Raw genomic sequence first — 57,671 nt, forward strand, 5'->3', positions numbered from 1 at the left:
ACAAGAACCGCAACAACGTTGTGCTGTCACGTCGCGCCCTGCTCGAGCAGACGCAGAGCGAAAGCCGCACCACGTTCCTCAACAACCTCCAGAAGGGACAGGTCCGCAAGGGCGTCGTCTCCTCGATCGTCAACTTCGGTGCGTTCGTCGACCTCGGCGGCGTCGATGGTCTGGTTCACGTTTCCGAGCTCAGCTGGAAGCACATCGAGCACGCCAGCGAGGTCGTTGAAGTTGGCCAGGAAGTCACCGTCGAGATCCTCGAAGTTGACCTCGAGCGCGAGCGTGTCTCGCTGTCCCTCAAGGCAACGCAGGAAGACCCGTGGCAGGTATTCGCACGCACCCACGCCATCGGCCAGGTTGCACCGGGTAAGGTCACCAAGCTCGTTCCGTTCGGTGCGTTCGTTCGCGTAGCCGAGGGCATCGAGGGCCTCGTTCACATCAGCGAGCTCTCCGGCAAGCACGTCGAGCTCGCCGAGCAGGTTGTCTCGGTCGGCGACGAGGTCTTCGTGAAGGTCATCGACATCGACCTCGAGCGTCGCCGCATCTCGCTCAGCCTCAAGCAGGCCAACGATGGCGTCGACCCCGACGGTACCGAGTTCGACCCGGCGCTCTACGGAATGCTCACCGAGTACGACGACAAGGGCCAGTACAAGTACCCCGAAGGCTTCGATTCCGAGACCAACGAGTGGCGCGAAGGCTTCGACGAGCAGCGCGAAAAGTGGGAGCAGGACTACGCTGCTGCCCAGGCTCGCTGGGAAGCCCACAAGAAGCAGGTTTCGACCGCGAACGACGAGATCGCTGCCCCCAGCGACGTCGCACCGGCTGGATCGGCCTTCTCGAGCGAGTCGGCTGGCGCCGGCACGCTCGCCGACGACGAAGCACTCGCGGCTCTCCGCGAGAAGCTCTCCGGCGGCAACTAGCACCACAGCTACATCCCCAACAGCGGGCTGCATCCTTCGGGGTGCGGCCCGCTGTGTCGTGTAACGGACGGATCCGACACCCACGGTTGACGTAACACCTGCGGTTGAGCCGGATGCCACAGGCGCTGGGTATTTGTCGCGGTCGTGCTCGGGCTGACCGTGGACCTCTGAAACTTCGTGCTATACCTGATAGTGAGGATATTTTCTCCTCTTTGGCGCGTCCCGATATCTTCAGGATTGCCGCGCACCTCCAACTTCCCCACGAGAACCTGTTTTCTGGATGAATTCGCCCGTGCACACCAGTTCCACGAACCACAGCCCCATCGGAGAATTTCATGAATAGTTTTCATCCCTCAGACAGCACGGGAGGCCCCGCTGCCGTCGACGCAGCGCCGCCCAGCCTCACTGAATCCATCGTCTGCAGCATCACCATGCAGAGTCACTCGACGGCGCTTGTCGTCGAGAACGATCCCCAATCGGCCGAGCTCCTGCGGCTGCTCCTGGAGACGGAAGGATTTCGGGTGATCACGGTTGCGAACGGCGAGGAAGCTCTCGAGATCGCTCGGCGCGTTCCGCTGAGGCTGATCACCCTCGACGTGCACCTTCCTGGAATGGACGGTTGGAAATTCCTGCTGAAACTGCACGATGCGCTGGGGCTGGCATCCGCACCGGTCATCATCATCGATGGCCTGACGGACATGGGCATGGCGCTGAGCCGGGGGGCTGCTGCCGTTCTGGAGAAACCACTCCAGCCAGCCGAGCTGCAGACCTCACTCGCCCTGCTGGGTCTCCGTCCGGATCGGCCGCAGACGCGCACCATCCTCGTTGTCGACCAAGATGAAGAAACCGTCAACCCGGACACGCTGGACAGCGGCCCAAAACAAGGGTGTGGTCGAGGCGAACGAGCCTGACATCGACCGTGCGGAACTGCTGGCCGAGATTCAGCGAGCCCTCGGGTAGACCGATGCACGCAGGGCGGTGTTGATGCAGGGGGTCGCCTCCGCTCGGCGCCGACGGCGCAGCGGATAGCATGGCGGAATGTATCTGATTGGACTGACCGGCGGAATCGCGTCGGGCAAGAGCACCGTGGCGAAGCGCCTGGCTTCCTGGGGTGCCATCGGAATCGACGCCGACCAGCTGGCCCGTCAAGTGGTCGAACCTGGAACGCCCGGCCTCGCCGCAATCGTCGCGGAGTTCGGCGACACGATCCTGCTGAATGACGGCACGCTGAATCGACCAGCGCTGGGCGCCATCATTTTCACCGACGCGCTTCAGAGACAGCGGCTGAACGCCATCACGCATCCGGCGGTACGGCGGCTCACTCGCGATCGGGTCGCCGCCGCGGTCGCCGCCGACCCTCACGTTATCGTCGTATACGACGTTCCGCTCCTGGCCGAGGCCATCGCCGGCGGTCTGGTCACGTTCGATCTGATCGTTGTCGTGCATGCAGATGCTGAGACCCGAATCGAGCGCATGGTGGCGTTACGTGGACTGTCGCGTGAGGAAGCTACCCACCGCATTGCCGCGCAAGCGAGTGACGCGGACCGCCTCGCCCTGGCTGATGTCGTCATCGACAACAACGGCACCGTCGAAGCGACTCTGTCCCAGGTCGACGCATTGTGGACTCGCATACGGGCGGCCGAAGCTGGCGCGGGTGAAGCTGGCGCGGGTGAAGAGATCGACGATGCCCCCACGCCATAGTCCACCTACGAAGGCTGACTGTCAGACCCCCTTTGTACAATGAGGGCATGGAACCCACGCGCTCTGTGAACCCGTTTGAAGTGGTCAGTGAGTACACCCCGAGCGGCGACCAGCCGTCCGCCATCGCCGACCTGACCGCCCGCATCAATGCCGGAGAAACCGACATCGTTCTGCTTGGAGCCACCGGTACCGGCAAGTCAGCCACAACTGCCTGGCTGATCGAGCAGGTGCAACGCCCGACGCTCGTGCTTGCCCACAACAAGACTCTCGCGGCTCAGTTGGTCAACGAATTTCGCGACCTGATGCCCAACAACGCGGTCGAGTACTTCGTCTCGTACTACGACTACTACCAGCCCGAGGCCTACGTTCCGCAGACCGACACGTTTATCGAAAAGGACTCCTCGATCAATGAGGAGGTCGAACGGCTGCGGCACTCCACCACCAATTCGCTGCTGAGCCGCCGCGACGTCATCGTGGTGTCCACCGTGTCGTGCATCTACGGGCTCGGCACGCCGCAAGGCTATCTCGACGCCATGATCGCGCTGCAGATAGGCCAGAAAGTCAGCCGCGACTGGTTGGTACGCAAATTCGTAGCTATGCAATACAAACGAAACGATGTCGATTTTTCGCGAGGCAATTTTCGAGTGCGCGGCGACACGATCGAGATCATCCCGATGTACGAAGAGCTCGCTATTCGCATCGAGATGTTCGGCGATGAGATTGAGGGGCTCTACAGCCTGCATCCGCTCACCGGTGACATCGTCAAGAAACTCGATTCGGTATCTGTTTTTCCCGGGTCGCACTATGTCGCAAGCGACGACGTCATGCGCCGTGCCATCGGCACCATCGAGATCGAACTTGCTGAACGCCTCGAGGTGCTCGAACGTGAAGGCAAGCTACTCGAAGCCCAGCGTCTGCGCATGCGCACCACCTTCGACCTCGAGATGATGGAGCAAATCGGGTTCTGCTCCGGCATCGAGAACTACTCCCGTCACATTGATGCGCGTGAGCCGGGGGAGGCACCGCACTGCCTGCTCGACTACTTTCCCGACGACTTTCTCATGGTCATCGATGAGTCGCACGTGACCGTGCCACAGATCGGTGCCATGTACGAGGGGGATTCCTCGCGAAAGCGCACCCTGGTCGACCACGGCTTTCGGCTGCCGAGCGCGCTGGACAATCGACCGCTCAAGTTCAACGAGTTCAAGAACCGAGTAGGTCAGACCGTGTACCTGTCGGCCACGCCGGGCAAGTACGAGATGGGTATCGCCGATGGCATCGTCGAACAGATCATCCGCCCGACCGGCTTGATCGATCCCCAGATCATCGTCAAGCCGAGCGCCGGACAGATCGACGACCTGCTTGAAGAAATCAAAAAGCGCACCGAACGCAATGAGCGCGTGCTGGTCACAACGCTCACCAAGAAAATGGCCGAGAATCTCACCGACTTTCTCACCGAAGCGGGGGTGCGCGTACGCTACCTCCATTCCGACGTCGACACCCTGCGTCGAGTCGAGCTCCTCACCGAGCTCCGTGCGGGTATTTACGATGTGCTGGTCGGCATCAACCTGCTGCGCGAAGGCCTCGACCTGCCCGAGGTATCCCTCGTCGCTATCCTCGATGCCGACAAAGAAGGGTTTCTGCGCTCGGCCACGTCCCTCATCCAGACCATCGGTCGAGCCGCCCGCAATGTTTCCGGCGAGGTACACATGTACGCCGACCGACTGACGGCATCCATGGCGAAAGCGATCGACGAGACCGACCGTCGCCGGGAGAAGCAGGTCGCATACAACACCCTGCACGGCATCGACCCGACGCCGCTGCGCAAACGCATCGGTGACATCACCGAGGCCCTCGCCCGAGAGGAGGCGGACACCGCCGAACTTCTCGCCGGCCGAGATGCTCGGCGCAAGAGTTCCAGTCCCAACCGGCGGGTCGGCCTCGCCGCGAACGGCGCCAACGACCTCGAATCGATCATCGCCGATCTCAACTCGCAGATGCTCGAGGCTGCGGGGGAGCTGAAGTTCGAGCTCGCCGCGCGCCTGCGCGATGAGCTCTCCGAGCTCAAGCGTGAACTGCGACAAATGGAGAAGGCCGGCCACCTGCAGTAACCGTGCAAGCGTGCCTCCGAACAGGGTGCCTACGCCGAGCCCTGCTCTCGCGGCACCTGTTGAGGATCGCAGCACGCGTTCTTAGGGGGGCCGCGATCCCGAACGGGTGCCGCGAGCCGGTGTCCGTCCCGAGGCGGCGCGGGCCAGAGCGTCGTGGCACTCGTTTGGTCTCGCCGTTTTCGTTGCAACGAGTGCGGCGATCCTAAACGAGTGCCGCGAGAGCGGATGCCCGATCCCCGGCCGGTCAATTCAGTCGAACGCGGCCCGATTACTGAACCGGGTGCGGTTTCCGCCGGCCGTGAGGGCACCGCCGACCGCGACGACAGCCGGAAGCGCCACCACGATCAGCGCGAGTTGCAGCCACGGGGGAGTGAACGGCAGCAAGGAAAGGCCCGCAGTGTCGCGGGTCAGTGACAGCGCGAGCGAGGGAACCAGCCCGAGCAGCACCCCGATGATGCTGCCGAGGCCGACGATCACCACCGCCTGCCAGAACCCGAACGCCCGGCGCACCCGCGGGGACGCCCCGAGCGAGGTGAGCACCGCGTTGTCCCGGTGCCCGTCAGCGCGGGCGAGCCCGATCGTGATCGACGCCGTGACCAGGGCGATGATGGCTGTGAGAGCGAGCAGGGCCCAGGTCCACGACGCGCCGAAGACCTGCGGGCCCGTCTCGGTTTGCAGGTAGATCCCCGGCGAGATGGCGGCGAGTGCACCCTGCGCATGGTCATATTCTGCCTGGGACGGGTCTCCGCCGATACTGCTGACGACCACCGACGGCCGGTAGTCGAGACCAGCATTGTCGGCTGTGGAAGTCAGCATGAACACGGCGTACGGCAGCGGATGCTCGGGCTCCTGCACGCTCCCGGCCAGCGACACGCTACGCGCGGGTTCAAGAACGGAGTTGAGCTCCGTGATCCAGTCAATGCGTATCTCTCCGTTGACGACGTACTGCGGGTAAGTCGCCACGGCCCCGCCTACGGCGAGCATCTTCTGAGACTTCTCGGAGACGGGTTCGCCGAGAATCGCGGCGAAATCCGCCAGATCGCCCACCCAGATGTGGTCGTTCATACTCGAGTTCATCATCGTGTCGAGATAGTGCGGAGTGGGGCAGCGGATGTCGGTGGGTATGTCCTCATGATCGGCGTCCATTCGAGTGACATCACTCGGGCATACCGTGTCGGCATCGATCCGTGGGAGGGCGAAGGTTGGTGCATCCGCGGTGGTGCCGTCGGTATCCGCTTCTCCGAATCCCATCGGCGGATCCTCTGCACTGCTCAGCAGCCTGGCCCGTGCGCTCGGAAAGCTGCTGTCGACGGCGGCAACGACTTCGGGCCCGGTGGTTTGCAACACCTGGCCGTACGGCGGCTCATTGAGAGAGGTCGTCAGACTCACCGATACCGTGTCCAGCGGGGCACCGTAGGTGTAGCCCTTGGTCGAGTTCAGCTGCATGGTTGAAATGAGACTCATCACAAAAGTTGCCACGAAGACGCAGCTCATAATGGCCGCGAGGGCCGGAACGCTGCGCCCGGGGTTTCGCGCCACATCGCGGGCTGCGAGCCTCGCGCCGGGTCCGAACCGGGAGGCGAAGCGGGCAGCCCACCGCAGAATCAGGGGAGCGACGAAGACCGCCCCGATCTGCATGATCACCGGACCGGCGACAATAAGGGCGATGCCGAAATTGGCTAGACCCATCTGATACACCGGTGCGTATGCGGCGAGTTCGACCACGCCACCGGTGATGGCGATGACCGCGCCGATTGCCAACAGAACGATCCCGGCCACCGGGCGGCGGCGTGTCACTCGCGGCGGACGCTGGGCACCGCGCAGCGCAGCCAAGACATCGAGGCGGCCGGCCGTTCGGGCTGGAACCGCGGCTGCGCACCAGCCGGCGAGCACGGCGAAGGCGGCGATGACGCTCAGGGACGCCACGTCGAGGTGAAATCCCGGATACCGGGCGGCGCTTCCGTTCGCCGAAATCTGCATGAAGATCCATGCACTAGCGAGGCCGAGCACCGTTCCCAGTGCCGCTCCGAGAGCGCCGAGAATGACGCCGCCGAAGGACATGACGCGAAACAGCATCCGTTTGTCGCCGCCGACGCTCGCGAGGGTCGCGAGGGTGCGCTGCTGGGTGCGGGCGCCGACGGTGAATGCGGCGCCCGCGAGCAGCGCCACCTCGAACAGGGCGAAGGCGCCGAGGAGAACGAGGAAGAGGTCGACGAAATCTTCGGAGGACCCGCCATCAAGGGGACTGCTGCCCGCCGGCGGCGGGTCGAGCAGAACGTTGCGCGACAGCACGGTCGCGCCGCGCGGATTGAGATCACGGATCTGGCTCCAGGTGAGCGGTGTGTCAGGCAAGTACCACTCGGTCATCAGGTCGGCATCGTCGGGCATGACACCGTCGAAGACGCCCGGCAGCCCGTAAAACGCGACCACCGAGTCGTCGAGGGTCGCGCTTCGAATCGTGCCTGAAATGGTGAACGACGCGGCAACGGGCGCGGCGAACGTGGCGGTCGACCCGATCTTCACCCCGAGTCGGTCCAGCGTGGCAGCGGTCACCATGATCTGTTCGTCATTGATCGGGGCCGATCCTGCCGTCACGTCCCATTTTCCCGCGAAGGCGGGGTCCCACGGCTGGCCCTGCACGGCCGAAAAGGAACCGAGCCCGTCCTTCGTCTCCGCGACCACCGCCGTCGAGCGAATGGACAACATGGAGGTGCCCTTGGGGAACAGCGATGCCGCGGCGACGGGCGTGGGTTCAATCGACTGTAGAGCGTCGACGTCAGCAATATCGTCCCTCATCCCCCAAGATCCGTCGTTCAGCGGGGCCTGGATGAGCTTCGGTTCGGGCGCTGACACGATCTGTACCCGGGCTTCGGTCGATCCGAGCTCGAGCACCACGCGTTCGGCCGGGGTAGCGACATTGCTCGCGTCGACCGTGGTGATCCCCACCATCCCGAGCACGGGAATGGCCACCAGCAGTGCGATCAGCGCGCTGCGACCCGGGGACTGCCCGGCCATCCGCCGGGCGATCCGAAACGCGACTCGAGTAGATCCCGATCGCCCGCCAGCGAGCGAACTCGGTTCAACACTCATGCCGGCAGTCCGCTCAGCAAGCTTGTTACAGCGGATGCCCGCGACTCGTCCACGATCCGCCCATCGCGCAGAAAGACGATCCGGTCCGCCCAGGCCGCGTGGCGGGCATCGTGGGTGACCAGAATGCCGCCGGCACCGGCGTCGACTCGCGAGCGGAGCATCCGCAGCACGAGCTCACCGGTCGAGCTGTCGAGGGCACCGGTGGGCTCATCGGCCAGAATCAGCGACCGGCCACCGACGACGGCGCGGGCGATCGCCACGCGCTGCTGCTGGCCGCCCGACAAATCCGAGGGAAAATGACCGGCTCGGTCGCCGAGTTCGACGATATTGAGCGCATCGAGGGCTGGACGGTGCGCCTTCTTCGACGTCCACCCGTCGAGTTCGAGCGGCAGACTAACATTTTCGAGCGCGGTCAACGAGGGAATCAGGTTGAAATCCTGAAACACGAAGCCGAGGCTGCGCCGGCGAAGCACGGCGAGCTCCCGAGAGGAAAGCTGGCTCAGCCAGTGCCCCTCGACGACGACCTCACCGGCCGTCGGCGGGGTGAGCCCGCCGGCCACGGTCAACAGGGTCGATTTCCCCGAACCGGATGCCCCCATCACCGCCACGAGTTCGCCGCGGCGCACCGACAGGTCGACCCCCGCCAGCGCGGTGATCGCGGTCTCACCGCGGCCATACTGCATCGACACGCCGTCGAGCTGCAGCAGAATGTCGCTGTCAGTCATGCGCTGGCCGCCGCCGTCTTGGCCGGGCGGCCGCGCTTGGGCACCGCGGTGTTGAGCGGCAGAGGCGCGGCGAGGCCGGCGGCCCGCGCCCGAGCGAGCCGGTGCTCCGAATGGTCGAGCCAGCGCGCCTCGGCCTCGGCCGCGAAAATGAGGGAGTCGATCACCAGGAGCCAGGCCAGCTGCTCGGAGGATTCCGGGTCGGCGGTCGCGTTCTTGGTGCGGGTCAGCTCTTGCAGGGTGCGCATCGCCTGGGTGCGCTGCACCTGAATCACCCGAGCGATGTCAACGCCCGGCAGCGTCACGGCGATCGCGAGTTTGATGGCGAGCTCGTCGCGGGTGGCCATGGTGCGCACCACGGGGGAGCCGAGCCACTCGGCGACCTCAGCGCGGCCGGCATCCGTTATCTCGACGTAGTTCTGGCCATCGGCGTCGATGTCTGCCTTCTGCACCAGGCCGTCCCGCTCGAGCCGATCCAGGGTGTTGTAGATCTGACCGACGTTGAGCGGCCAGGTCGACCCGGTGCGACGGTCGAATTCGGCCCGCAACTGATAGCCGTAGCACGGCCCCTGGTCCAGGATGGCGAGCAGACTCTGGCGAACAGACATACGACCTCCGGTACTTCGACGGATATTAAGTATCGAGTATATACATACTCGGCAACTTCACGGATGATGTCGCCGCCCGAGTTTATGGACGCGGCAGTCGAAGAAACCGTAGCCGGTGGACCAAGCACATGCTACGAGCGCAATCCGAGGGGAAGTATGCGCCAGGGGGCGTACCTGTACGACACTGTCAGCGGCGTTGCATAGAATCGAAAAGTGTCGATTACCAAGGTAGAAACAGGTCCGAAACTCAGTGTGCGCGGAGCCCGCGTGCACAATCTCCACAACGTTGATCTGGAGATTCCGCGCGATTCGCTCGTAGTTTTCACCGGGCTTTCGGGTTCGGGCAAGTCATCGCTGGCCTTTGACACCATTTTCGCCGAGGGTCAGCGCCGCTACGTCGAGTCGCTTTCAGCGTATGCCCGGCAGTTCCTCGGGCAGGTTGACCGTCCCGACGTGGACTTCATCGAGGGCCTGAGCCCGGCGGTCTCGATCGATCAGAAATCGACTAACCGCAACCCGCGGTCCACGGTGGGGACCATCACTGAAATCTACGACTACATGCGCCTGCTCTGGGCCCGCATCGGTGTGCCGCACTGCGCCGTCTGTGGTGAGATCATCCAGTCCCAGACCGTACAGCAGATCGCCGACCAGCTCATGGAGCTGAAGGCGGGCATCCGCTATCAAGTGGTCAGCCCGATCATCTCGCAAAAGAAGGGCGAGTTCGTCGACCTGTTCCAGGAACTCGCCGGTGGTGGATATTCCCGCGCGATCGTCGACGGTACGCAGATTCAGCTGAGTGAACCGCCCACGCTCAAGAAACAGCAGAAGCACGATATCGCGGTCATCGTCGACCGCCTCGTCGCCGGCCCTGAGCTTCTTTCCCGCCTCACCGACTCGCTCGAAACAGCGCTCAAGCTCACCGACGGACTCGTTCAGATCAACTTTCTCGACGAAGAAGGCGATAAGGCCTGGCAGAACTATTCCGAAAAGCTCTCCTGCCCGAACAACCACCCGGTGCAGCTGACCGAAATCGAGCCGCGCACTTTCTCGTTCAATGCTCCGTTCGGTGCCTGCCCCGAGTGCTCCGGTCTCGGCACCCGCATGTCGGTCGACGAAGACCTGCTGCTCGGCGATCCCGACTTGAGCATCGCCGAGGGTGTTGTGCTGCCGTGGACCACCCAGGGCAAGGGCCTGTTCCAGTACTACGAGAAACTGCTCGACGGCCTCGCCCGTGACCTCGACTTCTCCCTCGACACCCCCTGGGGTGAACTGACCAGTGAGGTACAGAACGCCGTCATGCGCGGTGACAACTTCGAGGTGCGCGTCAAGTGGAAGAACCGCTATGGCCGGGAGATGAGCTACACCTCGGGCTTTGAGGGCGTCGTTCCCTACATCGAACGCCAGTACCTGCAGGCCGAGAGCGACACCCAGCGTCAGCGCTGGTCCGAGTACCTGCGCGAGGTTGACTGCCACGTCTGCAAAGGCACCCGGCTCAAGCCCGAAGTGCTCGCCGTACTCGTGCACGAGGCGAGCATTGCGGATGTCTGCGCGCTCAGCTTGAGTGACGCACGCGAATTCATGGACCGCCTCACGCTCACCGACCGCGAGGCGGCGATTGCCGCCCAGGTCTTGCGCGAGATTCGGGCACGCCTCGACTTTCTTATTCGGGTCGGGCTGAACTATCTCAACCTTGCTCGTGCTGCGGCGACCCTCTCCGGTGGCGAGGCGCAGCGCATCCGCTTGGCGACCCAGATCGGCTCCGGCCTCACCGGGGTGCTCTATGTGCTCGATGAGCCGAGCATCGGCCTGCACCAGCGCGACAATCGCCGCCTGATCGAGACGCTCGTCACCCTGCGTGACCTCGGTAATACGCTCATCGTGGTCGAGCACGACGAAGACACCATCAAAACCGCCGACTGGGTCGTTGACATCGGGCCGGGCGCCGGGATCAACGGCGGGCACGTCGTGCACTCCGGGTCCTACGAGGGTCTGCTGGCCAACACCAAATCGCTCACCGGAGACTACCTGTCCGGGCGCAAGTCCATCGCCACGCCGAAAACTCGCCGCCCGATCGACCCGGAACGACTCATCGGCGTCACCGGTGCGGAGGCGAACAACCTGCAGAAGGTCTCGGTGACTTTCCCCCTCGGCACATTCACCGCTGTCACCGGGGTGAGCGGCTCCGGCAAGTCCTCGCTCGTCAACGATATCCTCTACCGGGTGCTCGCCAACCGGCTCAACGGTGCACGCAAGCTGCCAGGTAAGCACACCAGGGTTACCGGGCTGGAGCAGCTGGACAAGGTAATCCATGTCGACCAGGCACCGATCGGCCGCACGCCGCGCTCCAACCCGGCCACGTACACCGGCGTGTTCGACAAGATCCGCACTTTGTTCTCGGAAACCATCGAATCCAAGACTCGCGGCTACCTGCCCGGCCGGTTCAGCTTCAACGTCAAGGGCGGGCGCTGCGAAGCGTGCTCGGGCGATGGCACGATCAAGATCGAAATGAACTTTCTGCCCGACGTGTACGTCGCCTGTGAAGTGTGTGGGGGAGACCGGTACAACCGCGACACACTGACCGTGCACTACAAGGGCAAGAACATCGCCGAGGTGCTCGACATGCCGATCAGCGAGGCGGCCGATTTCTTCGAACCGATCTCGTCGATCCACCGTTTTCTCAAGACGCTGGTCGAGGTCGGCCTCGGTTACGTGCGGCTTGGCCAAAGCGCCACCACACTTTCCGGCGGCGAAGCCCAGCGGGTGAAGCTCGCCACCGAATTGCAGCGACGCTCCAACGGCCGCAGCGTGTATGTTCTCGACGAGCCCACGACGGGCCTGCACTTCGAAGACGTACGCAAACTGCTGCTCGTGCTCAACAGCCTTGTCGACAAGGGCAACACCGTCATTGTCATCGAGCACAACCTCGACGTCATCAAGTCCGCTGACTGGGTGATCGACCTCGGACCAGAAGGCGGCTCCGGCGGCGGCAAAGTGCTCGCCACCGGCACGCCCGAACACCTCGCCACGGTCAAGAAGAGCTTCACTGGTACCTTCCTGAAAGAGGTCCTGGCTGCCGACTAGGCGGCAAATATCCATGTCTGATGCCCTAAGTTATCGCCCAAAAACGGGCGAGATTCCTACGACCCCCGGGGTGTACCGGTTCCGTGACGCGACCGGGCGCATCCTCTATGTCGGCAAGGCTAAAAACCTGCGTGCGCGGCTGAGCAATTATTTCGCACCGCTGCATAGCTTGCACGAACGTACCCGGCGCATGGTGACGTCTGCGTCCGGGGTCGAGTGGACGGTCGTCGGCACCGAGGTCGAGGCCCTGCAGCTCGAGTGGATGTGGATCAACGAGTTCGATCCGCCCTTCAACGTGCAGTTCAAAGACGATAAGTCCTATCCGTATCTCGCCGTCACGCTGGGTGACGAGGCGCCGCGCGCCCTGGTCACCCGCACCAAAGGCATCAAGGGGGCTCGCTATTTCGGTCCATACCCCAAGGTGTGGGCGGTGCACGAAACCATTGAGCTCATGCTCAAGGCTTTCCCCATCCGCACCTGCAACAATGCCAACTACAAGCGGGCGATGCAGAGCGGCAAGCCATGTTTCGCCGGCCAGATCGGACGCTGCTTCGGTCCCTGTTCCGGTTTGGTTTCGATGGAGGACCACCGAAAGATCGTCAACGAGTTCGTGAGCTTCATGGGCAGTCACGACAAGAAACTCATCAACCTCCTCACCCAGGAGATGAAAGACGCCGCGGCCGCGCAGCAATATGAAATCGCCGGCAAACGCCGTGATCAGGTGCGTGCACTCAATGCCGTACTCGAGAAAAGCGCCGTTGTGCTGCGCGACAACGTCGATATTGATCTGTTCGCCATCGAGCAAGACGAGTTGGCGGCGGCCGTGCAATTGTTCATCGTGCGCGGTGGGCGTATCCGCGGCGTGCGTGGGTGGATGGTCGACAAGGAACTCGACGTCACCATGAGTGAACTCATCGACTCCATGATGCAGACGGCGTATAACCACGACGCAGTGCCACCGCGCGAAATCGTGCTCCCGGAGCTGCCGGATGACGCGGAGGCTCTCGAGGCGTCGCTGGCTGACCTGGCCGGTCGCAAGGTGCGGCTCGTTGCCGCCCAACGCGGTGAGAAGGCTGCTCTGCTCGTGACAGCGAGCAACAACGCCAAGCAGGCGCTGATGCTCTACAAAACCCGTCGCAGCTCGGACTTCGTCGCACGCTCCAAGGCCCTCGAAGACATTCAGGACGCCCTCGAGATGCCGGACGCTCCTCTGCGCATGGAGTGCTACGACGTGTCGCACCTGAGTGGCACGAACATCGTCGCGTCCATGGTCGTCTTCGAAGACGGGTTACCCCGAAAAGATGAATACCGCCGCTTCAACATTCCCGAATCAACCGACGACACCGACTCGATTTATCAGATTCTCACTCGACGCCTTGCTTACCTGAAGCCAGAGGCAGGTGCTGCGGATGCATCACATCCCTCGCCGGGCGCTGGCAATATAAGCGACATCGCCCAGGTGGAGCAGAAGCGCGCCAAATTCAAGTACCTGCCCAACCTGCTTATCGTTGACGGCGGCCAGCCGCAGGTCGCCGCCGCCAAACGCGCACTGGCCGAATCGGGCGTGACCGGAATCCAGCTGTGCGGGATCGCCAAGCGGCTCGAGGAAATCTGGCTGCCCGACTCTGACTACCCGGTCATTCTGCCCCGCAACAGCGACGCGTTGTTTCTGATCCAGCGCATCCGCGACGAAGCCCATCGGTTCGCCATCACGCATCAGCGCATTCGCCGCAAAAAGGACATCTCGTCGATTCTGGGTGAAGTCGCGGGGCTCGGGCCGGCTCGGGTGAAAGTTTTGTTGCAACATTTCGGTTCGGTGGCGCGCCTCAAGGTGGCTTCGGAGGCGGAAATAGCGGATGTCCGTGGCATCGGCTCGGTGCTGGCGGAGTCGATCCACACCCACCTGCGCGCCTGAACGACACCCGAAACCGGCCAGCGCTCGGTAGGCTTGCTAGTCCACCAACTTCTCATTAAGGCGATTTCCAAGAATGACTACGGACCCCGACAAGCAGGAAGTGCTGATCGTCACGGGAATGTCCGGGGCGGGACGCTCCACCGTAGCCAACGCATTGGAAGACCTGGACTGGTACGTCGTCGACAATCTTCCGCCGCAAATGCTGCGGCCCCTGGTCGATCTGGTCGAACGGGCCGGCACTAATTTGCCCAAGATCGCGGCTGTCGTGGACATTCGCGGCCGCGATTTGTTCGGTGATTTTCTCGAAACCGTGCAACAACTTCGCAGCAACACCCAGGTGCAGGTTATCTTTCTCGAAGCCCGGGACGACGCGCTCGTGCGCAGGTTTGAATCCGTACGGCGGCCGCATCCGCTGCAGGGCGACGGTACCCTTCTCGACGGCATTTCGGCGGAACGTTCTCGGTTGCTCGCCGTTCGGGAGTCGAGTGATCTCGTCGTTGATACCTCTGACCTCAACGTGCACCAGCTCGCGACGACGATCACCGAGCGGTTCGCAGCCGCGGGGCGAGCGGGGGTGCAGCTGACCATTATGAGCTTCGGCTTCAAGTACGGTCTGCCGACGGATGTCGATCTGATCGCGGATGTTCGCTTTTTACCGAACCCGTTCTGGATTCCCGAGTTGCGCGCGCACACCGGTGTCGAGCCGGAGGTGAGAGACTTTGTACTTGCCCAAATGGGTGCCCTTGATTTTATCGACCACTACGCCGCCGCCATGGCGCCGGTGCTGGCCGGGTATCAGCGGGAAAATAAACACCACGCCACAATCGGCATCGGCTGCACCGGAGGCAAGCACCGCTCTGTCGCCATGGCCAGGGAACTGGCCTCGCGGCTCGAAAAACTTCCCGGTGTCGCGGTCAATATCAAGGACCGCGACCTCGGACGCGAATAAGCGAGCCCGGGCGCAGCATCCAGCTCCCCGGGCTTTCACCACTCAGACGTAACGCAACTGATCAACAGAATGGAAAAGCGATTGGCACTCACCGCCGACGTTAAAGATGAACTTTCGCGCGTGGAGGTCTCCAAGACCACCGTGCGCGCGGCCGAACTGGCCACGATTCTCCGGTTCTCCGGCGGATTACACATGATCAGCAGCCGCATCGCGATCGAGTCCGAACTCGACACTGCCATCTTGGCTCGAAGGGTGCGCAAAGATCTCGCTGAACTCTATGGGGTACGCAGCGCTCTGCAGGTCATCGCGGCCACCGGCATCCGTCAGTCCAGCCATTACCTCGTCCAGGTGATCGAGGGAGGCGAGACACTGGCGCGACAAACCGGCCTGCTGGATGCCCGCCGCCGCCCGATTCGTGGTCTGCCCAACCGTCTGACCACGGGCTCGAAGGAAGAAATCGCCGCCGTCTGGCGCGGCGCTTTCCTCGCCCATGGCACCCTGACCGATCCGGGCCGATCGGCGGCGCTTGAGGTCGTCTGTCCTGGCAACGAGGCAGCCATGGCACTTGTCGGAGCGGCCGGCCGCCTCGGCGTCGCGGCCAAGGCGCGCGAAGTCCGGGGGGTGCACCGCGTCGTTATCCGCGATGGCGACGCCATTGGGGCGATGCTCGTCCACATGGGTGCCACCAACACGGTGCTCAACTGGGAAACCTTGCGCCAACGCCGTGAAGTGCGTGCCACAGCAAACCGATTGGTCAACTTTGATGACGCCAACCTGCGTCGTTCCGCCGAAGCGGCGGTTGCGGCCTGCACCCGGGTGCAGCGAGCGATGGATATCCTCGGCGAGGATATCCCCGAGCACCTGCGCTACGCGGGAGACCTGCGTCTGAATTTTCGTGACTCCAGCCTCGACGAGCTCGGCCACCACGCCGATCCGCCCATGACCAAGGACGCCGTCGCCGGCCGAATTCGACGCCTGCTCGCTATGGCAGACAAGAAAGCGGTCGAACTCGGCATCGAAGGCACCGACGTCGGCTATCCGATTCACCCCGACGACGTAGTGCCCGTCTGAATCGAACCGTGACGGTGCGCGAGGTCATGAATTCTGTGACTTCGAACGCGCGCGGTTAGACTGAATTGTCGCTTACAACGCCGCCGCACCCGGTACGGTGGCACAACTCACAAGGAGAAAAGTAATGGCTGAATACACCCTGCCCACCCTTGATTATGATTACGCGGCTCTCGAGCCCAGCATCAGCGGCACCATCATGGAACTCCACCATGGCAAGCACCACCAGGCGTACGTCACCGGCGCCAACACGGCACTTGCCCAGCTCGCGGAAGCCCGCGACAGCGGAAGCCTCGCCAACGTGAACAAGCTCCAGAAAGACCTCGCCTTCAACCTCGGCGGTCACGTCAACCATTCCATTTTTTGGACCAACCTGTCCCCGAACGGCGGCGACAAGCCCGTTGGCGAGCTCGCGGCCGCAATCGATGACAACTTTGGATCATTCGACAAGTTCCAGGCGCACTTCACCGCTGCCGCGCTCGGTGTGCAGGGCTCCGGTTGGGCCGTGCTCGCGTGGGACTCCATCGGTCAGCGTCTGATCATCCAGCAGTTTTTCGACCAGCAGTCCAACTTCGCTGCCGGTACGGTTCCAGTTCTCATGCTCGACGTGTGGGAGCACGCCTATTACCTCGACTACCGCAACGTGCGCGCTGACTACATCAAGGCCTTCTGGAACATTGCCAACTGGGCAAACGTGCAGGAGCGCTTCACCGTCGCACGTGAGAAGACGAACGGCCTGCTACTACTCTCGTAGGCTGTTGGTGCCCCGGGCAATACGGGGCACCAACGTTCGTTTCGCATTTTTTCATCGCGCCGTCGGCGCCTTTTTCAACAACAGGAGCTATTTGTGTCCGTAAAGATCGGTATCAACGGTTTTGGCCGAATTGGTCGAAACTACTTCCGAGCCGCGCTTGCCAAGGGTAGTGACATCGAAATTGTCGCCGTCAACGACCTCAGCGACCCCGCGTCGCTCGCCCACTTGCTCAAGTACGACTCCGTCGGTGGACGCCTGAACGCCACCGTCGAGGTCGACGGCGACAACATCATCGTCAACGGCAAGGCCATCAAGGTGCTCGCCGAGCGCGACCCGGCCAACCTGCCGTGGGGCACCCTGGGTGTTGAAATCGTCATCGAATCCACCGGCCGTTTCACGAAGGCCGTCGATGCGCAGAAGCACATCGCTGCCGGTGCCAAAAAGGTCATAGTCTCGGCCCCGGCGACGGGTGCTGACGTGGCAACGCTCGTGCTCGGTGTGAACGAAGACACGTATGATTCTGCGATCCACGACATTATCTCGAACGCGTCCTGCACGACGAACTGCCTCGCGCCGCTCGTCAAGGTTTTCCTCGACAACTTCGGCATTGAGCGTGGCCTCATGACCACCATCCACGCCTACACCGCAGACCAGAACCTCCAGGACGGACCGCACAGTGACCTCCGTCGTGCCCGTGCCGCTGCGCTGAACATCATCCCGACCTCCACCGGTGCCGCTAAGGCTCTTGGCCTGGTCATCCCGGAGAGCATCGGCAAGCTCGACGGTTATGCGTTGCGCGTTCCGGTTCCGACCGGTTCGATCACGGACCTCACCCTCACCGCCTCCCGTGCGGTAACGGTCGAAGAAGTGAACGCCGCATACAAGGCTGCAGCCAATGGCCCGCTCAAAGGCATTCTCAGCTATACCGAGGACCCGATTGTGTCCAGCGACATCGTCGGCGACCCGCACTCCTCGGTCTTCGACGCCGGCCTGACCAAGGTGATCGGCGATCAGGTCAAGGTTGCCTCGTGGTACGACAACGAGTGGGGTTACTCCAACCGTCTCGTTGACCTCACCGAGTTCGTCGCCGAGCGACTCTAACGGCCGCGCGGTGACGTTACGCACGATTGACTCGCTCGGTTCGCTGACCGGCAAGCGGGTTATTGTCCGCTTCGACCTGAATGTTCCGTTGAAAGACGGGCAGATCACCGACGACGGACGAGTGCGGGCGTCACTGCCCACTCTCAACGCCCTCGTCGCCCAGGGCGCCCGCGTGGTGATTGTTTCTCACCTCGGGCGCCCCGGCGGGGCCGTTGACCCCCAATACAGCCTGAGGCCCGTCGCCGACCGCCTGAGCGAACTGGTGAACCACCCCGTGGCCTTCGCCGCCGACACCGTCGGCGATGCGGCCACGCAGGCCGTCGCGGCCTTGCAGAACGGGGACATCGTCGTTCTGGAGAACCTGCGCTTCAATGCCGGTGAAACCAGCACAGTGGATGCCGAGCGCCTCGCCTTCGCGCACAAGCTCGCACTGCTCGGCGACGCACTCGTCTCCGATGGCTTTGGCGTCGTACACCGCAAGCAGGCCAGCGTGTTCGATCTCGCCACGCTGCTTCCAAGCGCTGCCGGCCTGCTCATCGCCGCCGAACTCGGCGTGCTCGATCAGCTCACCGAAAAGCCGCACGCGCCGTACACGGTCATCCTTGGCGGTTCGAAAGTGAGCGACAAGCTCGGCGTCATCGGACACCTGCTGCCGCGGGTGAACTCGCTGCTGATTGGCGGCGGCATGCTGTTTACCTTTTTGGCCGCCCAGGGGCACAAGGTTGGTGCCAGCCTCTTGGAAAGTGACCAGATTGAGACGGTTCGTGGATATCTGACCGAAGCCGAACGTCTTGGAGTGAAAATTGTGCTCCCGACAGATGTAGTGGTCGCCTCAAAGTTCGGCGCCGACGCTGAGCACGTGACCACCCCGGCAGAGGGAATCGAGGACACCCCCTTCGGTGCGAATGGTCTCGGCCTGGACATCGGGCCGGACACCGCTCAAGCATTCGCCGAGATTATTCGAGCATCGAAGACGGTATTCTGGAACGGTCCGATGGGTGTTTTCGAACTGGCACCGTTCGCAGAGGGCACCCGTACCGTGGCTGCCGCGCTCACCGAGGTCACCGGCCTCAGCGTGGTCGGTGGTGGCGACTCCGCCGCTGCTGTGCGCATTCTCGGTTTCAACGACGACCAATTCGGTCATATTTCTACCGGCGGCGGCGCAAGCCTCGAATTTCTCGAAGGCAAGCGTCTCCCAGGACTGGAGGTCCTCGGATGGCAGTGAACATCAACCCTCGGCGAACACCGCTGATTGCGGGCAACTGGAAAATGAACCTGGACCACCTCCAGGCGATTGCTTTCGTGCAGAAGCTCGCTTGGAATCTCAAGGATGCCGGCCACGACACCGCCGCCGTCGAGGTAGCCGTGTTCCCTCCGTTCACGGATCTGCGCAGCGTGCAGACCCTCATCTCGGCGGACAAGCTTCCGCTCGCCTTCGGTGCGCAAGACGTCTCAGCACACGATTCGGGAGCGTACACCGGTGAGATTTCGGGTGCCTTCCTCGCTCAGCTGGAGTGCCAATACGTCATCATCGGTCACTCCGAACGCCGCACCCTGCACAACGAGTCCGATGAGCAGGTTGCGTCCAAGGTGACCGCCGCCCTCAAGCACAACCTCGTGCCGCTGATTTGCGTCGGAGAAAGCGCCGAAGACCTCGCTGTTCATGGTCCCAGTGCGGTTCCGGTCGCCCAGCTGCGTGCCGCTCTCGCGGGCGTCACGAACGCGGTGGACATTGTCGTGGCCTATGAGCCCGTCTGGGCCATTGGGTCCGGCCAGGCCGCCACGCCGGAGCAGGCCGAGCAGGTAGCGGCCGCACTGCGTGGGGTTCTCTCCGACACCCTCGGGCAGGACGTCGCGGACAAGACCCGCATCCTCTACGGCGGTTCGGTCAAGAGCACCAACATCGCCGCGTACATGCGGGAGCCCAATGTCGACGGTGCCCTCGTTGGTGGTGCGAGCCTGGATATTGCGGAATTTTCCAGCATTATTCGGTACCAGAAGCACGTCGGCCTCTAGGACGCAGCGCACCCGACAGTGAGCAGCGAGATGGTTGCCCGTCCGGCAACCATCTCGCTGTTGCCTGCAGAGTATAATTACGATGGTCTTGGCGCCCGAGTTGCGCCCACCGTGTTTTGAAAGGTTTCGTGTGGAGATTCTCCAGGTCGTCATGCAGGTGCTCGTTGGTATCACGAGCCTCCTGCTCACCATGCTCATTCTGTTGCATAAGGGACGGGGCGGTGGATTGTCGGACATGTTTGGCGGCGGCGTAACTTCCAACCTGGGGGCGTCGGGCGTTGCCGAACGCAACCTCAATCGCATCACGGTCATTCTGGGTCTGCTGTGGATCTCCTGCATCGTAGTACTCGGATTGATCACCAAGTTCGATACAGGGGCTTAACTTTTCGCCCCGCGCGGGGTTACCCTGAGTTTTCCGGGCACAGATTTTGACGGTACATCACAACAGCAATCACACCAATAACAGCTCGAATTTGCAGCGCACAACTGCACGAGTCAACGGAGGAACAAGATGGCATCAGGCGGAAGCGCAATTCGTGGCTCGCGTGTAGGCGCGGGCCCCATGGGCGAGCAGGACCGTGGTTTTCACGCGGACCGCATCAAAATCTCGTATTGGGATGCGCATGGAAATGAAACCGTGCGGTACTTTGCGGCAAGCTTGCCGGACGAAGAAATTCCCGTCACCATCGATTGCCCATCATCGGGGCTGCCGGCCGGGCGCGACAAGGAGAATCCTCCGTCGGTCGTGAAGCTCGAGCCGTACAAAACGCACCTCGCCTACGTCAAGGAGCGCCGGACCGAAGAAGAGGCCGATTCGCTGCTCGAAGAGGCCCTCAACCAGCTGCGCGTTCGTCGTGGCAAGTTATCACCGACGAACTGACGCGAGAGCGCAAAACACCGGTTCTCGATTGGTCGAGAACCGGTGTTTTTTGTATCCGTACACGCCGATGGTGGGCGAGGGGTAAACGGATGGCCCGAATCTAATAGCCCGAATCTAATAGCCCGGAGCGATGAGGCTTTCGGGCACTTGTGCTGCTGCGTCGTTGTCAACGAAGAACACGGTGCGGTAACGGCCTTTGATTCCTGCTGCGGGTACTTCGTCGCGGCTGGCCCCGGCGAGGGCTAGCCCGAGCGCCGACGCCTTGTCCGAGCCTGCCAGCACCAGCCAGACGCGATCCGAGGAGTTGATCACGGGGCGGGTCAACGATAATCGGGCGGCCGGAGGCTTGGGGGAGTCGCGGACGGCGACGACACTGGCTTCACGCTCGCGGATACCCGATCGGTGTGGGAACAACGACGCAATGTGTCCGTCCGGTCCGACTCCGAGTAACATCACATCGATTCGGGGGTATTGGGCCCCATTAGGGGCTCGACCCAGTAACTCCGCCGTATACCGTGCGGCCGCAGCATCGAGCGCGTCCGTACCGGCTTCGACCGCATCATCCGATGCTCCGAAGGCGTGAATATTCTCTGGCGGTACCGAAATGTGGTCCAAGAGCGCTTCGCGCGCTTGCAATTCATTGCGCTCCGGATCGGTGCGTGGCAACCAACGTTCGTCGCCCCACCAGAAATTGACCCGCGACCAATCGATGGTGTCGCGGGCGGGCGATTCGTTGACGGCAGCCAGAACAGCGATACCAACGGAACCACCGGTGAGTACGACATTCGCCTCCTCCTGCTGGTGCAGAACGTCCACCATATTAGTCAGGAACCGTGCAGCGACCGACGCGGCTAGGGCGTGCTTGTTCTGGTGCAGTAGCACGCGTCGGTCATTTGTCACGGTTAGGCTCCGGTCTACTGGCTCACCACTTTTTTGAGCTGCGATAACCCGCGGGTGATGACCTCACCATACAGCTCATCGGGGTCGAGGCGGCGCAGCTCGTCGGCCAGACAGTCCCGCAGGCTGCGACGCTTGAGCGTCAGGTCCTGCAACGGCTGCCCAGGCTGGCTGAGTGTAGCGATATCAGGAATCTCGCGTTCGAGTGAAATCGTTCCCGACGCTCGCTGCAGATGTACGCCGTGCACACCATTAGCCAGGGGGCCGGTTGTCAGCTTGCACTCCACGGGTACCTGCAGCTGCATCTGGAGCCACGCGGCGAGTAGCGTCGTCGAGGGGGACGCCGCTGCGCCAATGACTTGAATACCGATGATGGGCTCGTAGGGGGGCTGATCCAGAACCGCGGCGAGTTGGGCGCGCCAGAGCGTCAGCCGAGTCCAGGCGAAGTCGTTGTCGCCTGGCCGGTAGCTGCCGGAGAGCTCGCGCAGTGCTGCCTGTGGGTCAGGCTGGGCTGAGGCATCCGTAATGCGTCGATAGGCGATCCGGCCAATAGGGGAGTCACTGGGAACGGCGGGAGCCGTGCCGGGCCACCAGGCGACAACCGGCGCATCCGACAACAGCAGACCGGTGACCAGGCTCTCCGGGTCGGCGGCGGCATCCCCGTAAACACGCAAGACGATGACTTCGCTCGCGCCAGCGTCGCCTCCGACGCGAATCTCTGCATCAACCCGCGCAACGGAATTAGCCGCATCGTGTTCCTGCGTTGACACGACGATGACGCGCATCGGGTGTTCCCTCGACGCGTCGTTGGCCGCTTCGATGGCCTCTTCCTCGTTTCCGAGCTGTGACGCGATGATCAGGGTCAGCACTCGCCCGAGGGCAACGGCACCGCCCTCCTCGCGAATACGCACGAGCGTCTTCGATATCTTCGCGGTCGTGGTGTTGGGCAGATCAACGATCATGGTCGCCTCCAGGTTCGGCCGTCGCGGGCCAGCAGGTCGTCAGCGGATGTGGGTCCCCAGGTTCCGGGGCGATAGGGTTCTGGCTGTCCTTGCGTAGCCCAGTACTCTTCGATCGGGTCGAGAATCTTCCAAGACAATTCGACCTCCTCGTGGCGCGGGAACAAGGGCGGGTCGCCGAGAAGGACGTCGAGGATGAGTCTCTCGTACGCTTCGGGGCTCGCCTCGGTGAAAGCATGTCCGTAACCGAAGTCCATGGTCACGTCGCGAACCTGCATGACGACACCCGGAACTTTCGATCCAAAACGGATAGTGACGCCCTCGTCGGGCTGCACCCGAATAACCAGGGCGTTGTGGCCGAGTTCGGCGGTCTGGCCCGGTGCGAACAGGTATTGCGGTGCTCGTTTGAAGACCACGGCAATTTCCGTCACACGACGTCCGAGGCGTTTACCGGCGCGCAGATAGAACGGAACACCAGCCCAACGTCGGGTGTCGATTGTCAGCCGCATGGCGGCGTAGGTTTCGGTGACGGAATCGGGGTTCATGCCGTCTTCCTCCAGGAACCCGACGACCTTTTCTCCGCCCTGCCAGCCGCCGGCGTACTGCCCGCGGGCGGTGCCCTCACCGAGGTCCGCGGGGAGTCGAACCGAGGCGAGTACCTTTTCCTTCTCGGCGCGCAGGTCGGCAGCGTCGAAGGAGATCGGTTCTTCCATGGCCGTGAGCGCGAGAAGCTGCAGCAGGTGGTTCTGGATCACGTCGCGGGCGGCACCAATACCGTCATAGTAGCCGGCCCGACCTCCCACGCCGATGTCTTCAGCCATGGTGATCTGCACGTGTTCGACGTGGTTGGCATTCCAGAGCGGTTCGAACATCTCGTTGGCGAAGCGCAGCGCAAGAATATTTTGCACCGTCTCCTTGCCGAGGTAGTGGTCGATCCGAAAGACCGAGTCCGGAGGAAAGACCGATTCGACGACGTCGTTGAGCTGCCGTGCCGTGGTCAGGTCACTGCCGAACGGCTTCTCGATGACGACGCGTCGCCATTGCCCGTTTTTCTGCTCGGCCAGGCCGGAGCGGCGCAGCTGCTCTGTCACCTGTGGAAACGCCTTGGGCGGAATGGCCAGGTAGAACGCGTGGTTGCCCATCGTGCCACGCTCACGGTCCAACTCGTCAATGGTCTGGCTGAGGCGCGTGAACGCTTCGTCATCGTCAAAGGTGCCAGAAACGAAACGGATGCCTTCGGCCAGCTGCGCCCAAACATCCTCGTGGAACTCTGTACGGGCATGTTCCTTCACGGCATCATGCACGACTTCCATGAAGTCTTCGTTGTCCCAGTCTCGGCGGGCAAATCCGACTAGGGCGAATCCGGGTGGCAGTAAGCCTCGATTTGCAAGGTCATAGACCGCGGGCATGAGTTTCTTGCGCGCGAGGTCACCGGTTACGCCGAAAATCACGAGGCTGGACGGCCCGGCGATACGATTCAGTCGATAGTCGGATGGCGACCTGAGCGGATTAAACTCCGGGGTAATTTCCACCGGGGACATGCAACTCCTTTAACGGTTCAGTGCGGGAAAGTCGAGAACGCAGGCAACGGGGTGCTGCGGAGAAACTAATCCGTTCGCTTGGTTGGTTCCTCACGGGGCTCCGCCTGCGAAGAACCAACCAAGTGTTCGGTTTGTAGGTTTTTTTAGGCCAAAGCCTTGAACAATGTGGGGATATTCTGCTTGGGTTGCGTCAGGGTCAACGTCAATACCGGCCGCCCGTGTTCGGCGAGCACACTCGCGTCGCCACTGGCCTGCGCCTGAATCAGTTCGCCAAACGTGAAGGGGCGCTCGGGGACGTCGAGGTCTTTCGCCGGCGTGGCCAAAATCTGCAGGTACACGGCCGTTGCCGGTCCGCCCTTGTGGAACTGTCCGGTGGAGTGCAGAAAGCGTGGTCCCCAGCCGAACGTGACCGGACGCTTCGAGAGCGTGGTGAGCTTGTTGCGAATCTCGGCCAGTTCCGGCAGGGCCAGCCGGTCTACATAGGCTTGGACAGCAACATATCCGTCGGGGCCGAGTTCTTCAAGCAGAGCGTCGATTGCCGAGGCGAGATCGCTCGCCGCACCGATAACGTGCGGCGTGCCACGCACTTCGATACCGTCTGCGATGAAGGCTGCCGGTTCCGGCGCTGGGCGGGCGTCAAGCAACCCGCGCGTGGCAATCTTGGCGGACTCCACATCTGGCTGGTCGAACGGGTTGATGCCGAGTAAACGGCCGGCGACGACGGTCGCGTATTCCCAGACCAAAAACTGTGCTCCGAGGCTTCCGCTGACGCGAACCTCGTCGCCGGTTTCAGCGAAAAGATCGGTGCCGGCGTCGGCGACAACCCGCACGAGCTGCAGGTCCGGCAGCACCTCGGTCAGCTCGGGAGCGTCAAGTTCGAGAACAACCGGCAGAATGCCGGTGCCGAGCTTGCCGGTGGATTCTGCGATGAGTTGTTCGACCCAGTCAGCGAAGCCCACAATGTGGGTACCGTCCGAGACGATGGCGAGCTTGTCCCGACGAGGACTGGTAGCGGCGATCGCCGCTCCGAGCACGAGTCCCGGATTCTCGGGGGAATCAGCAGCCAGTGCCTGCGAGATGGATTCGGCTTCGTCGAGGAGCGCTCCGATGTCAACACCGGCCAAGCCTGACGGAACGAGACCAAATGCGGTCAGCGCCGAGTAGCGTCCGCCGACTGTGGGGTCAGCGTTGAACACGCGGTAACCAGCTTCCCGGGCGGATGCCTCGAGCGGCGACCCCGGGTCGGTCACGACGATGATTCGTTCGGCCGGGTCGATTCCGATATCCCGGAACGCGCGCTCGAACACGCGACGCTGGCTGTCGGTTTCAACGGTTGAGCCGCTCTTAGACGAGACAACAAGTGCCGTTCCGGCCAGATTGTCGTTCAACGCGGACAGGACTTGACCGGGGTCGGTCGCGTCGAGCACAGTGAGGTTCACTCCCGCGGTGCGGGTGATGACCTCGGGAGCGAGCGACGATCCGCCCATTCCGGCGAGTGCGATCTGGGTGACACCGCGGGCCTGGAGGGCGGCCCGCAGCTCCACAATTTGGGCGACGAGCGGGCGGGATACGGTGACAGACTCCGTCCAGCCGAGACGTACCGCGGCCTCGGCTTCGACTGCCGGACCCCACAGCGAGGGGTCCTGGGCGGTGATTCCGGACGCGACTAGGTCTGTGATCAGGGTAGGTACTGTGGCGCGCACAGCATCGGCTGCGGCACCACTCACCGAGATGCGAAAGCTCATTACGCGACCGGAGGGGTCGAGGCGGAGGTGAGGGCCGTCTGTACGGTGTCGAGCAGTTCGTTCCACGATACCTCGAACTTCGACAGGCCTTCCTCTTCAAGCAGGCGAGTGACGTCGTCGTATGAGACACCCTGTGCGGACAGCGCATCGAGTACCGCGTTTGCGGCTGCATACGAGCCGGTCACCGAGTCGGCTGGGATGACTCCGTGGTCAGCCGCCGCCTGCATGGTCTTCTCCGGCATCGTGTTGACGACTTCGGGGGCGACCAGTTCGGTGACGTACAGGGTGTCGGGAAGGCTGGCATCCTTGACGCCGGTCGAAGCCCAGAGAGGACGTTGCTTGGTCGCCCCGGCCTTGATCAGGCCGAGGGCGCGTTCACTGCTGAACGCCTGCTCGTAGACCTGATAAGCAAGCTGGGCATTGGCGACGCCAGCCTTGCTCTTGAGCGCAAGGGCTTCGGGGGTGCCGATAACTTCGAGGCGGGCGTTGACCTCAGAGTCGACGCGCGAGACGAAGAACGAGGCCACGGAGTGAATCGTGGAGAGGTCGAAACCGGCAGCCTTGGCCTGCTCGAGGCCGGCCAGGTAGGCGTTGATGACCTGGCGGTGGCGCTCGAGGCTGAAGATCAGGGTGACGTTGACGCTGATGCCGAGGGCGATCGTCGCCGTGATGGCTTCCAGACCCTCGACCGTCGCCGGAATCTTGATCATCGCGTTGGGTCGGTTGACTTTAGCCCAAAGCTTCTGGGCTTCGGCGACTGTGCCAGCTGCGTCGCGTGCGAGGCTCGGCTCAACCTCGATCGAGACGCGTCCATCCTGGCCGTTCGTCGAGTCGTAGACCGGGCGAAAGATATCGCAGGCAGCCGCGACGTCGTCCGTGGTGATGGCGAAGACGGCGTCGGTCACGTTCGAACCGGCGGCCGCGAGGGTCGCGACCTGCTCGGTGTACGCCTCGCCCTTGGCCAGGGCGCCGGCGAAGATCGTTGGGTTGGTCGTGACGCCGACGACGTTGCTGTTCTTGATCAGGTCTTGGAGTCCACCGGAGTTGATGCGTTCGCGGGAGAGGTCGTCGAGCCAGATGCTGACGCCCGCTGCGGACAGCTGGGCGAGGGGGGTCGGATTTGTCATTGTTGAAATCTCCTGGTCGTGCTGCCGTCAGGCAGCTGGATCGTGCGGTGTGTGGAGAGGTTGGTGAAGTGCGGTGCTGGACCCGTACTAGGGGGCAACATCACGCTGCACTAATTGATTCCTTAGCGGCGGCAACTACAGCGTCGGTGGTGATGCCGAATTCGCGGAACAGCGTCTGGTAGTCAGCGGATGCCCCGAAGTGTTCGATCGAGATGCTGCGGCCCGCATCGCCGACGTAGCCACGCCAGGTCAGCGCCAGGCCGGCTTCAACCGACACCCGTGCCGTGACGGCGGAAGGCAGCACTGACTCGCGGTATTCGATGCTTTGTTCTTCAAACCATTCGAGGCAGGGGGCGCTGACCACGCGCGCGTGAATGCCCGAGGCGGCGAGCTGGGCGCGAGCGTCCACGGCGAGCTGTACTTCGGAGCCGGTAGCGATGAGGATCACGTCGGGGATTCCGCCGACCGCTTCGGCCAATACGTAGGCGCCACGAGCGACATTTTTCGCTGAGGCGAAGATTTCGCCGGATGCTGCGCCTTCGCCGCGCTCGTAGACGGGAATGTTCTGGCGGGTCAGGGCGATTCCAGCCGGGCCTCCCCGGCGTTCCAGAATGATCTTCCAGGCCCATGCGGTTTCGTTGGCGTCGCCGGGACGAACCACATCGAGACCCGGGATAGCGCGCAGGGTCGCGAGCTGTTCGATCGGCTGGTGCGTGGGCCCGTCCTCGCCGAGAGCGACTGAGTCGTGGGTCCAGACGAAGATCGACGGCGCCCGCATGAGCGCTGCCAATCGAACGGCCGGTCGCATGTAATCGCTGAAGATCAAAAAAGTTCCACCGAACGGGCGGGTGTTGCCGTGTAGCACGATGCCGTTGAGAATCGCGGCCATGGCATGCTCACGAATACCGAAGTGCAGCACGCGACCGTGCGGGTTGCCGGTCCATTCGCCAGTCGAGTGCTCGCTCGGAATGAACGAAGCCGCACCGCCGATGGTGGTGTTGTTCGATTCGGCGAGGTCCGCCGAACCGCCCCAGAGTTCCGGGATGACGCCGCCGAGGGCGGTCAGTACCTTGCCGGAGGCTGCACGGGTGGAAACCGCGGTGCCGGCAGGGAAGACCGGGAGTGCCGCGTCGACGCCGTCCGGCAGATCGCCGGAAAGCACTCGGTCGAGCAGAACCTTGCGCTCGGGGTTCAAAGCGGCCCAGGCATCGAACTGTACGGTCCACTCAGCATGCTGGGTCGCACCGCGTTCGAGGGCCAGCCGGGTGTGAGCGATGACTTCGGGGGCCACGTCGAAGGTCTTCTCCGGGTCGAAGCCGAGAACGGTCTTCACACCGGCGAGTTCTTCGGCACCGAGGGCTGACCCGTGGATCTTGCCGGTGTTCTGTTTCTTCGGGCTCGGCCAGCCGATGATCGTTTTGAGGATGATCAGGCTGGGCTTGCCGGTTTCCTGCTGCGCAGCTTCAATGGCCGCGTTCAGCTCGGCGACGTCTTCGACGTAGGAGCCGGTTTTCTTCCAATCCACCGTTTGCACGTGCCAGTCGTAGGCGGCGTATCGAGCAGCGACGTCTTCGGTGAAGGCAATGTTGGTGTCGTCTTCAATCGAGATCTGGTTGCTGTCGTAGATGGCAATGAGATTGCCGAGCTGCTGGTGGCCGGCGAGAGAGGATGCCTCGCTCGTGATGCCTTCCTGCAAGTCGCCATCGCCGGCGATGACATACACGAAGTGATCGAACGGGCTGTCGCCGGTGGCGGCATCCGGGTCGAACAGGCCGCGCTCGAAGCGGGACGCGTAAGCGAAGCCAACAGCGGATGCCAAGCCCTGGCCGAGCGGGCCGGTGGTGATCTCGACGCCGTCGGTGTGGCCGTATTCCGGGTGGCCGGGAGTCTTGGAGCCCCACGTGCGCAGGGCCTTGAGATCGTCGAGCTCGAGGCCGTAGCCGCCGAGGTAGAGCTGCACGTATTGGGTCAGCGAGCTGTGGCCGACCGAAAGAATGAATCGATCGCGACCGATCCAGTCGTTGTCGGACGGATCGCGGCGCATGACTTTCTGAAACAGGAGATATGCGGCCGGAGCGAGGCTCATCGCCGTGCCGGGATGCCCATTCCCAACTTTCTCAACGGCATCGGCCGCCAGAATGCGTGCGGTATCGACCGCCTGATCGTCAACGGAATTCCATTGGAAAGCTGCCACGTCACGTAACCCTTCATTGAAGCGAAGGCGGGTTGGGCTCAACCCATCCTTTGATAGTTGTGCAAGCGTCGGCAGCCTTCTCGCAGGACGGACCCGCACGTTGGTCACGCGGGACTGCAAGCAAAAAATCACCCCCGGCGAGTTGGCCTGCTAAATGCTGCCATCTCCCACCCGGGGGCTCGCCGATCTACTGATTCACTGTGGGGAGCCATTTAAGTATACGCATCGAAGACGCTGGGCCGTCGATATGACGTGACCTGTCATTTGCAGTGACGGGCCACTGGGTGACCTAGAATTAGAGAACTGCCTAGCATTCGAGGATTTATGGACGTCGCACTTCAGACCATCGAGAGAACTCCACGTGCGCTGAAGCGCACCCTCACGGCTTACGTTTCGCTGACTAAACCGCGAGTTGTCGAGTTGCTCTTGGTTGTCACGGCGCCCACGATGCTTCTCGCCGAGCGGGGAATGCCAAGCCTCTGGCTCATCCTCGCGACGCTCGTAGGGGGTTCGCTCAGCGCCGGATCCGCGGGTGCATTCAACTGCTATCTCGACCGTGACATCGACCGTCTCATGAAGAGAACTAAAAATCGCCCCCTGGTCACCGGAGAACTCAGCGACCGGGAAGCCCTGATCTTCGCGTGGGCCCTGGGTACGGCATCCATTTTGTGGTTAGGCCTGCTGACCAACTGGCTGGCGGCCGCGCTGTCCTTCGGCGCGATTGTGCTCTACGTCGTTTTTTACACGATCATTCTCAAGCGTCGTACGCCCCAGAACATCGTTTGGGGCGGTGTAGCTGGTTGTATGCCCGTCCTCATCGGTTGGGCGGCCGTGACCGGAGACCTGTCCTGGCCGCCGGTTATTCTGTTTATGATCATTTTCCTGTGGACACCGCCGCATTACTGGCCGCTGTCAATGAAGTACCGCAGCGACTACCTGGCCGCCGGCGTCCCCATGCTCGCTGTCGTGCGTGGTCGCGCTCAGGTGGGCCTACAGGTCATTCTGTACGCGTGGGCCACCGTCGCGTGCTCGCTGCTGCTGATTCCGATCGCCGACATGGGCGTGCTTTACACCTGTGTCGCGCTCGTTACAGGCGGCTGGTTCATCTACGAAACGCACCGGCTGTACAGCCTCGCGATTCGGCACGAGCACGTGTCACCGATGCGCGTCTTCCATGGCTCGATCGCCTACCTGACATTGTTGTTTGTAGCCGTCGGAGTGGATCCGCTGCTTCCGTTCTAGGCTCTTCGTGCCGTCCCGGTCGAGGTTAGACCCGACGGGACAGTCGATTGTCGATCTTGGCAACGTCGGCCGAATGGATGACGACGGTCACTACTCGGCCGGCCAGGGCCATACCCGTGGCAGTAAAGTCCGAGGCTGTGACCGTAATGGCGGGTAAGGCAGTATCGTCGACGACCAGGTTCGACCGGTGGGCAATCGCGAGTTCAATTTCGGACTGCTGTTGAGTGTGCCGGTCGGCCCACAACTGCGACCCGAAATCGTAGGGGTTTTTGGCATAGTTCATCACGACATACTGCAGGTGTTGGTCGAGGGCATCCCGGATCGGATCGCCCCCGCGATTGGTGGAACCGGGCACGTCCGTGAAGACGAATCCGCGCAGTTCGGCGATGCCGACCGGACCGGCTGGAGAATCTTCGAACCAGAAATTACCAGACGGGTCGGCTAGCCAGTAATGTACCTGGGCTTCCAGCGTATGGCCATGGTTGCCGTACCAGCTCCATCCGCGTTCCTGGAGGCGCGGCTGGGTCACAAAACCGAATACCGCAGGACCGAACAGGGCGAGACGCGCCGCGTCGTCTGGCGGCTTCGATTTGGCTCCCGGTACGAGATGCATGTGTTGAGAATACACCGGCGGCCACCGCCGGGGGAGAGTCACGCGGCAGTTTGCCAAAGGTGGTGTATCGCCCTACGACCGGGTTGTGACCATCAACGCTTCGGCATTCGGGGAAACCGCAGGCTATCTGTGGCGGCTGCTGACCTCGTTCGTGTTGGCCAATTCGGTTGCGTCGGGCGTTATGCCGATCGGGGCCTTGAGGTTGAGCACGACGGCGGTCATCGCTGCGGCGAGGACACAGGCCAGCACCATGTGCAGGCCAACGAGAACGGGCGGCAGGCCGAGGTTTGCCTGCAACAGGCCAACAACGATCTGCAGGAGCTCGATCATCAGCAGCGTGACGATGAATGAACGAACCCTCAGCTTGATCCGAACGGATGCCACGAGGAGCATAATCGTCAAGGCCAGCGTCGCGTAGCCCGGCCAGGCGTGCAGGTGCTCCAGCAATTCAGCGTTGAAGCCCGTGCGACCCGCGGCAGCATCACCCGAATGCGGCCCGGAGGCGGTGGTCAGCACGCCCATCATCACGGTCAGTGCCACGACAAAGCTGGTGGCGTGGGCCAGCCCGGCGACGCCGACCGGAACGATCAGGGCACGCGGCCCCGGTGCGAGATAGACCCGGTGCACGAGCACGGTCGCAAGGCAGACCATGATAAGTGACGCCGTGAAGTGGAAGCCAACGATAAATGGGTTGAGACCGGTCCACACGGTGACGCCGCCGACGAGCGCCTGCGCGAGAACACCGCCACCGAGAATCACGGCGAGGACGAACAAATCTTTGCGTTCCTTGCGCAAACGCCAAAGCAAAACGACAGCGGCGATCGCGATGATTCCGATGAGCCCGGTCATCAAACGGTTGCCAAACTCAATGACGCCATGCAGGCCCATCTCCTGCGTCGGCACGAGCGACCCGGGGACGCAGGACGGCCAAGTCGGGCAGCCGAGTCCGGAGCCAGTGAGGCGTACGGCGCCGCCGGTGCCGACAATCACTATCTCGGACACCAGGGATAGCCAGGCGACCACCCGAATACGTGCGTCGATAGCGCTGGGTAACCATTGGTAAATGGAATTCACTGCTTCTGCTCCCACTGTCTTACTCATGATCGCGTGCTTTCTGATTGTGCCCTGTGCAAATGTAAATCAACCGGTAAGCACGCGTATCTTGCCGATCAACCTGTAGAATTGGAATTTCCATGGAGAACTCTCTTACGGTCATAGTGACTGCATGAGGTCGACCGGAATCGAACAGTGGCCGAAGGGGCACTGGCGACTCGGGTTCGGTTTGGCTCTATGAACATTCTAGGTACGCAACGTAGCTGTCCACACAACCCGTTCCCCGTGGTCTCCACTGAGGTCGCCCGGGAATCACCGGACTAATATCCGGGTTGTGCTGGGTAGAGAAGAGGTAAATATGTCGGATGTCCTGCTCGACCGTCCCGACCTTGAGGGGATTGGCACCTACGAATTCGGGTGGGCCGATTCAGACAAGGCCGGCGCATCCGCGCGCCGTGGCATTTCTCCCGAGGTCGTCACAGACATCTCGAACCTGAAATCCGAGCCGGATTGGATGCTGCAGCGACGGCTGAAAGCCCTGCAGCTATTTGAACGCAAGCCCATGCCCACCTGGGGCGCCGATCTTTCCGAGATCGATTTCGACAACATCAAGTACTTCGTGCGGTCTACGGAGAAGCAGGCCCAAACCTGGGAAGACCTGCCCGACGACATTAAGAACACGTACGAGAAGCTCGGGATCCCAGAAGCCGAGCGCCAACGCCTCGTCTCCGGTGTGGCAGCCCAGTACGAGTCCGAAGTGGTCTACCACCAGATCAATGAAGAACTTGCAGCCCAAGGCGTCATCTTTATGGACACCGACACGGCGCTCAAGGAGCACCCCGAATTCTTCGAAGAGTACTTCGGCACCATCATCCCCTCCGGCGACAATAAATTCGCCGCGCTCAACACGGCCGTGTGGTCTGGCGGATCCTTTGTCTACGTGCCGCCCGGCGTGCACGTAGAGATTCCGTTGCAGGCCTATTTCCGCATCAACACGGAGAACATGGGCCAGTTTGAGCGCACACTCATCATCGCCGACGAGGGCAGCTACGTGCACTATATCGAGGGCTGCACCGCCCCGATCTACAAGTCTGATTCGCTGCACTCCGCCGTCGTCGAGATCGTCGTGAAGAAAAACGCTCGCGTTCGTTACACGACCATCCAGAACTGGTCAAACAACGTCTACAACCTCGTCACCAAGCGGGCCACGGCCGGCGAAGGCGCCACGATGGAATGGATCGATGGAAACATCGGCTCCAAGGTCACCATGAAGTACCCGTCCATCTACCTGATGGGCGAGCATGCCAAGGGCGAAACCCTCTCCGTAGCCTTCGCTGGCCCCGGGCAGCACCAGGACGCCGGCGCCAAAATGATCCACATGGCCCCGTACACGCAGTCCTCAATCGTCTCCAAGTCCATCGCTCGCGGTGGGGGACGCAGCGGGTACCGGGGTGAGGTCCGAGTGGATGCCGCGGCACATCACTCCGCCAACACCGTACGCTGTGATGCACTGCTGGTCGACACCCAGTCACGTTCCGACACCTACCCGTCTATCGACATTCGGGTGGACGACGTTCAGCTTGGCCACGAAGCCACCGTCTCCCGCGTCAGCGAAGAACAGTTGTTCTACCTGATGAGCCGAGGCATGCCCGAAGACGAGGCCATGGCCATGATCGTTCGCGGATTCATCGAACCAATCGCTCGGGAGCTCCCGATGGAGTATGCCCTTGAACTCAACAAGCTCATTGAAATGGGCATGGAAGGATCCGTCGGCTAAATGTCCGCCGCTTCAGCGCTTTCGAAGAGCGCTTCAAAAACTGTGCCCGCACCTTCCACATCCGCTGCCAATTCGTCGACCCTTCCGCCGGGTCAGCATGGAATCAAAGAACACTCCGACGGCCGTTTCGGTTACGTGCCGGTGCAAACCCGCTCTGACCGCTTCAAGAGCGTCAACGTGGCCGACTTCGAGGCCGTCACCGGCCGCGAAGGCGTCTGGAAGCATTCGCCCGTCGCGAAATTCACCGACCTCACCGCCGGTGACCTCGACGGTTCCCGCTATCCGATTGAGTCGACTCCGTCAGCGGACATCTCCGTCGAATGGGTACCGAGAACGGACGCCCGGATCGGGACCGCCGGTCTGCCCGAAGAACGTGCCGCCGCCAATGCCTGGTCGGTGTTCGATGACGCCCTCGCCATCACGGTGAGTGGTGAAGACGCCAAGGAAATCGTGGTCACGCGGTCGGGACTTGGTGACAGCGCCCGCGGCGCCCACACGATCATCGAAGCCAAGCCGTTCAGCCAGGCCACGGTCATCCTGGAGAACACGGGCAACGCCCGGCTCACCGAGAATCTCGAGATCATTCTCGGCGAATCCGCAAACCTCACCGTCGTTTCACTGCAGGAATGGGACGACTCCGCGGTGCACCTCGCCAACCACTTCGCATCCGTCGGACGTGACGCCCGCCTCAAGCACGTCGTCGTCTCACTCGGCGGCAGTATCGTGCGGGTGAACCCATCGGTGCGCCTTGCCGGAACCGGTTCAGACACCCTGCTCCTCGGGCTGTACTTCGCGGATGCCGGCCAGCACCTGGAACAGCAGGTGTACGTTTTTCACGATGCCCCGAAGAGCCGCAGCCGCGTGAACTACAAGGGAGCACTGCAGGGCCAGGATGCCCGCACAGTGTGGATTGGCGATGTGCTGATCGGCAACAGGGCTGCCGGCACCGACAGCTACGAACAGAACCGCAACCTCGTACTCACCGAGGGTACCCGTGCCGATTCCATCCCCAACCTGGAGATTGAGACCGGCGACATCGTCGGGGCCGGTCACGCCAGCGCGACCGGACGGTTCGATGACGAGCAGCTGTTCTACCTTCAGGCTCGCGGCATCACCGAGGAAGAAGCACGGCGACTGGTCGTGCGCGGATTCCTCACCGAGGTTGTGCAGCAGATTGGTTCCCCCGAACTTGAAGCTCGGTTGCAACTCGCAATCGAAGCGGAACTTATTGGAACGGACGACAAGTAAGCATGACCGCAACGAAGATCTGCGCTCTCGATGAGCTCGAAGTGAACCAGGCCATCAAGGTTGAAATCGATGGAGTCGCCATCGCCCTCGTCCGTGATGCCGCCGGCGATGTTTTCGCCATCGGTGACACATGCACGCACGGTGATATCTCGCTATCCGAAGGATTCGTGGAGGGTCAGACTCTCGAGTGCTGGGCCCACGGTTCGATGTTCTCCCTCACCACCGGAAAGCCTCTGTCCCTGCCGGCCTACGATCCGGTCCCGGTTTACAACGTCGAGCTCATTGACGGTTTCGTCTTCGTCGATCCTTCCGTCACTGTCGCGGTCTGAGTCTGTCTCACGCACCGACCGTCCCACCAGCCATTCAAGCCAAATTCAGAAGGGAATAAGACATTCATGTCTGTTCTTGAGATTAAAGACCTGCACGTCAGCGTCGAGACCGACCAAGGCACCAAGCAGATCCTGCGCGGCGTCGACCTCACCATCAATGAAGGCGAAATTCACGCCATCATGGGCCCGAACGGTTCGGGCAAGTCGACCCTGGCGTACACGATCGCTGGTCACCCGAAGTATCACGTCGAGAGCGGCTCCATTTTGCTCGACGGCGCCGAGGTACTCAAAATGACAGTGGATGCCCGTGCTCGCGCCGGTCTGTTCCTTGCCATGCAGTACCCGGTCGAGATTCCCGGTGTGACCGTCACCAACTTCCTCCGCACCGCCAAGACTGCCATTGAGGGTGAAGCCCCGCCAATCCGCACGTGGATCAAGGATGTGCGCCAGGCCATGACTGACCTGCGCATGGACAAGGCTTTCGCCGAGCGCAACGTCAATGAGGGCTTTTCCGGCGGTGAGAAGAAGCGCAACGAGATTCTCCAGCTCGAACTGCTCAAGCCCAAGTTCGCCGTACTCGATGAGACCGACTCCGGTCTCGATGTTGACGCACTCAAGATTGTGTCGGAGGGTGTCAACCGCGCCAAGGCCAACACCGGCCTCGGATTGCTCCTCATCACGCACTACACGCGTATCCTGCGTTACATCCACCCGGACTTCGTGCATGTCTTCGTCAACGGCCGTATCGCCGAACAGGGCGGACCTGAGCTCGCTGACCGCCTCGAGGACGAGGGCTACGACCGTTTTCTCGTTCCGTCGAACGTAGGCTAAACCAATGGTTTCAACACTGAGTCCGGCGCGCTTCGATGAAATCGAAGAGGCTCTCAAAGACGTCATGGACCCGGAGCTCGGCATCAATGTCGTGGACCTCGGGCTCATCTACGACCTCGGCTGGGACGATGAGAACAATGCACTCATCATCCACATGACCCTCACCTCGGCCGGCTGCCCGCTGACCGATGTGCTCGAGGAGCAGACGGCTGAGGCGCTGGATGGTGTTGTCGACCAGTTCCGCATCAACTGGGTCTGGATGCCGCCGTGGGGTCCCGAAAAGATCACCGACGACGGCCGCGACATGATGCGTGCTCTCGGCTTCGCGATGTAACTCCTGTCCGAATTGAAAGCCCCGTCTGTATTAGCAGGCGGGGTTTTTTCGTGCCTGCCCTTCGTGTTGCCTGCCCTTCGTGTTGCCTGCCCTTCGTGTTGCCCGCCCTTCAACCGTCCATAATTAGATGCATGTTCTACTGACTAGAATGATATGCTAACAATATGGATATCGGGGAAAATGGCGTGGTCCGGCGGCGGGCTTCCCAGGCGGCGAGCACGCGGGCTGAGATCGTAATGGCGGCGGGAAAGTTGATGCTCGAGCGCGGGTATGTTGGCACATCGGTGTCGGCAATCGCGGGGGAGGCTGGCGTGGTTGTGCAGACCATCTACAATTCGGTGGGGTCGAAGGCCGAACTGTTGGCGGCGGTGCTCGATCGAGTCGCTGCAGAACCGGGGGCGCCGGCACTGCTGTCGGGGGCCACACGGGAACGCATTGCCGCGGCGCGCACGGCAACCGAGGTTATTCGGATTGTGGCGCGGTCGAGCGCACTGGTGAATGAACGCACTTCGGGAATTTTGCGCATTGTCAGCGAAGCGGCCGTGGTCGATCCCGATGTGGGGGAATTCGAGCAGAAGCGTGACGCGGCCCGGCTGCACGGCTTTGGTGAGGTGGCAGCTGCACTGCGAGAGAAGCGCGGCCTGCGCGCGGGCCTGATCTATAGCGGGGGGATGAGTGACCATGAGGCGGCGGCGACGATGTGGGCGCTGGCCCATCCCCACACCTTCCGCACCCTCGTACTGTCCCTGGGGTGGTCGACCGAAGCGTACCTGAACTGGCTCGAAAAATCGCTTCTGGCCGCTTTGCTCTAGGCCCCCATGTGCCGAGCACAGCCTGAAGGCAAATATACTAGTGAGTTGGACCGCTTTGGCCCACCCACACTTCACATCCGTAAACACACCTCGAATGGACTATCGCTGTGCTCAACGTGCAAGATCTCGAAATCCGCGTTGGAGCCCGCGTGCTCATGGAGGGCGTCAACTTCCGCGTCGCGAGCGGCGACAAGATCGGCCTCGTCGGTCGTAACGGCGCGGGCAAGACGACCCTGACGAAGACGCTCGCGGGGGAGACCAACCCGACCAAGGGTTCGATCAGCCATTCCGGTGAAATTGGCTACCTGCCCCAGGACCCCCGTGCGGGTGACCCGACCATGCTCGCCCGCACCCGCATTCTGGACGCGCGCGGCCTCGGCACCATTGCCCTCGGCATGCACGAGTCCAGCTTGGCCATGGCTGATCCCGATCCCAAGATCAGCGCCGCCGCCATGAAAAAGTATGGTCGCCTGACGGATGAGTTCAACGGTTTGGGCGGTTATTCCGCTGAGGCTGAAGCCGCATCGATCGCGAGCAACTTGAAACTGCCCGACCATATCCTCGACCAGGCCCTCAGTACCCTCTCCGGTGGTCAGCGTCGCCGCATCGAACTGGCCCGCATCTTGTTCTCGGCCGCCGAGATGATGATTCTCGATGAACCCACCAACCACCTCGATGCCGACTCGGTGGCCTGGCTGCGCGAGTTTGTGAAGAATTACAAGGGCGGCTGCATCATCATCAGCCACGACATCGAGCTTGTCGGAGAGACGGTCAACCGCGTCTTCTACCTTGATGCGAATCGCATGATGATCGACATTTACAACATGAACTGGAAGAACTACCTGCTGCAGCGCACGGCGGATGCCGACCGTCGTAAGAAGGAACGCTCCAACGCCGAGAAAAAGGCCTCAACTCTGCAGCTTCAGGCTGCCCGGTTTGGCGCTAAGGCCAGCAAGGCCGCCGCTGCCCACCAGATGGTTGCTCGAGCCGAGAAGCTTCTCTCCGGGCTCGACGCCGTGCGCGCCGTGGAACGCGTCGCCAAGTTGCGCTTCCCCGAGCCGGCACCGTGTGGTCGAACCCCGCTGATGGCCAAGGACCTGTCCAAGAGCTACGGTTCCCTGGAAATCTTCACCGCCGTCGACCTTGCGATCGACCGCGGCTCCAAGGTTGTCATCCTCGGCCTCAACGGGGCCGGAAAGACCACCCTCTTGCGCATGCTTGCCGGTGTCGACGAATCCGACACCGGCTCGATCGAACCCGGGCACGGGCTACGGATCGGCTATTACGCGCAGGAACATGAAACGATCGACGTCACACGCAGCGTGCTCGAGAACATGGTTTCCTCCTCGCCCAGCATCACCGAGATGGAAGCCCGTCGGGTACTGGGCTCGTTCCTGTTTACCGGTGACGACTCCAACAAGCCGGCTGGTGTGCTGTCCGGCGGCGAGAAGACCCGTCTTGCCTTGGCCATGATCGTCGTCTCCGGTGCCAACGTGCTGCTACTGGACGAGCCGACTAACAACCTCGACCCGGCCAGCCGCGAGGAAATTCTTGATGCTCTTGCGCACTACGCGGGTGCTGTTGTACTCGTGAGCCATGATGAGGGCGCAGTGCAGGCCCTCAACCCGGAGCGCGTGTTGATCATGCCCGAGGGTACGGAAGACCACTGGAACAAGGATTATCTCGACCTCATCGAGCTGTCCTAACTGATTCTTTAATTCGGCGTCGCCTCATCGGATTCGATTCACAGGAAGGGCGTGTGTTGTCCCTCGACAGATCGCTGCGCATCGCGCTGGTGTGCCTGCATACTTCACCGGGTGCTGATCCCGGTGCCGGCGATGCTGGCGGTATGAACGTCGTCGTACGACATCAAGCCGAAGCTCTTGCAGGTCTCGGTCACTCCGTGACCATTCTGACCCGCCGTTCGGCGGCCAAGCAGCCGACGACGATGCAGCTCCTACCCGGTGTGACCCTGGAGTTTCTTGACGCTGGTCCGGCAACTGCACTGCACAAGGGCGACCACGAACATTGGATCGAGGAGTTTTCGACCCAGCTGGCGGCGCGACCGCCCTGGGACATCGTCCACTCGCATCACTGGTTTTCCGGCATGGCCGCTTTGCCGGTAGCCAGGGGGTGGGGCGTACCGCACGTACAAAGCTTCCACAGCATCGCTGCCAACGATTTAACGCCGCTTTCAGCGGGGGAACGTTCCGAATCGCCAGGACGGATGCTCGGCGAGGCGTGGCTGGCCCGTGAATCGGATTCACTCGTCGCAATCAGTGCGTCCGAGGCGGCGACGATCACTGGTCGACTGGGCGGTGCTGCGCAACGCACGGTTGTTGTTTCGCCCGGTGTCGACAGCAGCATGTTCTCACCGCGCGTGCCGCTTGATCTGGCGGCACCAGTCGATGACCGTGGTTACGTTCTCGTCGCAGCGCGTCTGCAACCACTCAAAGGCATCGACCTGGCCATTGCCGCGGTTGCGGCCGTGCCGGCGGCCATTCGTCCGGCTCTCCTGGTCGCAGGCGCGGCTTCGGCCGACTACGACGGCTACGTCGACGAATTGCGGGCGATCGCCGAGCGGGTCGGGTTCGCTGATCAGCTGGGGCTGATCGGTCCACAGTCCCGGGTTGATATGACCGCCCTGTTTCGGGGCGCCCGGCTCGTGCTCGTGCCGTCTCACTCGGAAACCTACGGGCTCGTTGCTCTTGAAGCTGCCGCGAGCGGTGTGCCCGTCATCGCCGCAGCCTCCGGCGGCCTACGTGAAGCCGTTGCTGACGGGGTGACCGGCCTGGTCCTGGAGTCGCGTGAACCACTGGTGTGGGCCGAGGCGATCGCTCATCTACTGACCGATCCGCAGCGGGCGCGGCAGCTTTCGGTGGCGGCGCGGGAGCACGCACTCGGCCTGAAATGGACCCGGTCGGCCGCGTCGCTGCTCGAGGTCTACCGTGGACTTCTCGCGCTAGGCGCCCACGGGGGAAAACTGCGTCAGGATCCGGCGAAAAGCCCGCAGGACCGCCGCGACGTCGCCTGATGCTTCTTTTGACTTAGGTCAGTTGGCGGTCGAGCAGCGCATCTTCAATTTCCGCGTCGTCGCGCGGTTTTGCCGCCCGCTTGCGGGCACGCTCATCGGCGCGTGCGCGTTCTTCTGGACCTTCGGCATTCACGCTGCGGTATTCCTCGCGCAGTGCCCAGCCGAGGCCGATGAAGGCGAGCAGACCGAACACAAACCATTGAAAGGCATACGACAGGTGGGGGCCCTCGTCGCGGACCGGTTTGACCACAGCGATCGGGCGTTTCTCGTTCGCCGCGGGACTTTCCGAGTCCATGAGGCCGTATGCACCGGTGTAGGTCGGCGCGTTGAGCCGCTCGGCAATAGACGTGAGGTTGATCGTTGCCACTTGGGTACCGCTCGCCGTGCGACCGGGCAGGTCGGGTTCGGTGGCTTTGAGCCGGGCTACGACGGTGACGGTTCCGCTCGGCGGTGCCGGGACGGTGTCGGGAGCATCCTGCTCCTGGCCGGTCGGCAGCCAACCGCGGTTGACGATGAAAATCGTGCCATCGGAAAGCAGTAGCGGTGTCAGCACCTCGAAGCCCGGATTGACGTTGAGCGGGCGGTTGCGTGCGAGCATTTCCTCGTCGATGAGGTAGGTGCCGGTGAGCTTCACCGGCATCCACTTCTGGGAGTCATCGAAGGACGTCAGGTCGGGGAGCGCTTCGACAACGGGAACGGGGTTCGCGTCAAAATTGGATTCGATCTTGAACAGCTCGGTGAGGGCTTCATCACGCCGGGCGAGTTGCCAGACGCCAAGCCCGGAACACACCACGGCGAAGAGAATGGCGAGTGCCAGATACCCCGCCCAGCGTCGGCTGAAGGCGAATTGCCAGCCCGTCATTGCGCATCTCCAGCGTGCTCTGGCCCGACGAGCGCAAGCGGGCTTACGGTGAGAGGAAAATCACGGGCGGCGAGAAATTCACGCAGGTAGTCGACATGGTCGTCGCAGGCCAACCAAGTTTTGACGCGGTCAGTTGAGTGGATGCGCGGGTTGCGCCAATCTAGGCGCCAATGACCTACATTTCGGCAGTCTGCGCGCGAGCAGGTTGATGTGTGCATGGGCGCGCCCAGCCCGATCATCGGACCGCCCCGAGCGGCCGCGCGAGCAATTACCGAGCCTCGTCGTCGGTGTTGCGGTACGTTGCGACGGTGCCGGGCCGTAATACTTCGGCTCCGCGCGGCGCGACATGCACGTTCGCGACCACGACCGCGAAGTAAGGAAGCACGATCGCACCGATGGCGCAGAGCAGCAGCCACCAACCCTGCACGAACAGCATCAGCACAATGCACACGATACGGACACCCATCGCAATGGAGTACTTGATCATCCGGTTGCGTCGTTCAACCTCTGGGGAGGCGGGGAGCGAAGTGATCGACTGCTGCTTCATGGGTCCGTCGGGTTCGTGATCGGGTTAGTCAGCGGGGAATAGTCCGCTCTGTCCAGCCTACGTCTGTGTGACGTGATTCTTGCACGCCTTAAACTTGAATCTGCCGGGTATTTTGTAAAACTCTCCACCGGCAGCCCGCAGCTGAGTGAACAACAGAAGAGGAACTTTATGACAACGGCTCGAACAGTGCTCGTCACCGGCGGTAACCGCGGCATCGGGTTTGCCATCGCGGAGGAATTTCTCGCCCAGGGCCATCGCGTCGCTGTGACTTCGCGGTCTGGACACGGACCGGCCGGTAGCCTCACCGTGCGCGCCGACGTGACCGATGCCGCTTCGATCGATGCCGCGTATACCGAGATTGAGGCGACATACGGTCCGGTTGAGGTTGTCGTTGCGAACGCCGGAATCACCCGTGACACCCTGCTTATGCGTATGTCCGATGATGATTTCACGTCGGTGATCGACACGAACCTCAACGGAGCGTTCCGCGTGGTCAAAAGGGCGAGCAAAGGCATGCTCAAGGCCCGTTTCGGTCGCATCGTGTTGATTTCCAGCGTGGTCGGACTCTATGGGTCACCGGGACAGGTGAATTATTCGGCATCGAAGAGCGGGCTGATCGGCCTGGCCCGCTCGATCACACGCGAGCTTGGTGCTCGCGGCATTACTGCAAACGTCATCGCTCCAGGTTTTATCGAAACCGACATGACCGCTGCTCTTCCCGAAGCGCAACAGGCGGACTACAAGCGCAACATTCCGGCCGGCCGTTTTGCCACTCCATTGGAAGTTGCTCGCGTCGTCACTTGGCTCGCCAGCGATGACGCCGGGTACATTTCCGGTGCCGTTATTCCCGTCGATGGCGGCCTGGGAATGGGGCACTGAGCAAATAATCGAGGGGCGCGGACCTCGTCAGCCGCGCAGGCCGAGCAACGGCAGCACCTGGCTGAGGTCGCACCGGTCGATCACGAGGTCGGCCTCACGCTTGACCTGTGGTTTGGCGTTGAACGCGACGGCGAGGCCGGCGGCATCCATCATGCGCAGGTCGTTGGCGCCATCCCCGATTGCGACCGTCTGCGACAGGGCGATGCGTTCATGTGCCGCCCATTCGCGCAGGGCGACCGCTTTGGCCTCGGCGTCGATGATTGGTCCGAGCACCCGCCCGGTCAGGCGGCCGGCTGCGACTTCAAGTCGGTTCGCCCGCCAATGGTCGACTGTGAGATCGGCTGCGAGGGGGTCGAGCAACTCGTGAAAGCCGCCGGAGACGACGCCGACGAGGCCGCCGGCAGCATGAATGCCGGCGATCATCTCCTGCACCCCCTCGGTCGGGCGGATGCGCTGCCCCACCTCGGTGAAAACGGTGTCGGGCAGTCCCGCCAGGGTCAAAACTCGCTCGCGCAGGCTGTCGGCGAAATCAAGTTCGCCGCGCATGGCGCGCTCGGTCACGTTGGCGACGAGATCTCGCGAGCCGGCGGCATCCGCCAGCAGTTCGATCACCTCATCCTGAATCAGGGTCGAGTCTGCATCGAGCACGACCAGAAAGCGTGGTGCAGTAGCGCGGATCACGGAGTAACGAACACTCCCTTACCGACGACGGTGATACCGGATTCGGTCACACTGAAACCGCGCGCGAGGTCGCGATCACGATCGACACCGACCGTGGCGCCAGCTTCGACGATGACTTCCTTGTCGAGAATGGCACGACGCACGATCGCATCGGGTCGAATCTGCACCCGGTCAAACACGATCGAGTCGATGACTTCGCAGGCCGACCCGATCGAGGTCCAAGGCCCAAGAACGCTGCGCTCGATGTGTGCGCCGGAAATGACGCAACCCAGCGACACAATCGAGTCGATCATGGTGCCGAGGGCGCCCTTGCCGTCGCGCACGAATTTAGCCGGTGGCGAGTTCAACTGCATGCTGAATATCGGCCATTCGTGGTTGTACAGGTTGAACACGGGCAGCGCCGAAATAAGATCCTGGTGGGCCTCGAAGAACGAGTCGATCGTTCCCACATCGCGCCAGTAGTACCGATCGCGATCGGTTGACCCCGGTACCACATTGCGTTGTAGATCGTATACACCGGCTTCGCCGCGGGAGACAAAATCGGGAATGATGTCACCGCCCATGTCGTGGCTAGAATCGGTACGTTCACCATCGCGCAGCACCGCCTCGATCAGGGCGTCGGTGTTGAAGACGTAGTTACCCATCGAGGCGAACACCTCGTGGGGGGCGTCGGCAAGCCCAACGGCATCCTTGGGCTTCTCACGAAAATTGGAGATCCGATCAGGGGTGGCGGTATCCACTTCAATGACGCCGAACTGATCGGCCAAGCCGATAGGCTGGCGAATCGCGGCGACCGTGGCCGACAGGCCAGAAGCGATGTGTGCGTCGATCATCTGGCTGAAATCCATGCGATAGACGTGGTCGGCACCCACGACGACAACGATGTCGGGTTTCTCGTCGTGAATGAGATTCAGGCTCTGCAAAATCGCATCGGCCGAGCCGCTGAACCAACGCTTGCCGAGACGCTGTTGAGCGGGCACGGAGGCGATGTACGAGTTAGACAATCCACCGGACATATGCCAGGTCTGGGAGACGTGGCGGTCGAGACTGTGTGATTTGTATTGGGTCAGCACAACGACCTGGGTGAGGCCCGAATTGATCAGGTTGGACAGGGCGAAATCCACCAAGCGGTAATGCCCCCCAAAGGGGACCGCTGGCTTGGCCCGGTCCTCGGTTAGCGGCATCAGCCGTTTTCCCTCACCGCCGGCGAGCACGATTCCAAAGATTTTCGTGGCTTTCATGTGTACAGAGTAGGGCCAACCGTGCGGCTCGAGTTGCACGGCGGGATGTGGGGCGGGTTCTGCTGCGCTACCTTTGCTCCATGCGAGTGGATCTGATGACCAAGGAATACCCTCCGGAGATTTATGGGGGAGCGGGCGTTCACGTGATGGAGCTCGTGCGAGCACTTCGCGAAGATATTGACGTGTCGGTGCGCTGCTTCGGTGCACCCCGCACGGACACCGGCACCTTTGCCTATGACGTTCCGGCACAGCTGGCCAACGCCAACGCTACCCTGGGTACCCTCGGCGTTGACCTGCAGATGGCACAAGACGCCGCTGACGCCGATCTGGTGCACTCGCACACCTGGTATGCCAATGCGGCCGGCCACCTCGCGAAGATGCTGCACGGAATCCCGCACGTCGTCACGGCCCACAGCCTCGAACCCCTGCGACCGTGGAAGGCCGAGCAGCTCGGTGGCGGCTACCGCGTTTCCAGCTGGATCGAGAAAACGGCCTTTGAGGCAGCAGATGCCGTGATCGCCGTCAGCGACGGCATGCGGCGCGACATTCTGCGCAGCTACCCGGCACTCGATGAGAGCCGAGTGCACACCGTGTACAACGGTATCGACCTCGACCGCTGGAAGCCCAGACTCGACGCCGACGTCGTACGGGAGCTGGGAATCGACCCTGAGCGGCCGTCTGTCGTCTTTGTTGGTCGCATCACCCGGCAAAAAGGCCTGCCGTACCTGTTACGCGCCGCCGCGTTGCTGCCGTTAGAGGTGCAGCTCGTATTGTGTGCCGGTGCGCCGGACACTCCAAAAATCCTGGCGGAAGTGACCGCTGGCGTCGAGGCGTTGCAGCGCGAACGGTCGGGGGTCGTCTGGATCAACCGACTTCTCGCCCAACCAGAGCTCGCCGCGGTTCTCACGCACGGCACCGTCTTTGTGTGCCCGTCCATTTACGAACCACTGGGAATTGTCAACCTCGAGGCAATGGCCTGTGGGTTGGCAGTTGTCGGTACCGCTACCGGCGGTATTCCCGAAGTTGTCGCCGACGGTCAAACCGGACGTCTGGTGCCGATTGAGCAGCTCACCGACGGCACGGGCACCCCGTTGAATCCCGACCAATTCGTCGCTGACCTCGCCCGCATCCTGACCGAGGTGGTGAGCGATCCGACTCGAGCGGCTGAAATGGGACGCGCTGGTCGTCTGCGCGCCGAGCACGAGTTCGGCTGGAGCCAAATCGCCACCCGCACCCGGGAGATCTATGCGTCTCTACTGTGACCCAAGCCGTCGGTGGTGCCGGTCTCAGTCTTAGGTCGAGCCCGGCGTATTTGTGCGTCGGCGCCGCCCGATAGCATGGCTATATGGTCAACGTTTTGCATTTCACCGACGTCTCGGTCGTCCGGGGTGGCACTACCATCCTCGACTCAGTGAATTGGAGTGTCGACGACGACCAGCGGTGGGTCATCCTCGGCCCGAACGGGGCTGGCAAGACCACGCTGTTACAGATTGCCGCAGCTTTCATGCATCCGTCGGCCGGTCAGGCCGAGGTGCTCGATGAGACGCTGGGTGGAACGGATGTCTTTGAGCTGCGGCCCCGAATCGGGTTTGCCTCGACGGCCATGGCACGGAAAGTTCCCGCCAAAGAGAAGGTACTCGACGTAGTCATGACTGCGGCCTATTCGGTAACAGGCCGGTGGAATGAAGAATACGAGACCATCGATGAACGACGCGCCCAGCGCGTATTGCAGGAATGGAATCTCGATCATCTTGCCGAGCGCGAATTTGGCACCCTGAGCGATGGAGAACAGAAGCGGGTTCAGATCGCCCGCTCCGTCATGACCGACCCGGAAATTCTCTTACTCGACGAGCCTGCTGCGAGCCTCGACCTCGGCGCACGGGAATCGCTTTTGCAGCTTCTCAGCGGCTTCGCTCAGGAACCCAACTCGCCGGCCATCATCATGGTCACCCACCACGTTGAAGAGATTCCACTTGGATTCACCCACGTGCTACTTCTGTCCGGCGGCAAGATCGTCTCGGCCGGGCCAATCGGCACCGCACTCACCGAGACGGCTCTGAGCGAAACGTTCGGCCTGAATATCGAACTCATCGAGACCGACGGCCGCTTCGCGGCGCGCGCTGTCTAAACAGAACGCCGCGACACGACGACTTCAACTCCCAGGCTCTCTTAGTGAAAGCAAGGTCTGCTAAAGTAAGGGGCTGGCCATCAGGCCAACCAGCTTGTCGTCGTCCTCTGAGTATGCGTCGAGCGGTGCCCAACAATCGAACAGCACTGTGACCAGTTACAAGTCTGTTCACCAGAAGTGCAAAAGGAAATCTTCATGAAGTCTGACATTCATCCCGAATACTCTGCCGTCGTGTTCCGCGACCTCGCCTCTGGTGCGACCTTCCTGACCCGGTCGACGGTCTCGAGCAAGAAGACCATCGAGTGGGAAGACGGAACCACGTACCCGGTCATCGACGTGGAAATCTCCTCCGAATCGCACCCGTTCTACACGGGCAAACAGCGCATCATGGACTCCGCCGGCCGCGTCGAGAAGTTCAACTCGCGCTACAAGGGCTTCGGCAAATAACACCAGGTTTTTTGCGAACTCTCTAGCGCGAAACAAAAAAGCGACCAGCTTCGGCTGGTCGCTTTTTTTAGGTCTCCGAGTTGAATATCGGGGCCAGTTCAGCGATTTCGGCTCAAATAATTTTTCTGGTCACCGACTACCCAGCCACCGACTACTTGGTCAGCAACTACCCGGTCACCGACTACCTGTGCAACGCTGACCGAATCAACGCTGACCGAATCAACGCTGACCGAATCAACGCTGGGGCCAGGCGGTGTCGGCTAGAAACTCGGGGTCGCGGCCGCGCCGCATGTACTCCTGAAAGCTTTCGGCCTGTTGGCGATACCAGGTGACCTGCAGGGCGTGCATCTCGTCGAGAGTGGTCGGTAGAGCACCTTCGTGCGCCCGGTGGATCGCCTGAGCGACACGACCGGCGGCGATCGCATCGGCTCCGGCATCGTGCGCATCTTCCAGGCTGACGCCGTAGAACGCGCTCGTGACCTCGAGGGTGCGCTTGCCTTTTCGATACTTGTCGACGGCTTTGTCGATGACCAGAGGATCGACGACCGGGCTGGGAGAGATCAGGGGAGCGATGCCATAGCGCAGGGCTTCGCGGTCGAGCAGGGTGAGGTCGTAGGGGGCGTTGTAGGCCACAATCGGTAGGCCGTCGCTCAGGTGACCACGAAGTGCACCGACGATCTCGGCCACAGCCTCGGCTGCCATACGACCGTGCTCCACGGCATGCTCTGTTGTGATTCCGTGCACGTTGGTGGCGCCGACCGGAATCTCGATGCCCGGATCGACCAGCCAATCGATGCGCTCCACGGCCGTACCGCTGGCGTCGATAACGGCGACAGTGGCCGACACGATGCGACACGTTTCTACATCGATGCCGGTAGTTTCAAGGTCGAATACAGCGAGATGATCGCTCCAAGTGCTCATACTTCCACCCTAGGGGCGACCGCCGACACGTTCCGCTGCACCAGCTGGTGCTCTGCTTTGGCATGCCGGGGAACGTGGGTCCAGAGTGGAATTAGAGGTGCACACTTCGGTTGATGACGTTTTCAGCACTTTCGCGCATGGTGTGATTGTTCGCCCGAGCATCCGCTCGCAGTCGTTTGAAGGCTTCGTCCATGTTGACCATGCTGACCTGGGCGATGACTCCCTTGGCCTGTTCGATCAGAATGCGACTGTTCAGTGCGCGCTGTAACTGTTCATTGACGACGGCGTCTTCGTACACGGTACGTTCCTGCAAAATACTGATAGTCGCGACATCGGCCAGGGCCCGGCCGATCGCGGCGTCTTCGGGGGTGACGTCACCGGTGTCAGAGCGAAAGAGGTTGAGCGCACCGATTGTCCGATGGTGCACCCGCATTGGAATGGCGTGCACTGAGTGAAATCCCTGAGACAACGCGGCGGCTGCAAAGTCTGGGTAGGTGTCCTGACATGCTGCGATGTCGCCCAGAGTGACGACTGTGCCGGTGAGATAGCAGTCCACACACGGACCCGCGCCAGCCTGCTGTTGCAGAACCTCCACGAGGTAGCTCTCTTCGCTCGTCGAAGCCACGACCTGTAATTCTCCACTCGGGTCTGCCAACAGCAGACCAGCCGCGGTGGCGTCGAGCACTTCGACGCACGACTCAACCAGGGTATGGAGTACGTCGAGAACGTCATATTCGCCCACGAGAGTGTCCGTCAACTTTATGAAGGCGGCGCTCACCAGTGAGGCGCGAGCCATGGTGATCATGGAAGGATTCTAGAACTTTTACTGACAATATGTCAGCTATACCGAGTGAATGTGTCCGAGTCGATTTACGTCGAATCAATTTGCAGCGGCGTATTTCACAGGCCTTCAGCTTCCGGGCTGAATTGCAGGCGCCGTGCAACCACGTCGCCTGCAATGGCGCGCACTGTTTTGCCGTGGGAAAAGGCGTGCGCGCGCAGTAGCAGCAGGGCATCCGTCGGTGTGACGTTCATCTGCACCAACACCATCCCGGTAGCCTGATGAATTTCCCGGCGTGACAGTGGGGACTCCGCGGAGGCTTGAGACGTCAACGATGTTTCGTCGGTAGCGGCCTCCTGCACTTGAAGCAGATGGTCGAGCAGATTCCAGGCGGCCTCGTTGGCCAGTACCAAAGCTTTTGCGCGGTCCGTGCGATCAAGTGCTCCCGTGGTTGTGCTGTATAGCTCGACGATACCGACATTGAGCGCGCCGAGAGTAAGCGGGAAGACGTAGAGCGCTTTGACCGTCGTGTCCATCAGGGCCATGTGGAAGACCGGCCACAACGGATGCTCTACCTCTTGTACCCGAGGTTCCAACACGGGAAGTCGCGTACGGGCCGCTTCCCAACGCGGTCCCTCGCCGAGATCGAACTGCAGTTCGTCGAGCCGAGCGGCGAGGCGATCGGTGGCACAGACGACCGCCTCGGGTACCGCACCGACGAAAACCGAGACGGCGGCGCCGTTCACGGGTAAGGCCTCAAGAAAGTGGGCGCACAGGGCAGCGTTCTCGACACCGTCTTCGGTACTAGTCCATGTAGCCACGACCGGCCTCCAGGCTTTGAATGGCATGCTACGCCAAGGATACGTTGTGCACACGATCGCGACAATGAACGTTCACCCGGAGTTCGTCACGATCGGGCCGGCGAACGGCCAACGTGGTCAGCCGCAGTGCAACCAATAAAAACTCTGCGCCCCGAGCGTAAGGGTGAGTGAGCCTTCTTCATTGAAACTGGGAAAGACTGCGCCGCCGAATAAGTCGTACAGCCGCGTCCCGGCCATGTCGACATCATCGATCGTGAACGCGACCGGGTTGTGCGAGAAACTGAACACGCACATCACGGTTTCCGGCTGGTCGCCGAACATAGAACCGGAGCCCGCATAGTTGCGGATGAATACGAGTACGGATTCGTGGTTGGTCGTGAGCACGCGGATCGCGCCAAGTCCGAAGGTTGGATGCGCCTTGCGCACGTGGATCACATTGCGAATCCAGTGCAAAAGCGAACCGGATTGGGCGAGTTGTGACTCCACATTGGTCTGCGTGAAGTTGTAGACGAGAGACTGCACGATTGGTAGGAATAGCTTGCCGGGGTCGGCATCGGAGAAACCGGCATTGCGATCAGGGGTCCATTGCATCGGGGTACGGGAGCTATCCCGGTCGGGCAACCAGATATTGTCGCCCATGCCGATCTCGTCGCCGTAGTACAGAAACGGGCTCCCCGGGAGGGCAAAAAGCAGGGCATGGGCTAGCTCGAGTTCCGCTCGGGAGTTATCGAGTAGGGGTGCCAGTCGTCTGCGAATGCCGATGTTGGCGCGCATTCGTGGGTCGTAGGCATACCAGCCGTACATGGCCTGGCGGTATTCCTCGCTGACCATTTCGAGGGTGAGCTCGTCGTGGTTGCGCAGAAACACGCCCCAGCCGGCACCATGAGGAATGTCGGTCGTTTCGGAGAGTACGCGCACCAGTTCGTTGGCCTGCTGGGAGCGTAGGGAGTAAAAGATTCGCGGCATCACCGGAAAATCGAAGGCCATGTGGCATTCCGGTTCATCGTCGGTGCCGAAGAACGCGGCAACCTCGCGCGGCCATTGGTTGGCTTCGGCGATCATGACTCGGCCGGGATATTCCCGATCGACCAGGGCACGCAGCCGTTTGACGAACTCGTGGGTGGGCGGCTCGCCCTCACCGTTGCCCTCTTCGGACTCGAACAGGTACGGAATCGCATCCAGGCGAAAGCCATCGACACCAAGATCGAGCCAGAACCGTATGACATCAAAAATTGCTTCCTGCACGGCCGGGTTCTCAAAATTGAGGTCGGGCTGGTGTGAGAAGAACCGGTGGAAGAAGAACTGTCGACGCACTGGGTCGAAGGCCCAGTTCGATTCCTCGGTGTCAGTGAAGATGATGCGAATGTTGGGGTACCGCTCGTCAGTGTCGCTCCAAACGTAGAAATCTCCGTAGGGCCCTTCAGGGTCCTCACGGGATTGCTGGAACCATTCGTGCTGGTCGGACGTGTGGTTCAGTGGGAAATCGATCACGATGCGCATATTACGTTCGTGCGCTTTGGTCACGAGGTCTTTGAATTCCTCGAGGGTACCGAATTCCGGCAAAATCGTGCGGTAATCGGCCACGTCGTAGCCACCGTCTTTCAACGGTGAGTTGAAGAACGGTGGAATCCACAGTGCGTCGATGCCGAGCCACTGCAGGTAGTCGAGCTTCGATACGAGGCCCGCCAGGTCTCCGGAGCCGTCGGCATTGCTATCGACGAACGACCGAACCATCACCTCATAGAAGACGGCGCGGCGATACCACCGCGGATCGAGGGCCAAACCGGGCAGCTGAATGGGTGCGGTAAAGCTCACGGCTTTCCTTCCTTCCTCGCAAAAGGGCTCTCTCGATGCGTTCGATGGCTTGAGTCTAGATCGGCCACCCCGGTGCGCGTCCAGCCTTGAATAAGTGTCGCGTCTAAACTAGGGCCGGTGATCGTTTCTTCTGCCTACGACAAGCTTTTACAGCGCCTCCCCGTGCGTGAGGTCACCGCATCCGTTCCCGGCACGGACCATCAGCGCACAGACACGCGGTACTGGGATTACGGCAACCCCAACGCACCGACAACCCTTGTACTCGTTCACGGGTTTCGGGGCGATCACCACGGTCTGCAACTGGTCGTGGCCGAACTGCTGGGCGACGGCGCAAACCCGGCTGACCTGCGTATAGTGGCACCCGACCTGCCCGGTTTCGGTGGATCAGCGCCGCTGCCCGGAGGCGTGCACTCGCTGGCAGCATACGTCGACTGGCTTCAGGAATTTGTCCAGCTGTTGGCCCCGTCGGGGCGGTTGGTCGTGCTGGGCCACTCGTTCGGCTCGATCGTGGTCGCTGCGGCCGTGGCCGACGGGCTGGTGACGCACGACGTCATCCTGGTCAACCCGATCGCCGCGCCCGCACTGTCCGGGCCGCGTGGTGTGCTGACCCGACTGGCCGTGTTCTACTACTGGACGGCTGCGAGCCTGCCGGATCGCTGGGGCTATGCGTTGCTGCAGAACCGAGCCATCGTGCGCATCATGAGCGTGAGCATGGCCAAGACGCGTGATCCGGGCCTGCGGCGCTGGATTCACAACCAGCACGACCGTTACTTCAGCGTCTTCGCCAACCGTCGAGTCGTGATGGAGGCGTTCGCCGCTTCGGTCAGTCATGACGTGAGCGAGTTCGCTGCGCGCATCCGGCAGCCCACGCTGTTGATCGCGGCCGACAAAGACGACATCACGCCGCTGACCGCGCAGTACCGACTGCAGTCGCTGTTTCCGAACGCCACGCTGCGGGTCATCAACGGGGTCGGCCATCTCATCCACTACGAGAAGCCGAAACCGGCCGCCGCGTTCATCCGTGAATTTCTCGCGGAGGACCGACCAGCATGAGAATCGTCGTCGACTGCCGCTACGTGCGTCTGGATCACCACGACGGCATCAGCCGATACACCGCTGGCCTGGCCACCGAACTGGGCCGACTGCATCCGCTCACCATGCTGATCAGTGACCACCGCCAGCTGAAGATGCTACCCGCCCTGCCGTGGCAGCTCGTGCGTGCCCCGACCAGTCTGCTCGAACCACTCATCGCCCTCACGGTCAACCGGCTGCAGCCCGACGTCGTCTTCAGCCCCATGCAGACCATGGGCTCCTGGGGCCGCAAATACCGGTTATTTCTGACCGTGCACGATCTCATCTATTACCGCAATCGCACACCCCCGCACGACCTCCCACCGTTGATCCGGTTGCTCTGGCGCGCCTACCACCTCTCCTGGTGGCCACAACGGATGCTGCTGAACGGAGCCGACGGCATTGTGACCGTTTCCGAAACCACCCGTTCACTGATCAACGAGCATCACCTCACCCGGCGGCCGGTCACCGTGGTGCCGAACGCTGCCGACCCCGTTCCCGGCGCCCCTACCCACCGGAGTATCCCGGAAACGACTCGCCTGATTTACATGGGGTCGTTCATGCCGTACAAGAACCTCGACACGCTGGTCAAGGCTCTGGCTGACCTGCCAGACCACGAACTGCACCTGCTCAGCCGGGTTTCGGCGACGGAACGAACACGGCTGACCCGTTTGGCAACGCAAGCCCGGCTGGTCTTTCATGATGGGGTGACCGATGAGGAGTATCACCGCCTGGTGCGCTCGGCGACGGCGCTCGTGACCGCCTCACTCGATGAGGGGTTCGGAATTCCCCTGGTTGAGGCGATGAGCCTCGGCATTCCCGTCGTGGTCAGTGATATTGCGATCTTTCGTGAGATCGGCGGAGCTGCCGCGCTGTACTTCGATCCGCGCAGTGCTGACGCAATCGCGGCAGCCGTGCGTCGCCTCGCGCTACCGGGGGAGTGGGAAGCGCGATCCGCTCTCTCGATCGAGCAGGCCGCTCGGTTCACCTGGGCGGCGTCGGCCCGCACGCTGCTCGGGATGTTGGAGGGGACAAAACCCAGCGCGTAGCGGGCGCCGCGACTCGTCATTTCACGTCCCGGAACAGGAGACTGTGCCATTGTCTCCGACACGGCAACTCCGCACGGCCAGACCTCGCAGGGTCAGGGCAACGGCGGCGCGACAGCCTCACCACGATCGCCGGGCGATCGGATCGTCGCATCGAAATGGGTCAGTGATAGCTGATCATTCTCCCATCGAAAATCGTGCACCGAACCATTGGCAATGAACTCGCCGTGACGCGGGCGGTCGCCGTCGGTGAGGTGACGCAGCAACGCACCAATGATGCCGCCATGGCTCAGTATCAGAACGGACTGCCCGGCGCGCCCGGCGGCCAATCCCGCCAGCGCTGCGAGTACTCGGTCGACGACGTCGCGGCGGGTTTCGAGGCCAGGAACGGCCACCCCGTCGGGAAACCGGTGCTGGCGTTCAGTGAAGGTGAGCCCCTCGATGGCCCCATGGTGACGTTCGGTCAGGGTGGGAATCACGACGGGTTCGTCCAGTCCGAGTTCGGTGGCAATGATTGTGGCCGATTCAGCGGCGCGCAGCAGCGGGCTGGTCGCTATCGCATTCCAGTGTCGGGTCCGCAGGCGCGCCGCCGCTGCAACAGCCTCGGCCCGCCCAGCAGTGTTGAGCGGGATATCCGTGCGACCTTGAATACGATGGTGCAGATTCCAATCGGTCTGGCCGTGGCGCACGATGGAGAAAACAGTAGTGTGTGATTCACCAGTCGGATCGGTGCTTCGCCGGGCGAACACGAACGGTCAGCCCAGCAGTCGTTCGGTCAAGCCGGCGAGGGTTTCGGAGGTACCGGCTTCGAGTTTGTGTAGCGCACGCCCATCACCCTTGGTGACGCCGCGGTTGATGACAACGATGGGCAGCCTGCGCCGGCGAGCCTGTTCCACCAGGCGGATGCCGGAATTGACGGCCAGCGAAGATCCTGCCACGACGAGGGCGTCGGCGCCCTGGATCACAGCGGATGCCTCGAGAAATGTTTCCGTGGGAACGAGCTCACCGAAAAAGACAACGTTTGGCTTGAGCATGCCCCCGCACACCGTGCAGTTCGGCACGACGAAGTCATCGATATTTCCCACGTCGGCATCGCCGTCGGGAGCTATACGGATGCTTTCCGGGTGGCGGAGCACGGGATTGTCCGTTTCGAGCCTGGCAGCGATGCTGTCCCGGCCGAACGCCTGGCCACAGGCCAGACAGATCACCCGGTCGAGGGAGCCGTGCAGTTCGACGACATGGAGTGAGCCGGCGCGGGTATGCAGGCCATCTACGTTCTGGGTGATGATGCCGGCGATGGCACCGGCGTTTTCCAACTGCACCAGCGAGCGATGCCCGAGGTTGGGTTCAGCCTGGCGGAACACTCGCCAGCCCAAATGGCTGCCAGCCCAGTAGCGTTTGCGCGATCGTTCATCGGCGACGAAGGTCTGAAAGGTCATTGGAGTGCGGATCGGCGCCCCCGCGCCGCGATAGTCCGGAATGCCGGAATCGGTGCTGAGGCCGGCACCGGTGAGTACGGCGGCACGTTTGCCGCGCAGCAGGGTGGCTACAGCATCCACTGCCCGCTCGGAGTCGAGGGCGACCGCCGAGGCGAGCACAGCGGCGGCATCGGGAACGCCGGTGGGCTCGAGCGCGTCGCCAGGCGCCGTTTCGGTGGGCCGGGCCGAGTCGGCTGTCATCGGTGCTCCCTTCACGCAGAGATGGGCGGACGAGCTGATCAAAATACCCGTTACCTGATTCTAAACTCGTCTGTTTTCCTGTTTGACTACCTACCTGTCAGGCTTGAGGTCAGTCACTCGAGTCGGAAGGCACTACTTCGTGCAGATCACCCGCATTACCGACCTGTCCAGTGCGGGTCTCGCCGACTATTCGCGGTTGACCGATGTCGCCCTCCGGCGGGTTCTCGAACCGGCCGGCGGGTTGTATATCGCTGAGTCACCCAAGGTGATCGCGCGGGCCCTGAACGCCGGGCATCGGCCCCGGTCCTTGCTGATTCAGGAACAGTGGATGCCAGACGCCGCGCGTTTGCTGGTCGACTGGCCCGACGTGCCGGTTTACGTGGGCGAGCCTGGCGTGCTGGAGCAGCTCACCGGCTACAACCTGCACCGCGGAGCGCTCGCCGCCATGCACCGTCCGGCGCTGGAACCAGTCGAAGCGCTGCTGACGAGTGCCCGCCGCATTGTGATCCTTGAAGACATCGTCGACCACACGAACGTCGGCGCCATTTTTCGTTCGGTTGCCGGGCTCGGTGCCGATGCCGTGCTGATCACCCCACGCTGCGCGGACCCGCTCTACCGGCGAAGCGTGCGCGTGAGCATGGGCACGGTGCTGCAGGTACCGTGGACTCGCCTGCCGGAGTGGAGCGTGGCCACCCCGCTGTTGCACGCCGCGGGGTTTCACCTGGCCGCCCTGGCGCTGGCCGACAACGCGGTCTCTCTCGACGTATTCGCCGAGGCGGCGCCCGAACGGCTCGCCATCATCCTCGGCGCGGAGGGCGATGGGCTCAGTCAACACGCTTTGGCTGCCGCCGACACGGTCGTGACGATTCCCATGTTGCACGGCGTCGACTCGCTCAATGTCGCCTCGGCGAGCGCGGTTGCGCTCTACGCCCTGCGAATTCGCTCGTGAACTCGGCGGACCGGCTGCGCGCCGCGAAGAAGTTAGGCTGAACGAATGTCTCCCTCCCGGCGTGTCCTCCTCCGGCGCCGAAGACTGGCCGTCTTCAGCATTCTCCTCGTTGTACTGGGCGGAATCGGCTACGTTGGCGCCACCAACCTTGCTCCCGTACCGGGTAGCGCCGCGTCGATCCTGCAGCCGGACGCGCTCTCCCAGCCGGCGGCCGCACCGGCGTGGCCGGCCTTCGGCGCGAGTGCTATCGGCGCGGTCGGTTTTCCCGGTGTTCTGGCCTCGACCGGCCAGGAAGACACGGTGCCGATCGCGAGCATTGCAAAAATGGTGACAGCCCTGGTCGTCCTCGAGGCCAAGCCACTCGGTGTAGGCGAGGACGGACCCGACATCACCTTCACCGACGCCGACGTGGACAGATACTACGACGCGCTCGCCGAGAACGGTTCGGTGGCACCCGTCGTCTCGGGGATGGTGCTCACGCAACGTGAGGCTTTTGAGGCAATGCTGCTGCCGTCGGCCAACAACTATGCGTCTTCCCTCGCGGTGTGGGCGTACGGATCGGTGGACAACTACCTGGCAGCGGCGAAAACCTGGCTGGCCGACAAGACCCTGACCCAGACCAGGATCGCGGATACGAGCGGTCTCTCCGCGTCGAGCGTGAGCAGCCTGGCCGACCTGGTGGAGATCGGCAAGCTCGTCGTCGGCCATCCGGCCCTCGCCGAAATCGTCGCTCTCCCGTCGGCGGTCCTGCCGGTCATCGGAACCATTATCAACACGAACAAGATGCTCGGCCGCGATGGCGTCGACGGCATCAAGACGGGCACAACGGATGTCGCCGGTGCCTGCCTGTTGTTCTCGACCGATTTCACTATCGGCACCCACGCGGTCACCCTTGTCGGTGTTGTTCTCGGGGGGGACACTCACGCCGAGCTCAATTCTGCGATTGCCGCGCTGATCGAGAGCGTCCAGCCTGGCTTTCACGAGGTCGTCCTGGCCGAAGAAGGCGCCGTGTTCGGCAGCTACACGACACCGTGGGGTGACGTGAGCGACATCGTCGCCGAGCGGGCGGCATCCGTTCTGGTCTGGTCGGACTCGCCGATCGCGGGCACCGCTACGGCTAAGGACGTGCAACTCGGCCGGGCCGGCGACGA

General features: G+C 62.3%; 52 protein-coding genes (2 of these 52 running past the window's edge). 31 read left to right on the forward strand and 21 right to left on the reverse strand.

The annotated features are described in order from the left end of the window. The 4 genes from rpsA to uvrB form a co-directional block, all read left to right on the forward strand. On the forward strand, positions 1–920 hold the 3' portion of the coding sequence (rpsA, locus tag CXY83_RS14240) for a 30S ribosomal protein S1 (RefSeq protein WP_092448535.1). It extends 535 nt beyond the left edge of the window; 920 of the gene's 1,455 nt are visible here — the last part of the coding sequence; its start codon lies off the left edge, out of view; it ends in the stop codon at positions 918–920. A gap of 335 nt (positions 921–1,255) precedes the next feature. After that, positions 1,256–1,831, forward strand: coding sequence for a response regulator (locus CXY83_RS14245; RefSeq protein ID WP_104197966.1), 576 nt, complete (start codon positions 1,256–1,258; stop codon positions 1,829–1,831). A gap of 127 nt (positions 1,832–1,958) precedes the next feature. Continuing rightward, positions 1,959–2,621, forward strand: coding sequence for a dephospho-CoA kinase (gene coaE / locus CXY83_RS14250; protein ID WP_104197967.1), 663 nt, complete (start codon positions 1,959–1,961; stop codon positions 2,619–2,621). A 47-nt stretch (positions 2,622–2,668) separates the two neighbouring features. Then, a complete protein-coding gene (uvrB, locus tag CXY83_RS14255) occupies positions 2,669–4,732 on the forward strand; it encodes an excinuclease ABC subunit UvrB (RefSeq protein WP_104197968.1) in 2,064 nt (687 codons plus the stop codon). A gap of 249 nt (positions 4,733–4,981) precedes the next feature. Here the strand turns inward: uvrB and CXY83_RS14260 are convergent, their stop codons facing one another. The 3 genes from CXY83_RS14260 to CXY83_RS14270 are packed head-to-tail and all read right to left on the reverse strand — an operon-like array spanning position 4,982 to position 9,152. Then, the gene (locus CXY83_RS14260; RefSeq protein WP_104197969.1) at positions 4,982–7,822 is read right to left on the reverse strand and encodes an FtsX-like permease family protein; all 2,841 of its coding nucleotides are present in this window, start codon (positions 7,820–7,822) and stop codon (positions 4,982–4,984) included. Continuing rightward, a complete protein-coding gene (locus tag CXY83_RS14265; protein WP_104197970.1) occupies positions 7,819–8,547 on the reverse strand; it encodes an ABC transporter ATP-binding protein in 729 nt (242 codons plus the stop codon). The genes CXY83_RS14260 and CXY83_RS14265 overlap by 4 nt, the downstream gene beginning before the upstream one ends. After that, the gene (locus tag CXY83_RS14270; RefSeq protein WP_104197971.1) at positions 8,544–9,152 is read right to left on the reverse strand and encodes a PadR family transcriptional regulator; all 609 of its coding nucleotides are present in this window, start codon (positions 9,150–9,152) and stop codon (positions 8,544–8,546) included. The genes CXY83_RS14265 and CXY83_RS14270 overlap by 4 nt, the downstream gene beginning before the upstream one ends. Positions 9,153–9,365: 213 nt before the next feature. On the opposite strand from CXY83_RS14270, the gene uvrA reads away from it, so the two are divergent. From uvrA to CXY83_RS14320, 10 genes are all read left to right on the forward strand, one after another. Continuing rightward, a complete protein-coding gene (uvrA, locus tag CXY83_RS14275) occupies positions 9,366–12,233 on the forward strand; it encodes an excinuclease ABC subunit UvrA (RefSeq protein ID WP_104197972.1) in 2,868 nt (955 codons plus the stop codon). 13 nt (positions 12,234–12,246) lie between these two features. Continuing rightward, the gene (gene uvrC, locus CXY83_RS14280; protein WP_104197973.1) at positions 12,247–14,148 is read left to right on the forward strand and encodes an excinuclease ABC subunit UvrC; all 1,902 of its coding nucleotides are present in this window, start codon (positions 12,247–12,249) and stop codon (positions 14,146–14,148) included. A 73-nt stretch (positions 14,149–14,221) separates the two neighbouring features. Further along, complete coding sequence (gene rapZ / locus CXY83_RS14285) at positions 14,222–15,097, forward strand: RNase adapter RapZ (protein ID WP_104197974.1); 876 nt, start codon at positions 14,222–14,224, stop codon at positions 15,095–15,097. Between the two features lie 81 nt (positions 15,098–15,178). Then, positions 15,179–16,168 carry a DNA-binding protein WhiA gene (gene whiA, locus CXY83_RS14290; RefSeq protein WP_104197975.1) on the forward strand — a complete coding sequence of 330 codons (990 nt, stop codon included), beginning with the start codon at positions 15,179–15,181 and terminating at the stop codon, positions 16,166–16,168. Between the two features lie 124 nt (positions 16,169–16,292). Continuing rightward, complete coding sequence (locus tag CXY83_RS14295; RefSeq protein WP_104197976.1) at positions 16,293–16,919, forward strand: superoxide dismutase; 627 nt, start codon at positions 16,293–16,295, stop codon at positions 16,917–16,919. A 93-nt stretch (positions 16,920–17,012) separates the two neighbouring features. Next, a complete protein-coding gene (gene gap / locus CXY83_RS14300) occupies positions 17,013–18,020 on the forward strand; it encodes a type I glyceraldehyde-3-phosphate dehydrogenase (protein WP_104197977.1) in 1,008 nt (335 codons plus the stop codon). A 10-nt stretch (positions 18,021–18,030) separates the two neighbouring features. Next, complete coding sequence (gene pgk / locus CXY83_RS14305) at positions 18,031–19,245, forward strand: phosphoglycerate kinase (RefSeq protein ID WP_104197978.1); 1,215 nt, start codon at positions 18,031–18,033, stop codon at positions 19,243–19,245. Next, the gene (gene tpiA, locus CXY83_RS14310) at positions 19,236–20,036 is read left to right on the forward strand and encodes a triose-phosphate isomerase (RefSeq protein ID WP_174722201.1); all 801 of its coding nucleotides are present in this window, start codon (positions 19,236–19,238) and stop codon (positions 20,034–20,036) included. The genes pgk and tpiA overlap by 10 nt, the downstream gene beginning before the upstream one ends. A 130-nt stretch (positions 20,037–20,166) precedes the next feature. Next, positions 20,167–20,418: a preprotein translocase subunit SecG gene (gene secG / locus CXY83_RS14315; protein ID WP_092340102.1), complete on the forward strand. Its 252-nt coding sequence runs from the start codon at positions 20,167–20,169 to the stop codon at positions 20,416–20,418. Positions 20,419–20,547: 129 nt separating this feature from the next. Next, the gene (locus tag CXY83_RS14320; RefSeq protein WP_104197979.1) at positions 20,548–20,916 is read left to right on the forward strand and encodes an RNA polymerase-binding protein RbpA; all 369 of its coding nucleotides are present in this window, start codon (positions 20,548–20,550) and stop codon (positions 20,914–20,916) included. A 114-nt stretch (positions 20,917–21,030) separates the two neighbouring features. Here CXY83_RS14320 and pgl read toward each other — a convergent pair whose 3' ends face one another. The 6 genes from pgl to tkt all read right to left on the reverse strand — a co-directional run bounded on the left by pgl (position 21,031) and on the right by tkt (position 29,379). Continuing rightward, a complete protein-coding gene (gene pgl, locus CXY83_RS14325) occupies positions 21,031–21,816 on the reverse strand; it encodes a 6-phosphogluconolactonase (protein ID WP_104197980.1) in 786 nt (261 codons plus the stop codon). Positions 21,817–21,830: 14 nt separating this feature from the next. Further along, complete coding sequence (locus tag CXY83_RS14330) at positions 21,831–22,775, reverse strand: glucose-6-phosphate dehydrogenase assembly protein OpcA (RefSeq protein WP_104197981.1); 945 nt, start codon at positions 22,773–22,775, stop codon at positions 21,831–21,833. Beyond that, the gene (gene zwf, locus CXY83_RS14335) at positions 22,772–24,313 is read right to left on the reverse strand and encodes a glucose-6-phosphate dehydrogenase (protein WP_104197982.1); all 1,542 of its coding nucleotides are present in this window, start codon (positions 24,311–24,313) and stop codon (positions 22,772–22,774) included. The genes CXY83_RS14330 and zwf overlap by 4 nt, the downstream gene beginning before the upstream one ends. 143 nt (positions 24,314–24,456) lie before the next feature. Then, complete coding sequence (locus CXY83_RS14340; protein WP_104197983.1) at positions 24,457–26,058, reverse strand: glucose-6-phosphate isomerase; 1,602 nt, start codon at positions 26,056–26,058, stop codon at positions 24,457–24,459. Continuing rightward, positions 26,058–27,185 (reverse strand): transaldolase, encoded by a 1,128-nt coding sequence (gene tal / locus CXY83_RS14345; RefSeq protein WP_104197984.1) that lies wholly within the window; start codon positions 27,183–27,185, stop codon positions 26,058–26,060. The genes CXY83_RS14340 and tal overlap by 1 nt, the downstream gene beginning before the upstream one ends. Before the next feature lie 100 nt (positions 27,186–27,285). Further along, positions 27,286–29,379: a transketolase gene (gene tkt / locus CXY83_RS14350; RefSeq protein WP_104197985.1), complete on the reverse strand. Its 2,094-nt coding sequence runs from the start codon at positions 29,377–29,379 to the stop codon at positions 27,286–27,288. Positions 29,380–29,703: 324 nt separating this feature from the next. On the opposite strand from tkt, the gene CXY83_RS14355 reads away from it, so the two are divergent. Next, positions 29,704–30,621 carry a heme o synthase gene (locus tag CXY83_RS14355; protein ID WP_104197986.1) on the forward strand — a complete coding sequence of 306 codons (918 nt, stop codon included), beginning with the start codon at positions 29,704–29,706 and terminating at the stop codon, positions 30,619–30,621. Between the two features lie 25 nt (positions 30,622–30,646). Here the strand turns inward: CXY83_RS14355 and CXY83_RS14360 are convergent, their stop codons facing one another. Beyond that, positions 30,647–31,234, reverse strand: a complete 588-nt coding sequence (locus CXY83_RS14360; RefSeq protein ID WP_104197987.1) for a hypothetical protein — start codon at positions 31,232–31,234, stop codon at positions 30,647–30,649. A 123-nt stretch (positions 31,235–31,357) separates the two neighbouring features. Beyond that, positions 31,358–32,335, reverse strand: coding sequence for a heme A synthase (locus CXY83_RS14365; RefSeq protein ID WP_104197988.1), 978 nt, complete (start codon positions 32,333–32,335; stop codon positions 31,358–31,360). Positions 32,336–32,645: 310 nt separating this feature from the next. Here CXY83_RS14365 and sufB point away from each other — a divergent pair, with 310 nt between their 5' ends. From sufB to CXY83_RS14405, 8 genes are all read left to right on the forward strand, one after another. After that, positions 32,646–34,064 (forward strand): Fe-S cluster assembly protein SufB, encoded by a 1,419-nt coding sequence (gene sufB, locus CXY83_RS14370; protein WP_104197989.1) that lies wholly within the window; start codon positions 32,646–32,648, stop codon positions 34,062–34,064. After that, positions 34,065–35,312 carry a Fe-S cluster assembly protein SufD gene (gene sufD, locus CXY83_RS14375; protein ID WP_104197990.1) on the forward strand — a complete coding sequence of 416 codons (1,248 nt, stop codon included), beginning with the start codon at positions 34,065–34,067 and terminating at the stop codon, positions 35,310–35,312. Positions 35,313–35,314: 2 nt separating this feature from the next. After that, positions 35,315–35,641, forward strand: a complete 327-nt coding sequence (locus tag CXY83_RS14380) for a non-heme iron oxygenase ferredoxin subunit (RefSeq protein WP_104129097.1) — start codon at positions 35,315–35,317, stop codon at positions 35,639–35,641. 66 nt (positions 35,642–35,707) lie between these two features. After that, positions 35,708–36,472: a Fe-S cluster assembly ATPase SufC gene (gene sufC / locus CXY83_RS14385; RefSeq protein ID WP_104129098.1), complete on the forward strand. Its 765-nt coding sequence runs from the start codon at positions 35,708–35,710 to the stop codon at positions 36,470–36,472. Between the two features lie 4 nt (positions 36,473–36,476). Then, the gene (locus CXY83_RS14390; protein ID WP_104129099.1) at positions 36,477–36,806 is read left to right on the forward strand and encodes a metal-sulfur cluster assembly factor; all 330 of its coding nucleotides are present in this window, start codon (positions 36,477–36,479) and stop codon (positions 36,804–36,806) included. 164 nt (positions 36,807–36,970) lie between these two features. Next, positions 36,971–37,618, forward strand: coding sequence for a TetR/AcrR family transcriptional regulator (locus tag CXY83_RS14395; protein WP_104197991.1), 648 nt, complete (start codon positions 36,971–36,973; stop codon positions 37,616–37,618). 107 nt (positions 37,619–37,725) lie between these two features. Beyond that, positions 37,726–39,324: an ABC-F family ATP-binding cassette domain-containing protein gene (locus tag CXY83_RS14400; RefSeq protein WP_104197992.1), complete on the forward strand. Its 1,599-nt coding sequence runs from the start codon at positions 37,726–37,728 to the stop codon at positions 39,322–39,324. A 53-nt stretch (positions 39,325–39,377) separates the two neighbouring features. After that, positions 39,378–40,652: a glycosyltransferase gene (locus tag CXY83_RS14405; RefSeq protein WP_233200962.1), complete on the forward strand. Its 1,275-nt coding sequence runs from the start codon at positions 39,378–39,380 to the stop codon at positions 40,650–40,652. A 13-nt stretch (positions 40,653–40,665) separates the two neighbouring features. Here the strand turns inward: CXY83_RS14405 and CXY83_RS14410 are convergent, their stop codons facing one another. After that, on the reverse strand, positions 40,666–41,514 hold the full coding sequence (locus CXY83_RS14410; protein ID WP_104197993.1) for an SURF1 family protein: 849 nt from the start codon (positions 41,512–41,514) through the stop codon (positions 40,666–40,668). 268 nt (positions 41,515–41,782) lie between these two features. Then, entirely contained in the window at positions 41,783–42,061 is a 279-nt protein-coding gene (locus CXY83_RS14420) for a DUF3099 domain-containing protein (protein ID WP_104197995.1), read from the reverse strand. Between the two features lie 168 nt (positions 42,062–42,229). On the opposite strand from CXY83_RS14420, the gene CXY83_RS14425 reads away from it, so the two are divergent. Then, the gene (locus CXY83_RS14425) at positions 42,230–42,940 is read left to right on the forward strand and encodes a beta-ketoacyl-ACP reductase (protein ID WP_104197996.1); all 711 of its coding nucleotides are present in this window, start codon (positions 42,230–42,232) and stop codon (positions 42,938–42,940) included. Between the two features lie 27 nt (positions 42,941–42,967). On the opposite strand, the gene serB is transcribed toward CXY83_RS14425, so the two are convergent. Further along, positions 42,968–43,621, reverse strand: a complete 654-nt coding sequence (serB, locus tag CXY83_RS14430) for a phosphoserine phosphatase SerB (protein WP_233200963.1) — start codon at positions 43,619–43,621, stop codon at positions 42,968–42,970. Next, positions 43,618–44,862 (reverse strand): glucose-1-phosphate adenylyltransferase, encoded by a 1,245-nt coding sequence (locus CXY83_RS14435; RefSeq protein WP_104197997.1) that lies wholly within the window; start codon positions 44,860–44,862, stop codon positions 43,618–43,620. Before CXY83_RS14435 ends, serB begins: the two co-directional genes overlap by 4 nt. 80 nt (positions 44,863–44,942) lie before the next feature. On the opposite strand from CXY83_RS14435, the gene glgA reads away from it, so the two are divergent. The 3 genes from glgA (at position 44,943) to CXY83_RS14450 (ending at position 47,437) form a co-directional block, all read left to right on the forward strand. Continuing rightward, the gene (gene glgA / locus CXY83_RS14440; protein WP_104197998.1) at positions 44,943–46,124 is read left to right on the forward strand and encodes a glycogen synthase; all 1,182 of its coding nucleotides are present in this window, start codon (positions 44,943–44,945) and stop codon (positions 46,122–46,124) included. 83 nt (positions 46,125–46,207) lie between these two features. Then, positions 46,208–46,990 (forward strand): ABC transporter ATP-binding protein, encoded by a 783-nt coding sequence (locus CXY83_RS14445; RefSeq protein ID WP_104197999.1) that lies wholly within the window; start codon positions 46,208–46,210, stop codon positions 46,988–46,990. Between the two features lie 195 nt (positions 46,991–47,185). Then, positions 47,186–47,437, forward strand: coding sequence for a type B 50S ribosomal protein L31 (locus CXY83_RS14450; RefSeq protein WP_104198000.1), 252 nt, complete (start codon positions 47,186–47,188; stop codon positions 47,435–47,437). Between the two features lie 234 nt (positions 47,438–47,671). Here the strand turns inward: CXY83_RS14450 and CXY83_RS14455 are convergent, their stop codons facing one another. From CXY83_RS14455 to treS, 4 genes are all read right to left on the reverse strand, one after another. Continuing rightward, the gene (locus CXY83_RS14455) at positions 47,672–48,358 is read right to left on the reverse strand and encodes an exonuclease domain-containing protein (protein WP_104198001.1); all 687 of its coding nucleotides are present in this window, start codon (positions 48,356–48,358) and stop codon (positions 47,672–47,674) included. A gap of 91 nt (positions 48,359–48,449) precedes the next feature. Next, positions 48,450–49,163, reverse strand: a complete 714-nt coding sequence (locus CXY83_RS14460; protein ID WP_104198002.1) for a GAF and ANTAR domain-containing protein — start codon at positions 49,161–49,163, stop codon at positions 48,450–48,452. A 95-nt stretch (positions 49,164–49,258) separates the two neighbouring features. Next, positions 49,259–49,960, reverse strand: coding sequence for a GAF and ANTAR domain-containing protein (locus tag CXY83_RS14465; RefSeq protein ID WP_104198003.1), 702 nt, complete (start codon positions 49,958–49,960; stop codon positions 49,259–49,261). A gap of 117 nt (positions 49,961–50,077) precedes the next feature. Then, positions 50,078–51,775 carry a maltose alpha-D-glucosyltransferase gene (gene treS, locus CXY83_RS14470; protein WP_104198004.1) on the reverse strand — a complete coding sequence of 566 codons (1,698 nt, stop codon included), beginning with the start codon at positions 51,773–51,775 and terminating at the stop codon, positions 50,078–50,080. 117 nt (positions 51,776–51,892) lie between these two features. Here treS and CXY83_RS14475 point away from each other — a divergent pair, with 117 nt between their 5' ends. Both CXY83_RS14475 and CXY83_RS14480 read left to right on the forward strand, forming a co-directional pair. Beyond that, positions 51,893–52,828: an alpha/beta fold hydrolase gene (locus tag CXY83_RS14475; protein ID WP_104198005.1), complete on the forward strand. Its 936-nt coding sequence runs from the start codon at positions 51,893–51,895 to the stop codon at positions 52,826–52,828. Beyond that, on the forward strand, positions 52,825–53,895 hold the full coding sequence (locus tag CXY83_RS14480; protein ID WP_104198006.1) for a glycosyltransferase family 1 protein: 1,071 nt from the start codon (positions 52,825–52,827) through the stop codon (positions 53,893–53,895). Before CXY83_RS14475 ends, CXY83_RS14480 begins: the two co-directional genes overlap by 4 nt. Before the next feature lie 92 nt (positions 53,896–53,987). Here CXY83_RS14480 and CXY83_RS14485 read toward each other — a convergent pair whose 3' ends face one another. Beyond that, positions 53,988–54,581 (reverse strand): histidine phosphatase family protein, encoded by a 594-nt coding sequence (locus CXY83_RS14485; RefSeq protein WP_233200964.1) that lies wholly within the window; start codon positions 54,579–54,581, stop codon positions 53,988–53,990. 66 nt (positions 54,582–54,647) lie between these two features. Then, positions 54,648–55,571, reverse strand: a complete 924-nt coding sequence (locus CXY83_RS14490) for a Sir2 family NAD-dependent protein deacetylase (protein WP_104198008.1) — start codon at positions 55,569–55,571, stop codon at positions 54,648–54,650. A gap of 139 nt (positions 55,572–55,710) precedes the next feature. Here CXY83_RS14490 and CXY83_RS14495 point away from each other — a divergent pair, with 139 nt between their 5' ends. After that, positions 55,711–56,520, forward strand: coding sequence for an RNA methyltransferase (locus CXY83_RS14495; RefSeq protein WP_104198009.1), 810 nt, complete (start codon positions 55,711–55,713; stop codon positions 56,518–56,520). Positions 56,521–56,565: 45 nt separating this feature from the next. Continuing rightward, positions 56,566–57,671, forward strand: partial view of a D-alanyl-D-alanine carboxypeptidase family protein gene (locus CXY83_RS14500; RefSeq protein ID WP_104198010.1) — the 5' portion only. 136 nt of this gene lie beyond the right edge of the window; 1,106 of the gene's 1,242 nt are visible here — the first part of the coding sequence; it begins with the start codon at positions 56,566–56,568; the stop codon falls past the right edge of the window.

Source organism: Cryobacterium sp. M15 (assembly GCF_002929675.1).
Taxonomy (GTDB): domain Bacteria; phylum Actinomycetota; class Actinomycetes; order Actinomycetales; family Microbacteriaceae; genus Cryobacterium; species Cryobacterium lyxosi.

Bases quoted from the DNA above. Each gene is read 5' to 3' on its own strand.
- CXY83_RS14410 (WP_104197993.1), bottom strand. From the start codon at position 41,514: ATGACGGGCTGGCAATTCGCCTTCAGCCGACGCTGGGCGGGGTATCTG.
- CXY83_RS14390 (WP_104129099.1), top strand. From the start codon at position 36,477: ATGGTTTCAACACTGAGTCCGGCGCGCTTCGATGAAATCGAAGAGGCT.
- CXY83_RS14395 (WP_104197991.1), top strand. From the start codon at position 36,971: ATGGATATCGGGGAAAATGGCGTGGTCCGGCGGCGGGCTTCCCAGGCG.
- glgA (WP_104197998.1), top strand. From the start codon at position 44,943: ATGCGAGTGGATCTGATGACCAAGGAATACCCTCCGGAGATTTATGGG.
- CXY83_RS14460 (WP_104198002.1), bottom strand. From the start codon at position 49,163: ATGATCACCATGGCTCGCGCCTCACTGGTGAGCGCCGCCTTCATAAAG.
- CXY83_RS14270 (WP_104197971.1), bottom strand. From the start codon at position 9,152: ATGTCTGTTCGCCAGAGTCTGCTCGCCATCCTGGACCAGGGGCCGTGC.
- CXY83_RS14445 (WP_104197999.1), top strand. From the start codon at position 46,208: ATGGTCAACGTTTTGCATTTCACCGACGTCTCGGTCGTCCGGGGTGGC.
- CXY83_RS14330 (WP_104197981.1), bottom strand. From the start codon at position 22,775: ATGATCGTTGATCTGCCCAACACCACGACCGCGAAGATATCGAAGACG.
- CXY83_RS14435 (WP_104197997.1), bottom strand. From the start codon at position 44,862: ATGAAAGCCACGAAAATCTTTGGAATCGTGCTCGCCGGCGGTGAGGGA.
- CXY83_RS14355 (WP_104197986.1), top strand. From the start codon at position 29,704: ATGGACGTCGCACTTCAGACCATCGAGAGAACTCCACGTGCGCTGAAG.
- CXY83_RS14425 (WP_104197996.1), top strand. From the start codon at position 42,230: ATGACAACGGCTCGAACAGTGCTCGTCACCGGCGGTAACCGCGGCATC.
- rapZ (WP_104197974.1), top strand. From the start codon at position 14,222: ATGACTACGGACCCCGACAAGCAGGAAGTGCTGATCGTCACGGGAATG.
- sufD (WP_104197990.1), top strand. From the start codon at position 34,065: ATGTCCGCCGCTTCAGCGCTTTCGAAGAGCGCTTCAAAAACTGTGCCC.
- uvrB (WP_104197968.1), top strand. From the start codon at position 2,669: ATGGAACCCACGCGCTCTGTGAACCCGTTTGAAGTGGTCAGTGAGTAC.
- CXY83_RS14480 (WP_104198006.1), top strand. From the start codon at position 52,825: ATGAGAATCGTCGTCGACTGCCGCTACGTGCGTCTGGATCACCACGAC.
- CXY83_RS14455 (WP_104198001.1), bottom strand. From the start codon at position 48,358: ATGAGCACTTGGAGCGATCATCTCGCTGTATTCGACCTTGAAACTACC.
- CXY83_RS14260 (WP_104197969.1), bottom strand. From the start codon at position 7,822: ATGAGTGTTGAACCGAGTTCGCTCGCTGGCGGGCGATCGGGATCTACT.
- CXY83_RS14365 (WP_104197988.1), bottom strand. From the start codon at position 32,335: ATGAGTAAGACAGTGGGAGCAGAAGCAGTGAATTCCATTTACCAATGG.
- zwf (WP_104197982.1), bottom strand. From the start codon at position 24,313: ATGTCCCCGGTGGAAATTACCCCGGAGTTTAATCCGCTCAGGTCGCCA.
- sufB (WP_104197989.1), top strand. From the start codon at position 32,646: ATGTCGGATGTCCTGCTCGACCGTCCCGACCTTGAGGGGATTGGCACC.
- tpiA (WP_174722201.1), top strand. From the start codon at position 19,236: ATGGCAGTGAACATCAACCCTCGGCGAACACCGCTGATTGCGGGCAAC.
- CXY83_RS14360 (WP_104197987.1), bottom strand. From the start codon at position 31,234: ATGCATCTCGTACCGGGAGCCAAATCGAAGCCGCCAGACGACGCGGCG.
- CXY83_RS14420 (WP_104197995.1), bottom strand. From the start codon at position 42,061: ATGAAGCAGCAGTCGATCACTTCGCTCCCCGCCTCCCCAGAGGTTGAA.
- coaE (WP_104197967.1), top strand. From the start codon at position 1,959: ATGTATCTGATTGGACTGACCGGCGGAATCGCGTCGGGCAAGAGCACC.
- sufC (WP_104129098.1), top strand. From the start codon at position 35,708: ATGTCTGTTCTTGAGATTAAAGACCTGCACGTCAGCGTCGAGACCGAC.
- CXY83_RS14265 (WP_104197970.1), bottom strand. From the start codon at position 8,547: ATGACTGACAGCGACATTCTGCTGCAGCTCGACGGCGTGTCGATGCAG.
- tal (WP_104197984.1), bottom strand. From the start codon at position 27,185: ATGACAAATCCGACCCCCCTCGCCCAGCTGTCCGCAGCGGGCGTCAGC.
- CXY83_RS14380 (WP_104129097.1), top strand. From the start codon at position 35,315: ATGACCGCAACGAAGATCTGCGCTCTCGATGAGCTCGAAGTGAACCAG.
- CXY83_RS14245 (WP_104197966.1), top strand. From the start codon at position 1,256: ATGAATAGTTTTCATCCCTCAGACAGCACGGGAGGCCCCGCTGCCGTC.
- CXY83_RS14450 (WP_104198000.1), top strand. From the start codon at position 47,186: ATGAAGTCTGACATTCATCCCGAATACTCTGCCGTCGTGTTCCGCGAC.
- CXY83_RS14490 (WP_104198008.1), bottom strand. From the start codon at position 55,571: ATGACAGCCGACTCGGCCCGGCCCACCGAAACGGCGCCTGGCGACGCG.
- uvrC (WP_104197973.1), top strand. From the start codon at position 12,247: ATGTCTGATGCCCTAAGTTATCGCCCAAAAACGGGCGAGATTCCTACG.
- CXY83_RS14295 (WP_104197976.1), top strand. From the start codon at position 16,293: ATGGCTGAATACACCCTGCCCACCCTTGATTATGATTACGCGGCTCTC.
- CXY83_RS14320 (WP_104197979.1), top strand. From the start codon at position 20,548: ATGGCATCAGGCGGAAGCGCAATTCGTGGCTCGCGTGTAGGCGCGGGC.
- CXY83_RS14340 (WP_104197983.1), bottom strand. From the start codon at position 26,058: ATGAGCTTTCGCATCTCGGTGAGTGGTGCCGCAGCCGATGCTGTGCGC.